Annotated in this window: 65 protein-coding genes, 2 tRNA genes, 1 other RNA gene and 1 other annotated feature (1 of these 69 only partly in view); of the genes, 51 read left to right on the top strand and 17 right to left on the bottom strand. The window is 45.4% G+C overall.

Annotation, left to right across the window (positions count from 1 at the left end):
- The 5 genes from HP568_RS22960 to HP568_RS22940 all read left to right on the top strand — a co-directional run.
- Window positions 1-57, top strand: the 3' end of a protein-coding gene (locus tag HP568_RS22960) for an ABC transporter ATP-binding protein (RefSeq protein WP_048035505.1). The gene continues 963 nt to the left of window position 1, outside the view; 57 of the gene's 1,020 nt are visible here — the last part of the coding sequence; its start codon lies off the left edge, out of view; it ends in the stop codon at window positions 55-57.
- Window positions 41-841 (top strand): DeoR/GlpR family DNA-binding transcription regulator, encoded by an 801-nt coding sequence (locus tag HP568_RS22955; protein ID WP_048035506.1) that lies wholly within the window; start codon window positions 41-43, stop codon window positions 839-841. Before HP568_RS22960 ends, HP568_RS22955 begins: the two co-directional genes overlap by 17 nt.
- Window positions 835-1,839, top strand: a complete 1,005-nt coding sequence (locus HP568_RS22950; RefSeq protein WP_173630322.1) for a histidinol phosphate phosphatase domain-containing protein — start codon at window positions 835-837, stop codon at window positions 1,837-1,839. Before HP568_RS22955 ends, HP568_RS22950 begins: the two co-directional genes overlap by 7 nt.
- A 148-nt stretch (window positions 1,840-1,987) precedes the next feature.
- Window positions 1,988-2,064 (top strand) — tRNA-Arg (locus HP568_RS22945).
- Between the two features lie 740 nt (window positions 2,065-2,804).
- Window positions 2,805-3,335 (top strand): hypothetical protein, encoded by a 531-nt coding sequence (locus tag HP568_RS22940; protein ID WP_309142236.1) that lies wholly within the window; start codon window positions 2,805-2,807, stop codon window positions 3,333-3,335.
- A gap of 519 nt (window positions 3,336-3,854) precedes the next feature.
- Here HP568_RS22940 and HP568_RS22935 read toward each other — a convergent pair.
- A complete protein-coding gene (locus HP568_RS22935) occupies window positions 3,855-4,280 on the bottom strand; it encodes a DUF7832 domain-containing protein (RefSeq protein WP_173630321.1) in 426 nt (141 codons plus the stop codon).
- 187 nt (window positions 4,281-4,467) lie between these two features.
- On the opposite strand from HP568_RS22935, the gene HP568_RS22930 reads away from it, so the two are divergent.
- Window positions 4,468-6,099, top strand: coding sequence for a hypothetical protein (locus tag HP568_RS22930; protein ID WP_254551428.1), 1,632 nt, complete (start codon window positions 4,468-4,470; stop codon window positions 6,097-6,099).
- A 60-nt stretch (window positions 6,100-6,159) separates the two neighbouring features.
- On the opposite strand, the gene HP568_RS22925 is transcribed toward HP568_RS22930, so the two are convergent.
- The gene (locus tag HP568_RS22925; RefSeq protein ID WP_173630320.1) at window positions 6,160-6,738 is read right to left on the bottom strand and encodes a hypothetical protein; all 579 of its coding nucleotides are present in this window, start codon (window positions 6,736-6,738) and stop codon (window positions 6,160-6,162) included.
- Window positions 6,739-6,839: 101 nt separating this feature from the next.
- Here HP568_RS22925 and HP568_RS22920 point away from each other — a divergent pair, with 101 nt between their 5' ends.
- Window positions 6,840-7,247 carry a RidA family protein gene (locus HP568_RS22920; RefSeq protein WP_173630319.1) on the top strand — a complete coding sequence of 136 codons (408 nt, stop codon included), beginning with the start codon at window positions 6,840-6,842 and terminating at the stop codon, window positions 7,245-7,247.
- 140 nt (window positions 7,248-7,387) lie between these two features.
- Window positions 7,388-8,569, top strand: a complete 1,182-nt coding sequence (locus tag HP568_RS22915) for a NupC/NupG family nucleoside CNT transporter (protein WP_173630318.1) — start codon at window positions 7,388-7,390, stop codon at window positions 8,567-8,569.
- A gap of 70 nt (window positions 8,570-8,639) precedes the next feature.
- Here HP568_RS22915 and HP568_RS22910 read toward each other — a convergent pair whose 3' ends face one another.
- Window positions 8,640-8,816 carry a hypothetical protein gene (locus HP568_RS22910; protein WP_007719793.1) on the bottom strand — a complete coding sequence of 59 codons (177 nt, stop codon included), beginning with the start codon at window positions 8,814-8,816 and terminating at the stop codon, window positions 8,640-8,642.
- Between the two features lie 93 nt (window positions 8,817-8,909).
- Here HP568_RS22910 and HP568_RS22905 point away from each other — a divergent pair, with 93 nt between their 5' ends.
- Window positions 8,910-9,518, top strand: a complete 609-nt coding sequence (locus HP568_RS22905) for a hypothetical protein (RefSeq protein WP_173630317.1) — start codon at window positions 8,910-8,912, stop codon at window positions 9,516-9,518.
- Window positions 9,519-9,586: 68 nt separating this feature from the next.
- Here the strand turns inward: HP568_RS22905 and HP568_RS22900 are convergent, their stop codons facing one another.
- A complete protein-coding gene (locus tag HP568_RS22900) occupies window positions 9,587-9,997 on the bottom strand; it encodes a DoxX family protein (protein ID WP_048035520.1) in 411 nt (136 codons plus the stop codon).
- A 197-nt stretch (window positions 9,998-10,194) separates the two neighbouring features.
- On the opposite strand from HP568_RS22900, the gene HP568_RS22895 reads away from it, so the two are divergent.
- A complete protein-coding gene (locus tag HP568_RS22895; RefSeq protein WP_048035521.1) occupies window positions 10,195-10,542 on the top strand; it encodes a winged helix-turn-helix transcriptional regulator in 348 nt (115 codons plus the stop codon).
- A 103-nt stretch (window positions 10,543-10,645) separates the two neighbouring features.
- On the opposite strand, the gene HP568_RS22890 is transcribed toward HP568_RS22895, so the two are convergent.
- The gene (locus HP568_RS22890; RefSeq protein WP_048035522.1) at window positions 10,646-11,002 is read right to left on the bottom strand and encodes a helix-turn-helix domain-containing protein; all 357 of its coding nucleotides are present in this window, start codon (window positions 11,000-11,002) and stop codon (window positions 10,646-10,648) included.
- A 166-nt stretch (window positions 11,003-11,168) separates the two neighbouring features.
- Here HP568_RS22890 and HP568_RS22885 point away from each other — a divergent pair, with 166 nt between their 5' ends.
- Both HP568_RS22885 and HP568_RS22880 read left to right on the top strand, forming a co-directional pair.
- The gene (locus HP568_RS22885; protein WP_047074382.1) at window positions 11,169-11,381 is read left to right on the top strand and encodes a helix-turn-helix domain-containing protein; all 213 of its coding nucleotides are present in this window, start codon (window positions 11,169-11,171) and stop codon (window positions 11,379-11,381) included.
- 22 nt (window positions 11,382-11,403) lie between these two features.
- Window positions 11,404-11,655, top strand: a complete 252-nt coding sequence (locus HP568_RS22880; RefSeq protein ID WP_048035523.1) for a hypothetical protein — start codon at window positions 11,404-11,406, stop codon at window positions 11,653-11,655.
- Window positions 11,656-11,673: 18 nt separating this feature from the next.
- On the opposite strand, the gene nagE is transcribed toward HP568_RS22880, so the two are convergent.
- The 6 genes from nagE to HP568_RS22850 all read right to left on the bottom strand — a co-directional run bounded on the left by nagE (window position 11,674) and on the right by HP568_RS22850 (window position 17,658).
- Complete coding sequence (gene nagE, locus HP568_RS22875) at window positions 11,674-13,113, bottom strand: N-acetylglucosamine-specific PTS transporter subunit IIBC (protein WP_173630316.1); 1,440 nt, start codon at window positions 13,111-13,113, stop codon at window positions 11,674-11,676.
- 152 nt (window positions 13,114-13,265) lie between these two features.
- Entirely contained in the window at window positions 13,266-14,978 is a 1,713-nt protein-coding gene (ptsP, locus tag HP568_RS22870) for a phosphoenolpyruvate--protein phosphotransferase (RefSeq protein ID WP_173630315.1), read from the bottom strand.
- Window positions 14,979-15,018: 40 nt separating this feature from the next.
- Window positions 15,019-15,276 carry an HPr family phosphocarrier protein gene (locus tag HP568_RS22865; protein WP_007719815.1) on the bottom strand — a complete coding sequence of 86 codons (258 nt, stop codon included), beginning with the start codon at window positions 15,274-15,276 and terminating at the stop codon, window positions 15,019-15,021.
- A 30-nt stretch (window positions 15,277-15,306) separates the two neighbouring features.
- Complete coding sequence (locus HP568_RS22860; protein WP_048035526.1) at window positions 15,307-15,804, bottom strand: PTS sugar transporter subunit IIA; 498 nt, start codon at window positions 15,802-15,804, stop codon at window positions 15,307-15,309.
- A gap of 129 nt (window positions 15,805-15,933) precedes the next feature.
- On the bottom strand, window positions 15,934-16,791 hold the full coding sequence (gene glcT, locus HP568_RS22855) for a glucose PTS transporter transcription antiterminator GlcT (RefSeq protein WP_048035527.1): 858 nt from the start codon (window positions 16,789-16,791) through the stop codon (window positions 15,934-15,936).
- Window positions 16,792-17,160: 369 nt separating this feature from the next.
- Window positions 17,161-17,658 (bottom strand): ribonuclease H-like YkuK family protein, encoded by a 498-nt coding sequence (locus tag HP568_RS22850; protein ID WP_056496045.1) that lies wholly within the window; start codon window positions 17,656-17,658, stop codon window positions 17,161-17,163.
- Between the two features lie 183 nt (window positions 17,659-17,841).
- Here HP568_RS22850 and tadA point away from each other — a divergent pair, with 183 nt between their 5' ends.
- Entirely contained in the window at window positions 17,842-18,324 is a 483-nt protein-coding gene (gene tadA, locus HP568_RS22845; RefSeq protein WP_016740879.1) for a tRNA adenosine(34) deaminase TadA, read from the top strand.
- 39 nt (window positions 18,325-18,363) lie between these two features.
- Here the strand turns inward: tadA and HP568_RS22840 are convergent, their stop codons facing one another.
- Window positions 18,364-19,083 (bottom strand): pseudouridine synthase, encoded by a 720-nt coding sequence (locus HP568_RS22840; protein ID WP_173630314.1) that lies wholly within the window; start codon window positions 19,081-19,083, stop codon window positions 18,364-18,366.
- Between the two features lie 159 nt (window positions 19,084-19,242).
- On the opposite strand from HP568_RS22840, the gene HP568_RS22835 reads away from it, so the two are divergent.
- From HP568_RS22835 to HP568_RS22820, 4 genes are all read left to right on the top strand, one after another.
- A tRNA-Ser gene (locus tag HP568_RS22835) sits at window positions 19,243-19,331 on the top strand.
- Window positions 19,332-20,363: 1,032 nt separating this feature from the next.
- Entirely contained in the window at window positions 20,364-21,404 is a 1,041-nt protein-coding gene (locus tag HP568_RS22830; protein WP_173630313.1) for a hypothetical protein, read from the top strand.
- Between the two features lie 5 nt (window positions 21,405-21,409).
- Window positions 21,410-23,374, top strand: coding sequence for an McrB family protein (locus HP568_RS29560; protein ID WP_217366728.1), 1,965 nt, complete (start codon window positions 21,410-21,412; stop codon window positions 23,372-23,374).
- Window positions 23,358-25,199, top strand: coding sequence for a DUF2357 domain-containing protein (locus HP568_RS22820; RefSeq protein ID WP_173630312.1), 1,842 nt, complete (start codon window positions 23,358-23,360; stop codon window positions 25,197-25,199). The genes HP568_RS29560 and HP568_RS22820 overlap by 17 nt, the downstream gene beginning before the upstream one ends.
- 427 nt (window positions 25,200-25,626) lie before the next feature.
- Here HP568_RS22820 and HP568_RS22815 read toward each other — a convergent pair whose 3' ends face one another.
- Window positions 25,627-26,055 (bottom strand): DUF4275 family protein, encoded by a 429-nt coding sequence (locus HP568_RS22815; protein ID WP_048035532.1) that lies wholly within the window; start codon window positions 26,053-26,055, stop codon window positions 25,627-25,629.
- 175 nt (window positions 26,056-26,230) lie between these two features.
- On the opposite strand from HP568_RS22815, the gene HP568_RS22810 reads away from it, so the two are divergent.
- From HP568_RS22810 to HP568_RS22775, 8 genes are all read left to right on the top strand, one after another.
- The gene (locus tag HP568_RS22810) at window positions 26,231-26,812 is read left to right on the top strand and encodes a sulfurtransferase TusA family protein (RefSeq protein ID WP_173630311.1); all 582 of its coding nucleotides are present in this window, start codon (window positions 26,231-26,233) and stop codon (window positions 26,810-26,812) included.
- 13 nt (window positions 26,813-26,825) lie between these two features.
- Window positions 26,826-27,977, top strand: a complete 1,152-nt coding sequence (locus HP568_RS22805; RefSeq protein ID WP_173630310.1) for an MBL fold metallo-hydrolase — start codon at window positions 26,826-26,828, stop codon at window positions 27,975-27,977.
- A gap of 63 nt (window positions 27,978-28,040) precedes the next feature.
- On the top strand, window positions 28,041-28,265 hold the full coding sequence (locus HP568_RS22800; RefSeq protein WP_007719853.1) for a sulfurtransferase TusA family protein: 225 nt from the start codon (window positions 28,041-28,043) through the stop codon (window positions 28,263-28,265).
- Window positions 28,266-28,604: 339 nt separating this feature from the next.
- The gene (locus tag HP568_RS22795; protein WP_173630309.1) at window positions 28,605-29,393 is read left to right on the top strand and encodes a sulfite exporter TauE/SafE family protein; all 789 of its coding nucleotides are present in this window, start codon (window positions 28,605-28,607) and stop codon (window positions 29,391-29,393) included.
- A gap of 84 nt (window positions 29,394-29,477) precedes the next feature.
- Window positions 29,478-29,963, top strand: a complete 486-nt coding sequence (locus HP568_RS22790) for a DsrE/DsrF/DrsH-like family protein (protein WP_048035536.1) — start codon at window positions 29,478-29,480, stop codon at window positions 29,961-29,963.
- A gap of 92 nt (window positions 29,964-30,055) precedes the next feature.
- Window positions 30,056-30,322 (top strand): metal-sensitive transcriptional regulator, encoded by a 267-nt coding sequence (locus HP568_RS22785; RefSeq protein WP_012683835.1) that lies wholly within the window; start codon window positions 30,056-30,058, stop codon window positions 30,320-30,322.
- A 24-nt stretch (window positions 30,323-30,346) separates the two neighbouring features.
- Window positions 30,347-30,736 carry a rhodanese-like domain-containing protein gene (locus HP568_RS22780; protein WP_048035537.1) on the top strand — a complete coding sequence of 130 codons (390 nt, stop codon included), beginning with the start codon at window positions 30,347-30,349 and terminating at the stop codon, window positions 30,734-30,736.
- Between the two features lie 187 nt (window positions 30,737-30,923).
- The gene (locus HP568_RS22775) at window positions 30,924-31,556 is read left to right on the top strand and encodes an NAD(P)-dependent oxidoreductase (protein WP_048035538.1); all 633 of its coding nucleotides are present in this window, start codon (window positions 30,924-30,926) and stop codon (window positions 31,554-31,556) included.
- 71 nt (window positions 31,557-31,627) lie between these two features.
- Here HP568_RS22775 and HP568_RS22770 read toward each other — a convergent pair whose 3' ends face one another.
- Window positions 31,628-31,936, bottom strand: coding sequence for a DUF4870 domain-containing protein (locus HP568_RS22770; protein ID WP_048035539.1), 309 nt, complete (start codon window positions 31,934-31,936; stop codon window positions 31,628-31,630).
- A 237-nt stretch (window positions 31,937-32,173) separates the two neighbouring features.
- Between HP568_RS22770 and HP568_RS22765 the strand changes: the two genes are divergently transcribed.
- Window positions 32,174-32,773: a class I SAM-dependent methyltransferase gene (locus HP568_RS22765; RefSeq protein WP_048035540.1), complete on the top strand. Its 600-nt coding sequence runs from the start codon at window positions 32,174-32,176 to the stop codon at window positions 32,771-32,773.
- 12 nt (window positions 32,774-32,785) lie between these two features.
- A complete protein-coding gene (locus HP568_RS22760; protein ID WP_048035541.1) occupies window positions 32,786-33,445 on the top strand; it encodes a DedA family protein in 660 nt (219 codons plus the stop codon).
- Between the two features lie 122 nt (window positions 33,446-33,567).
- Here the strand turns inward: HP568_RS22760 and HP568_RS22755 are convergent, their stop codons facing one another.
- On the bottom strand, window positions 33,568-34,458 hold the full coding sequence (locus HP568_RS22755) for an EamA family transporter (RefSeq protein WP_048035545.1): 891 nt from the start codon (window positions 34,456-34,458) through the stop codon (window positions 33,568-33,570).
- Window positions 34,459-34,672: 214 nt separating this feature from the next.
- Between HP568_RS22755 and HP568_RS22750 the strand changes: the two genes are divergently transcribed.
- From HP568_RS22750 to HP568_RS22705, 10 genes are all read left to right on the top strand, one after another.
- Window positions 34,673-36,433, top strand: coding sequence for an HD-GYP domain-containing protein (locus HP568_RS22750; protein WP_173630308.1), 1,761 nt, complete (start codon window positions 34,673-34,675; stop codon window positions 36,431-36,433).
- A 55-nt stretch (window positions 36,434-36,488) separates the two neighbouring features.
- Window positions 36,489-36,753, top strand: an RNA gene (ffs, locus tag HP568_RS22745) — signal recognition particle sRNA large type.
- A 230-nt stretch (window positions 36,754-36,983) separates the two neighbouring features.
- Window positions 36,984-38,417: a PAS domain-containing sensor histidine kinase gene (locus HP568_RS22740; protein WP_048035547.1), complete on the top strand. Its 1,434-nt coding sequence runs from the start codon at window positions 36,984-36,986 to the stop codon at window positions 38,415-38,417.
- Window positions 38,418-38,558: 141 nt separating this feature from the next.
- Window positions 38,559-40,256 carry a DNA polymerase III subunit gamma/tau gene (gene dnaX / locus HP568_RS22735; protein ID WP_173630307.1) on the top strand — a complete coding sequence of 566 codons (1,698 nt, stop codon included), beginning with the start codon at window positions 38,559-38,561 and terminating at the stop codon, window positions 40,254-40,256.
- A 45-nt stretch (window positions 40,257-40,301) separates the two neighbouring features.
- Entirely contained in the window at window positions 40,302-40,613 is a 312-nt protein-coding gene (locus tag HP568_RS22730) for a YbaB/EbfC family nucleoid-associated protein (RefSeq protein ID WP_026134079.1), read from the top strand.
- Window positions 40,614-40,641: 28 nt separating this feature from the next.
- On the top strand, window positions 40,642-41,238 hold the full coding sequence (gene recR / locus HP568_RS22725; RefSeq protein WP_012683846.1) for a recombination mediator RecR: 597 nt from the start codon (window positions 40,642-40,644) through the stop codon (window positions 41,236-41,238).
- Between the two features lie 147 nt (window positions 41,239-41,385).
- Window positions 41,386-41,862 carry an SRPBCC family protein gene (locus HP568_RS22720; protein WP_173630306.1) on the top strand — a complete coding sequence of 159 codons (477 nt, stop codon included), beginning with the start codon at window positions 41,386-41,388 and terminating at the stop codon, window positions 41,860-41,862.
- Window positions 41,863-41,918: 56 nt separating this feature from the next.
- Window positions 41,919-42,896: a CPBP family intramembrane glutamic endopeptidase gene (locus HP568_RS22715; protein ID WP_056495987.1), complete on the top strand. Its 978-nt coding sequence runs from the start codon at window positions 41,919-41,921 to the stop codon at window positions 42,894-42,896.
- A 16-nt stretch (window positions 42,897-42,912) separates the two neighbouring features.
- Window positions 42,913-43,143 (top strand): DUF2508 family protein, encoded by a 231-nt coding sequence (locus tag HP568_RS22710; protein WP_047074435.1) that lies wholly within the window; start codon window positions 42,913-42,915, stop codon window positions 43,141-43,143.
- A 12-nt stretch (window positions 43,144-43,155) separates the two neighbouring features.
- Entirely contained in the window at window positions 43,156-43,422 is a 267-nt protein-coding gene (locus HP568_RS22705) for a pro-sigmaK processing inhibitor BofA family protein (RefSeq protein ID WP_007719887.1), read from the top strand.
- A gap of 16 nt (window positions 43,423-43,438) precedes the next feature.
- On the opposite strand, the gene HP568_RS22700 is transcribed toward HP568_RS22705, so the two are convergent.
- On the bottom strand, window positions 43,439-43,966 hold the full coding sequence (locus HP568_RS22700; protein WP_173630305.1) for a hypothetical protein: 528 nt from the start codon (window positions 43,964-43,966) through the stop codon (window positions 43,439-43,441).
- Window positions 43,967-44,163: 197 nt separating this feature from the next.
- Here HP568_RS22700 and HP568_RS22695 point away from each other — a divergent pair, with 197 nt between their 5' ends.
- The 12 genes from HP568_RS22695 (at window position 44,164) to rsmI (ending at window position 52,867) form a co-directional block, all read left to right on the top strand.
- The gene (locus HP568_RS22695; protein ID WP_173630304.1) at window positions 44,164-45,153 is read left to right on the top strand and encodes a hypothetical protein; all 990 of its coding nucleotides are present in this window, start codon (window positions 44,164-44,166) and stop codon (window positions 45,151-45,153) included.
- Window positions 45,154-45,213: 60 nt separating this feature from the next.
- Complete coding sequence (locus HP568_RS22690; protein ID WP_007719893.1) at window positions 45,214-45,396, top strand: sigma factor G inhibitor Gin; 183 nt, start codon at window positions 45,214-45,216, stop codon at window positions 45,394-45,396.
- 104 nt (window positions 45,397-45,500) lie between these two features.
- Window positions 45,501-46,973 (top strand): aminotransferase class I/II-fold pyridoxal phosphate-dependent enzyme, encoded by a 1,473-nt coding sequence (locus HP568_RS22685; RefSeq protein ID WP_048035553.1) that lies wholly within the window; start codon window positions 45,501-45,503, stop codon window positions 46,971-46,973.
- Window positions 46,974-47,012: 39 nt separating this feature from the next.
- Window positions 47,013-47,654, top strand: a complete 642-nt coding sequence (gene tmk / locus HP568_RS22680; protein ID WP_173630303.1) for a dTMP kinase — start codon at window positions 47,013-47,015, stop codon at window positions 47,652-47,654.
- Between the two features lie 133 nt (window positions 47,655-47,787).
- The gene (locus tag HP568_RS22675) at window positions 47,788-48,117 is read left to right on the top strand and encodes a cyclic-di-AMP receptor (protein ID WP_007719896.1); all 330 of its coding nucleotides are present in this window, start codon (window positions 47,788-47,790) and stop codon (window positions 48,115-48,117) included.
- Between the two features lie 92 nt (window positions 48,118-48,209).
- Window positions 48,210-48,656: a YaaR family protein gene (locus tag HP568_RS22670; protein ID WP_007719898.1), complete on the top strand. Its 447-nt coding sequence runs from the start codon at window positions 48,210-48,212 to the stop codon at window positions 48,654-48,656.
- A 16-nt stretch (window positions 48,657-48,672) separates the two neighbouring features.
- Window positions 48,673-49,653 carry a DNA polymerase III subunit delta' gene (holB, locus tag HP568_RS22665; RefSeq protein WP_173630302.1) on the top strand — a complete coding sequence of 327 codons (981 nt, stop codon included), beginning with the start codon at window positions 48,673-48,675 and terminating at the stop codon, window positions 49,651-49,653.
- A gap of 3 nt (window positions 49,654-49,656) precedes the next feature.
- On the top strand, window positions 49,657-50,472 hold the full coding sequence (locus HP568_RS22660; protein WP_048035555.1) for a PSP1 domain-containing protein: 816 nt from the start codon (window positions 49,657-49,659) through the stop codon (window positions 50,470-50,472).
- A 28-nt stretch (window positions 50,473-50,500) separates the two neighbouring features.
- Window positions 50,501-50,872 (top strand): DNA replication initiation control protein YabA, encoded by a 372-nt coding sequence (yabA, locus tag HP568_RS22655; protein ID WP_012683858.1) that lies wholly within the window; start codon window positions 50,501-50,503, stop codon window positions 50,870-50,872.
- Between the two features lie 108 nt (window positions 50,873-50,980).
- Window positions 50,981-51,748 (top strand): tRNA1(Val) (adenine(37)-N6)-methyltransferase, encoded by a 768-nt coding sequence (locus HP568_RS22650; protein ID WP_173630301.1) that lies wholly within the window; start codon window positions 50,981-50,983, stop codon window positions 51,746-51,748.
- Complete coding sequence (locus HP568_RS22645; protein ID WP_007719905.1) at window positions 51,723-51,998, top strand: GIY-YIG nuclease family protein; 276 nt, start codon at window positions 51,723-51,725, stop codon at window positions 51,996-51,998. Before HP568_RS22650 ends, HP568_RS22645 begins: the two co-directional genes overlap by 26 nt.
- Window positions 51,995-52,867, top strand: a complete 873-nt coding sequence (rsmI, locus tag HP568_RS22640; RefSeq protein ID WP_173630300.1) for a 16S rRNA (cytidine(1402)-2'-O)-methyltransferase — start codon at window positions 51,995-51,997, stop codon at window positions 52,865-52,867. The genes HP568_RS22645 and rsmI overlap by 4 nt, the downstream gene beginning before the upstream one ends.
- 238 nt (window positions 52,868-53,105) lie before the next feature.
- Here the strand turns inward: rsmI and HP568_RS22635 are convergent, their stop codons facing one another.
- Entirely contained in the window at window positions 53,106-53,354 is a 249-nt protein-coding gene (locus tag HP568_RS22635; RefSeq protein ID WP_007719913.1) for an AbrB/MazE/SpoVT family DNA-binding domain-containing protein, read from the bottom strand.
- 444 nt (window positions 53,355-53,798) lie between these two features.
- Window positions 53,799-54,053, top strand: a binding site (T-box leader).
- Window positions 54,054-54,111: 58 nt separating this feature from the next.
- Between HP568_RS22635 and metG the strand changes: the two genes are divergently transcribed.
- A complete protein-coding gene (gene metG, locus HP568_RS22630; protein WP_048035559.1) occupies window positions 54,112-56,139 on the top strand; it encodes a methionine--tRNA ligase in 2,028 nt (675 codons plus the stop codon).
- A 27-nt stretch (window positions 56,140-56,166) separates the two neighbouring features.
- The coding region (locus HP568_RS22625) for a TatD family hydrolase (RefSeq protein ID WP_173630299.1) at window positions 56,167-56,562 on the top strand (396 nt) is incomplete at its 3' end.

Genomic DNA, 56,562 nt, shown 5'->3' with positions numbered 1-56,562 from the left:
AAAACATTGTATGTAAGTCCCAAGGATGTGATTCCGCTTTATGACACTATTGCCTGAAGAACGACAGCAAGTGATTCTCGACGAATTGAACCGCCACGGTAAAATTCAGGTGATGAGTCTGGCAAAAAACCTGGCAGTAACACCGGAGACAATACGACGTGATCTGGACCAGTTGGAACAGCAACGTTTGTTAAAGCGAGTGTACGGAGGAGCCATCCCTTATCATTTGGCGAAACGCGAACCGCACTTTGAAAAGAAACAGGCGATCCAACAGACCGCAAAAACGAAAATCGGGCAAATCGCGGCAGAACTTTTGTCTGACGGGGATACCATCGCGCTCGATGTCGGGACGACAACACTGGAATTGGCACGCGCTATAAAGGGTCTCAACCAATTAACGATTGTCACGAATTCGCTTCCCGCTGCTTCTTTACTAAACGAGCTGTTGGAAGCCAATCAATTCAACGGTCAGGTCATTATGCTGGGGGGGCTGACCCATCCGGCCCAAAAATCGGTTGCCGGGGCGTTTACCTGCGAGCTACTCTCTCGTTTTCATTTTGATAAAGCTTTTATTTCCTGTGGAGGAATGACGGCTGATGGCTTCACCGACTATGACATGGAAGAAACGCTGTGCTCGACCATGATGGTACAGCGGGCGGAGCAAGTCTATGTATTAGGAGATACATCGAAGATCGGCCAAACGCAATTTTTTCGTATTTGCGGCTGGCAGGATGTCAGCGCGGTTGTTTGTGACCAGCCGATGCCGGATGAATGGCTATCGTCTGGCATGCAAACTACCTGGATAAGCGAACATCCGGAAAGGAGAGACTTCACATGCTGATCGACTATCATTTTCATCTGGAAGAAGGGCCTTTTTCATTGCGTTGGCTCGACCGTACCAATGTGGCCCTCGACCACTTTTATCCGTTGACTGAACCTCGACATACCCGTGCTTGGCTGCTGAATAGTCTTGCGCGATTAAATAACCGCATGTCATTGGGGGCATACGACCCGTCCTGGATCGATCTGTATTTACGTGAAGCGTTAAACAAAGGCTTGAAGGAAGTGGGGATTGTCGATCATTTATACCGCTTTCGTGAAGCGCGTCCCTACTTTGAACGGTATATGGAGCTGGGCGACACCGATTTGGGGCGCTTGCAGCGAACGTGGCTTGATCAAGTATGCACCGAGAGCCTCAGTGACTTTTGTGTCGCCATTGAGGCAGCAAAGCAGCGTTGGTCGGCAAGCGGCGTGGAGTTGCGGTTGGGTATTGAAGCAGATTACTTTATCGGCGGGGAAGCAGAATTGGAGGGCTTGCTCGCAGGCACTTCGTGGGATTATGTGATCGGCTCCGTTCATTTTTTGCAAGGATGGGGCTTTGACAATCCCGAGACTCGTCAATTGTTTGAGCAACATGACCTAAAACAGTTATACGCGGACTTTTTCCACACGGTTGAATCCATGATCAGGAGCAACTTGTTTGATTTTGTTGCCCATCTGGACAATCTGAAAGTGTTCTCCTATCGCCCAGAGGAATCGGAGCTTGTCCCCTATTACCACCGAATCGCAACTGCTTTGAAAGAAACGGATACCGCGACCGAAATCAATGCGGGTCTGTACTACCGCTATCCCGTTCAGGAAATGTGCCCCAGTCCCGCTTTCCTCGACGTTTTGGTGGCACATGGTGTTCCACTGACACTTTCGTCCGACGCCCACTTTCCCGACGATATTGGGAGATACGTGGCACAGAATCTGGAAAACCTCTATTCATTGGGGGTAACGGAGATTGCTACTTTTTCCAGTCGTCAACGGATCATGAAGCCAATCTGTTATGCTTAACTGTGAAAAGCCGCATGTTTTGAGCAAAATATTATTTGAGATGCAAAAAACCTTGGGATGCCAAGGTTTTTTTGTTATCTACACATCCGACTTGTATTTGCCGAAAAATGGATAAACACATATAATAAGAAAGTAGGTGATCATACTTGTCCCCGTAGCTCAGCAGGATAGAGCAACGGTTTCCTAAACTGTAGGTCGGAGGTTCGAATCCTCTCGGGGACGCCATAAAAAGCAAAAAACCTTGATGTATCGAGGTTTTTTGCTTTTTATCTTTTGACTTTGAAATGAAAGAAGAATATTAAAATTGTGTGATAAAAACATGAGAAGGTTTATTCTTTTGTTAAAGTATAGGAGAGTTTAATTGCTTCACAATACGAAGGCGTGTTTATGGCAGACTAAAAATGTAGGGATATAATTTACCGTGTAGGGTAAGTATCTACAACTGAAAAATGGAAAATCCACAAAAAAGTAAAGGCGTGATCATTATGTCTTTTAATAATGTGCAGTCTTGGATAATTACTGTTTGTTTCGTGGTAATAGCGTTCAGTTCAGCTTATATAGCAATCAGAATAGATAAGATAATTGAGCGCTTGGCAACTATTGCTGAATTTATTAGTATTACAGGAGGTAGTTAAATTGACGGAAGAATTAAACTTTGACTATAAGGATAGTCAGTCGATTGACTAGAATTACCATTGTTATAACTTAACTTGAAACAATATAGATTACAGCCGCCACCTTACTTATAGAAAGGCGGGGCTTATTTGCAGTTCAGTTTGGGGCACTTGTTGGGGAATCATAAAATGTTGGGAGTCGGAAGTTCGAATCCTCTCGGGGACGCCATCGAAGAAAAAGCCTTGGCGTATCAAGGTTTTTTCTTTTTTTGTTGAGATGTGTAGCATGCTTGAAATGTATAACGTATATCAAATGACGAACGAAAAAAGGGGGGATTTCTTTTGAAAAAAGTGATTGTAGGATGTATGGCTATGGCCTTCGCTATTTTCTTCAGCGGTTGCAGCTCAGATGCGGTTGTACAAAATCAGACAGCCTCGCCATCTGCAAAAGAAGTAACGAAGACCACCACAGAACCGAAACAATCGATCGACAACTCTACAAGCTATAACCAAATCGCAAGCTATATGCAAGAAGAGAGCAACAAAGCTTTCTCCCCCTACTATGAGCTGCTGGAGTTTACCCTGTCGGATTATGAAGAGAAAACAGTAGACGGAAAAGTGGAAGCGACATTCGGGTATCAAGTGAAGTACAAAAACTTTGAGAAAGACCCTGACACCGTGGACTACATCAAAGCTGCAAAAGAAAAGAAAGATCCCAACTACCAACAGCTGTATGATGAATATTTGCAGCCCAAGGATATGAGCTTTCATTTGAAAGCTGTAGTTGAAGATGCGGGTTCTATAACGCTTTACACCAATGTGAGTCCAAAAGGAATCCAGTGGGAGAAGGCAGTCATGTCTGATTTCATCCTGAAGAAATAATGAAGATGACAAACACAAAAAGAACGTTCACTTTAAATAGGAGTGGACGTTCTTTGTTTAAGATAATTTGGAGAGGCGTCTAGCACGTAAATAGCAAATTCTAAGAATCACTATACTACTAATAAATCCAGTGATCGTAATGATTGTATGGTATTCATGGTAGCCTTTGATTAAGGATTCAACCATTGAAAAGCCCCAAAGAAAAGAAGGGATAACAAGGAAATAAAACAAGGTTGTGTTAGATGTAACTTTTACATAGAGCAGGACTACAATTGTGGAGACAAGTAATGTTAGAACCATATTTTGCATTTCATCCGAAGAAATGGACATAGGAATATCACTGGAAAGTAGCATCTTGTAGAGCCAAAGAATCATGAACCAAATAGCAATGGCACCGTTAGCACAAAATATAAAAAGTTTTTTCATGTTTTCCCCTTAGATAGACATGTCATGAGAAATTACGTCTGCTACTCGGAATTTACGCCAATTTGGTAGGAAGGACCGCGTACTCACGCGGTCTTATTCATTTCTCTCGCACCAGTACTCGTACTCGTTGTCGATCCAATCTTTTATATGATCGTAATTCTCCCAAGTATCTTCCACGTGATACACACTTGGCTCGCAATCAAACGCTTCTAGATAATGATAGCGATACTCCCCCGTATCGAAATCGAAGTAAAACATCGCGAACTGGTTTCCTTTTTCATTCAGCATGTCTTTTGCAAATACTCCACCCGTCTTCTCATAAACTTCAGGACCCGTAATCTTCCTTTGTTTAAAATCAGCAATCAGGTTTTCGAAACTCTTTTGAAAATCCCCGCTAACCATATCATGTTCAATCAACCAGCCGATGAAAAAGCCTGTATGTACGTATGCCTGTTTTTGCGGAAGATCCTCTTCAAAGTTTTCGTAATGATATTTCGCTTTATCGTATACCGTTGTCACTAGTGAATCCTCTCTTTCAATTTTCCTATTTTCCAAAAATTATACAGGAAAGATGTAATCGTAAAAAGCCAAAAGAGGATGAAGAAGGAAGGTTAGGAATTTTGTAGCATTGCCATGAAGTGAAGTGGTAGTATTTAACTGTTATATAGAGAGAACCATTGGTTGGTTCATAGAGGGGTCATATTTCATGCGGAAATTGCTTGCCTATTTTCTTAGCACTGTCATGATTAGTCTAGTAATCCTTCCTGTAGAGCTTGCGTCATCTCGAAGCTCAAGTTCATCTAGTTCCAGTAGTTCAGGCAGAAGTTCAGGATCATCGAGTACAAGCTCATATTCGTCCGGCAAAAGTTCAGGCTCATCGAGTACAAGCTCATATTCGTCCGGCAGAAGCTCAGGCTCATCCTCCTCAAGCAAAAGCTCAGGCTCGTCCAGCAGAAGCTCATATTCTTCAGGAAAAAGCTCAGGCTCATCCAGCAAAAGTTCAAGCTCGTCGATAAAAAGCGCAAAGCCTTCAAGCGGTTTCAAATCATCCAAGCCGGTTAAAATCAAAAAGCATGACGATGACGACGATGATGAAGAAAACGTGGAAGAAGAGGCTAGCCAAGAAGAGGAAACGACCGAAGAAGCCGTAGCGGAAGAGGAAAGAATCAAGCGGAACGAACTCTTAATACAAATCGATGGTGGTATTGGACCATACCATTTACAACCGAATCAATTTTATCATACGACCATATGGGGTGACCCAACTCATAATGGTTCTCTATACTTTACCGTACATAATAACGGGCAGTTAGAAGAGGTAGATGAGACTGAGCTAGGTGGGGCAACAGTATTCAACATCCCATACAATTTCGATCCAACACCATTTGAAAAAGAGTATTATCTTCATAGCTTACCAACCAATCAAATTTATTTGACATCCTTTCAATATATGCAAATATATTTGTTTTTACGCTCGGATGGCACGATTCAATGGCTCCCTAAATACGAAGCCTTAGAGAAAAACCTCCCCATCATCGATGCAGAAGAAGTACTGCTGTCAGAGCAGACACTGGAAATGCATAGCAACGAAATGGCCTTGCATAATTTCCCGAAAAACAAAGTGTATCGGAAGAATATCAATAGGATTCCGAGGTATTTTCTGTTCAATAATGAAGAAAATGTTCAGTTAGTAGGGAAAAATGAAAGTAAGAACTATGAAGTTTTGGAATATGACCAAATGATTGATCCGACTTCTCCTGATCTTATGGGAGAGATCAAAGAAAAAATCCAGGATTCAGGTGTCCCGACTGGATACATATACCAGATGACAGTAAACAATGCCCTGCGCAATTTTATCTATTATGGAAGCGGCTCGGTTGGGTTTGTAAAGAACCTGTCGTCTGTTAAAGAAAATTATAAGGTTCTTGATTTTGAACAGGTTGTCCAAAAGATGCGGGAAGAAAAAAAGGAGGAAGAAAAAAGGCAATCGATCTGGAAGCTGTATTTGATTACAGCCGGTACGATTATGTTCGGCATTTTTCCTTTATCTTATTGGATTATGAATAGAAAAAGAAAGAAGAAGAAGCAACTCCCTAACAAGATCATTACGAAAAATACGAAAAGTACGAGAAAGAAAAAGAATGTAGTGCCTGTAAAGCCTGTAAAGCCAGAAAGAACACCGATTCAACAGCCCCTTCCGAAAAAGAAAGAAATAAGAGTAGAAGAAAAAAAGAAGTATGACGGCGGACTGTTTCAGCAATTTGAAGCCGCAAAGAAAAAAGAACAGCCAAAAAGCTCTGGAAGCGGGCTGTTTGATCAATTTAATTCCTCCAAATAGAAACCAGTAAAAAGCAAAACCCGTTTTCAGGCTAGCTGGAGACGGGTTATTCATTCCATTCTATAGCGTATACTCACTTAAAATAAACTGCGGGTCTAACAAATACTCGACGGGATATATATCATTTCTTCTTGTTAATAACGCCTTCACTAACCCAAGTTGATACTCTCCCGTTACTTCAATGATCAAGTATGCATCCTGCTTCTCATTCAGAGGATAAATCACATTGCTCGAATCAAACACTTTGTGATCCATATCTAATGTAGCTAGGTGATAAGGTTGGCCTTTCCACTCTGTGCGATAAACCACAAACGCTTTATTTTCTAACAAGTGAACCAGCTTGTCTTTGGTTAAATTGAGTTCAATCCCCGTCATATAACCCTGCTTATCGAGATCGTTCTGGTACTCCTCATCGATCTCATCGCCAACCGCCTTCTTATACGTTTTCGTGGATAACCGCATGTCATCCAACAGCTTTCCCCTGTTGAAATCAACGACTAACGGAATGTACAACAAGGAAGGATCGACATAACGGCTAATATGGTTATTCTTCTCCTTTTGATAATCTATGATTTCCTTATCGGGTTGCTGTAAATAAATATAGCCCATGTTGCAGTAAGCATCACATGTAATAATCATGAGGCTTTCCTCTCTTTCTTTGAGAACTGAAGAATGGTCAGAATTTTTCGGGTATGATAGAATGGTTTACCAACAAATGTGAATCGGAGGGAGCATGTCAGATGCAAAATGATAAGCGGATCAACTTCATTAACCCTGAAACAATGCCACCTACGTTTGGCTACACTCATGCGGTGGAGGTTCGGAACGCACGGACGATTTATGTATCGGGTCAGGTGGCTCTCAACAGGGAAGGCCAAGTGGTCGGCACAGGCGACTTAGCGGCACAGACAAAACAAGTCTTTGAAAATATCCAATTCGCGTTAGAAGCGTCAGGGGTCAGCTTTGATCATGTAGTGAAATTGACTTTTTTCGTAACCGACATCTCCAAGATGCACATTGTCCGTGAAATTCGAGATCAGTACGTGAATACAGAAACGCCGCCAGCGAGTTCTGCCGTTGAAGTGAGCAAGCTCATCAGGGACGAGCTGTTGATTGAGATTGAGGCCATCGCTGTTGCAGATATATAGTTGTCGCATCCCCCTTCTGTTCGATTATTCATCGTTCAGGAGGGTTTTTTTGTACTCTTTTGGGAAGATTATGGAGCGAGATAAGCGGATCGGCAATGGTACGTGTCGGCTCTAAATCTTTTGCTATTGGAGTTGGTTGCATGAATTATATCATCGCAGGTATTGGTTTGATCACGGTATTTTTGCTTGCTTGGCTGGCAAGTAGCAATAAAGATCACATTCGGTATCGTCCTATCCTCATTATGATTCTGATTCAGATCGTGTTTGGCTTGCTGTTGTTGCGAACCAATATTGGACTCATTTTAATATCTGGCATTGCCAGCAGTTTTTCTGTACTCCTGGGGTATGCTTACGAAGGGATTAATTTTGTTTTCGGTGGCATTGCGAATCCGGGTGCTATGCCATTTTTCTTACAAGTCTTGCTGCCCATTGTGTTCGTATCTGCACTGATCGGCATTCTGCAGTACACGAGAATCCTCCCATTATTTATTCGGTATGTAGGACTCGTATTGAGCAAAGTGAATGGCATGGGAAAATTGGAGTCGTATAATGCGATTGCTTCGGCGATCGTCGGGCAGTCCGAAGTATTTATTACCGTAAAAAAACAGCTCGGTGCCATACCCGAAAACAGGCTGTATACTCTGTGCGCCTCTGCGATGTCCACCGTGTCTATGTCGATAGTAGGTTCCTTCATGACCATGCTCAAACCCGAGTATGTAGTAGCTGCACTGGTACTCAACTTATTTGGTGGATTTATCATTGCTTCCATTATTACGCCGTATGAAGTGAAGCCGGAAGATGACTTGCTCGATCAAGAAAAAGAAGAGAGACAGGCCTTCTTTGAAATGCTCGGGGAGTATATTCTGGATGGATTTAAAGTAGCCGTGGTCGTTGCCGCGATGCTGCTCGGATTTATTGCACTTATTGCAATGGTGAACGGGTTATTCAGTGCAGTATTCGGTATCTCGTTCCAAGCGTTGTTAGGGTATGTCTTTGCGCCCCTCGCCTTTCTTATGGGAATTCCTTGGCATGAAGCTGTACAAGCAGGAAGTATCATGGCTACTAAAATAGTGGCGAATGAGTTTGTCGCCATACTCGACTTTACGAAGATTCAAGGTCAGTTAAGTGAAAGAACCGTTGCCATCGTGTCTGTGTTTTTGATCTCGTTTGCGAACTTTGGCTCTATCGGGACGATTGTTGGCGCGGTAAAAGGCTTGAATGAAAGGCAAGGAAATGTCGTCGCCCGGTTTGGACTGAAGCTGTTGTATGGGGCAACGCTCGTCAGCATTTTGTCAGGAATTATCATCAGCATTGTTGTGTGAAGGGGACCCTTTTTGGGGTCTTTTTTTATTAGGTCCGGCTTCGTAACCAAATGATGGGAAGTTGCGTCTATCAATTGAGATATTCGTCTTTGTTTCTCGGATCGTATCCTTCATCAAAGGAATGGGAATCACGGTTGTTACGCTCTATGAGGACTCTCTGCTTCCGGCGCTTGGCAATCCAATCGATGATGGCTCCAATCAGCAAAAGACCTCCGAAAATAAGTACGACGAGTAACCAGAGTGGCATTCAACCAACACCTCACTTTTACTAAAAGATACGTCTTATCAGTGGCGAAGTTGCGATGAAACCATTCAAGAGGAAGAAAAGGAGCGAATTCGGATGAGAAAATGGGTGTGTATGACCGTTATGGCAGGCTTGATTGTAGGAGGCTGTTCACCTGACACGAATGTATCAACAGATACAAAACCACAGCCCGTAACCGAGGAGAAGCAAGAAGCGGGAAATAGCGGTGGCGACCAAAAGCAAGAGAAGAAAACCTCTGACGTGCGTCAAATTATTCTGGATGAGCAGTTTTTGAAGCTGCTCGCCAAAAACGAAATAAGTGGCTTCGATATCCATATCGGGATGAAGCGGGATGAGGTTTCTGCGCTATACGGCAAGGTAACGAAACAAGATTATTGGGATGGCGGACGCTATGAAATCTTTGAGAAGCTAGAGAGTGCGCTCATTTATTTTGATGGGCAAGATCGCGTGTATGGAATTGATTTGGCCGGTCTTCATCTAAATGAAACAAATTTGGACACAATCCGTAAAAATCTGGGGGCGCCTGTCAGTGAAGAGAAGAGCATGGCCGATGAGGATTATGTCATGTTTTTTGAAGCGGGAGATAACTCCGTATTTATTAGTGCAAAGGACGAGAAATCACCAGCAGACAAAATAAGAATCATCAATAAAAAAATGATCGAGGAATCGCCACAAAAAGAATAAAAAAAGCCAAGTCAGAAGGCTCTCAAATGTGACCTTCAGGCTTGGCTTTTATATGTGTAACAATAGAATTACTCAACCGATCTTTTTCCAAACAGGATAGCGTCCAGCGCGAACTTGGAGCTGCCGCTGATACCAAGAGCAACCAACATCGCAAGCAAGGCCAGATCCAATTCATAACCAGCTCCACCTTCACCGCCCAGGAAGCCGGCAGCGAGCTTGGCTTTAAAGATCGCACCAAGCATGATAACAGACAACGCACCTGCGAACACGCGAGTACCCAGACCGAGAATCAAGGCAATACCACCTACTACCTCCAAGAAGGCTACGAGATAAGCTATGAATGCAGGGAGTCCCATGGTTCCGAAGAAACCAGCGACATTCTCCAGCCCCATTTGAAATTTAGCCACTCCGTGAATGGCAAAAGTAAGTCCAGCAATCACACGTAGAATAAGTGCGCTCCATTCAAAACGATTAGACATGTATGAATCCCTCCGAAAATTTAAATGCGTAACAAAGTTACTTTTTGTTAGTAAGTATACAATAATAAATTCCTAAGTCAAGTGATTCAATAAAATCCCAACAGTTGGCAAGTGTAATTTTCAAGGTCGATTCACATCATTGGTTTTGATGGATTGAACAAAGAGCGGTATACTGGAGGGAGAATGAGGTGATACCTATGAAACAGTCTACCCTCTGTCCAAAGTTCGAAAAAGGTATGCAGTTGTTGGGGAAGCGATGGACAGGTCTAATCCTATACCAGTTGTTGTCGGGACCACAGCGATTCTGTGCATTGGAAGGGGCCCTGCCAGTAAGCGGAAGGCTACTTTCTGAGCGTTTGAAGGATTTGGAGAAGGAAGGACTCGTGCATCGGCAGGTGTTTACTGATTCTGCTCCTGTCCGCGTAGAGTATTCCTTAACGGAGATGGGGAAAGCTCTGACTCCAGTGCTCAAAGGAATTGAGTCTTGGTCGCAGAGCTGGATCGAGTTGAATGCAGATGAACTGGCTAACGACAGCGAAGAATAACACAGCCTATATAAAAAAGCATCAGGAGAGTATGCCTGACGCTTGCCACGATGAAAACCCCTGGAGACAGGGGTTTTTCTGTTATTCGTTAATCTTCAAATCCTCAAGAAGGGTCTTCGTTCTTTTCCTGTAAAGCCTTCCACTTTAAAAATTCAATATGGCGCTTGACCTCAACCAGCTCGTCCTCTGTCAGGCCATCGACATCTAGGAAGGTCGCCGGTGTTTCCCGGACAGAACCGCGTTTCCAAGATGGTTCATCCGTGCGCCCGTGGAGAAAATCGGTGGATACTTCAAATAAATCTGCGACTTTGGAAATCAGATGAAAATCGACGCCTTTCTTTTCGCCTGACTCGATTCGCGAAAGTACCGTATTATGTATACCCAGCTTTTCAGCTAATTGAAGTTGTGACCATTGTTTTTGTTCGCGCAGCCATTTTATTCGTTGACCAACTATGGACATCGTGAGACCACCTTTATCGTTTTGGCAATTCCATTCTAACAATTTTCCAAAACGGAAAAAACAAGATTGCTAATATGACAAAATCTGTATTGACTTTGCTAAAATTGAAAGGATATGATGTAACTATAAATATTTGCCATTTTTGCAAATCAGGAGGGGATAACTGGTGGAACGACTCAACCTCCCGTTTATCGCGCAACGACGTAATGAGTGCAAGCTGACCTTGCAAGAAATGGCGGAAGCACTCGGATTTCGAAATGCTTCGACATACTTGAAGTACGAGAAGGGAGAATATGACTTCAAGGCTAATCATCTGCCAGTGTTAGCGAAAAAACTCCGGTGTAACATGCTTGATCTTTTTATCAGGATGATTTGCTGATTTAGCAAAAGGGGTGGGAGGCTTGAATGCTTGGGAGGCAAATAGAAGGCAACTGGAAATCTGGAGAAAAACCGTCGCTTACGAAATTGAAATGATGGCGCCACAGAGTATGCCAGCTTGCGAGGGATTTCTCGAGCGCTTGGTCATCTTTGAAAAGGAGTTGGAAAACAACGCGCGATGCCCATATAGTACGACACATGATGGGAATGATGCCGGGTCGCGTCCGTTGCCCATTCAGGAAACAGAAAAAAGCCCGGTACGGACTTCACCGTGACCGGGCATTCTTTGTATGTTACAGCTTGCTGATTTCTTCTTTTAACAGCTCCGAATGGGTTCCGAAGACGACTTGCACGCTTCCTTGACCCAGTCGCATAACACCTGCTGCACCGAGGTCCTTCAAGGCTTTGTCGTTGACCTTCTTGTCGTCCTTCAAGACGAGACGCAAACGAGTGATGCAAGCGTCTACGCTAACGATATTTTCTTTTCCACCAATATGAGTAAGTACTTGAATTGCTTTATCCTGCATCGAATTGTTCCTTCCCGTAGTTGTAGCTGTCATATCCTCGTCATCTTCACGTCCTGGCGTCTTGAGGTTCAGCTTCACGATCATGAAACGGAACAGGACGTAGTAGACCGCGGAAAATGCGAGACCAATCGGGATGATCATCCAGGCATTCGTTGAGAGATGGTAGTTGATACCGTAATCGATCAGACCCGCTGAGAATCCAAAGCCGTGCTTGATACCCAGAGAGGTTACGATATATCCGGACACACCCGTCAATATCGCGTGAACAAAATACAGGAGTGGAGCAGCGAACATGAACGCAAATTCAACTACCTCGGTAATCCCGGTCAGGAACGAAGCGAGAGCTGCACCAATAAACATAGAAGCAACTACTTTGCGTTTTTCAGGACGCGCTGAGTGAATAATAGCGAAAGCCGCTCCAGGAAGTGCGAACATCATGATTGGATAGAAACCAGTCATAAACATACCTGCTGATGGGTCTCCCGCAAAGAAACGGTGCAAGTCGCCGTGTACCACTTTTCCTGTTGCATCGGTAAAGTCACCGATTTGGAACCAGGCAATCGCATTGAGTACGTGGTGCAGACCAAATGGAACGAGCAATCGGTTGAAGAATCCGAACAGGAAAGAACCTGTTGCGCCGAGACCTACGATCCAAGAGCCCAATGAGTCGAGGGCAATCTGGATCGGCCCCCAAATGATCCCGAAAATCAAGCCGACGACAACCATGGAAAGAGAAGTGATGATCGGGACGAAGCGTTTTCCACCAAAGAAGCCTAGCCATTCTGGCAGCTTGATCGAATGGTAGCGGTTGTAGAAAAACGCTGCAATACCACCTGCCATAATACCACCGATGACACCCATGTTCAGTTTTAAATCGTCCGCGATGAAAGGCATGGCAGCAGGAACAGCCGCAAGCACTTTCGTCAATACGACGTAGGCAATGACAGCGGCCAAAGCAGCAACAGCATCTCCAGCCAAGCCAATGGCAACACCGACAGCAAAGATTAATGCCAGGTTGTCAAAAATGGCTGCACCGCCAGCAGCCAAAAGCGGAGCGATGTACGAGTCCATGAATGCACCAAAGGCGCCGAGATTGAGGTCCTTCTCGAATTTGAGAAGACCAAAGCTTTGCAAAATCGCTGCGGCTGGCAACGTTGCGACCGGGAGCATGAGGGCTCTCCCAATCTTTTGCAGAAAAGCGAGCATAGGATAAAACCTCCTTGGAATGGAATGAATTTATCAGGGAAGCCGCTCTCCGGATGAATGGCAAAATGATGAGGGCACAAGGAATAAGCCGGAGAGAGACCATTCTGATCGATATGTTGGAAGCGCTTTCACTACTCAGGCGACAAAACCTTTTATAAGGCTTTGTCTTTCAAATATTGAACGACCTCGTCTACAGTAGAGAGTGTAAGGACGTGTTTGGCCAGTTGCTTCGCGTCCTCTACGCTGGTGGAGCGGATACGTTCTTTGACTTTTGGCATGACCGAAGCGGCACCGCTGAACTCATCGAGCCCCAATCCGAGCAAGAGCTTGGTTGCCAACGGATCTCCCGCCATTTCCCCACACAGCCCGGTCCAAATGCCCGCCCGATGGGAAGCCTCAATGACTTGGGAAATCAATCGTAATACGGCTGGATGGTAGTAGCTGTACAGCTCGGCGATATTGGCATTCATCCGGTCTACTGCCAGCGTATATTGAACGAGATCATTGGTGCCGATGCTGAAAAAGTCTACCTCTTTCGCAAACGCATCTGCTTGCAGGCAAGCACCTGGAATCTCCATCATCATGCCTACCGCGATCTTCTCGTCAAAAGCGATTCCTTCAGCCCGCAGCTCTGCTTTCGCTTGTTCCAGCAAGCGTTTGGCTTCACGCAACTGCTCCAGATGGGAAATCATCGGGAACATGATCAGCAGGCGACCAAATGCACTGGCACGCAAGAGAGCGCGTAATTGCACCAGGAACAATTCCGGTCTGGCTAACGAGATGCGCATTGCGCGGAAGCCAAGGAACGGGTTTTCCTCCTGTGGAAGTGCGAGTGCTGGCAAATGCTTGTCGCCGCCAACGTCCAAAGTACGAATGATGACTGGTTTGTCGCCAAAAGCAGCGGCTACGTGCTTATATGCAGCGAATTGTTCGTTCTCATCGGGAAGAGTACTGCGATCCATAAACAAAAACTCGGAGCGGAACAACCCGATTCCTTCTACACCAGAGGCGATCAGTGCATCAGATTCTTCTGGCACAGCCATGTTTGCCATCAGGTGAACGCGGTGGCCATCGGTTGTTTCGGCAGGCAGTTCCTTAATGGCTTCGTACAATTGACGTTCTTTTTCTTCCTGTGCGGCTTTTTCCTGATAGGTAGCCAGTGTATCCGCATCAGGCGAAACAATTAACTGTCCAGAGGTTCCGTCGATGATCAGCAAACTTCCGGAGTCTACTTTTTCCATCAAGGTATCGCCTGCACCCATGACAGCGGGAATTCCGAGAGAGCGTGCCAATATGGCTGCATGAGAGGTAGCGCCGCCTTTTGCCGTGACAATTCCCCGTACATGCTGGAGTGGAAGCTGAAGCGTCTCGGATGGGGTGACGTCCCATGCAACCAGAATAAACGGCTCTTCCGGGTAAGAGATGACGGTGTCACCGCCCGAAATATTTCGAATCAGACGGCGGCTCACATCACGAATATCATCCGCGCGCTCTTTCATGTAGGCATCGTCCATACTCTCAAAGAGAGCGATGAACTGATCGGCTACTTGCGAGACGGCGGCAGATGCCGCCAGTTGTTGATTTTCGATGAGAGCACTCATCTCCCCGACAAATGCCGGGTCATCCAAAAAGGCGATATGAGCAGAGAGGATGGCCGCTTTTTCCGAGCCTAATTGTTCCTCTGTCTGTTCTTTTAGCTTTTCCAGTTGTTCGCGTGCTTGCTCTACGCTCTTGCTAAGTAGTCCTAGCTCCTGAGTCGTATCCACTGAAGTGGTGGACTCTGCCTGCGTAATGGCTGTTTCGTGTGTGAGGCGTAAAACAGGGGCTATCGAAATGCCAGCGGAAACCGGGATTCCTTTTAACATACATCCTTCACCTTCCTGTTCGTCGTTTACACGGTATGATTTACGAGGATTGCTCCAATAGCTGCTGAATCGCAGTGGCTACGTTTTGTTCATCCGCTCCGTCGATCTGAACGGTTAGGGTGTCACCTTGGGAGACACCCAACGTCATGATGCCGAGAATGCTTTTGCCATCTGCGTGTTTTGTCCCTTTGCTCAGCGTAATCTTTGACTGAGATTGCGACGAACAATTCACGAGCAGAGCTGCTGGTCTCGCGTGGAGCCCACCCTCTACATTGACGGTTACTTCAAATTGAACCATGTTGTACCTCCTTCAACCATGCGCTTCGCTTTATTTTAAGACGACAGTCATAAGTGGCTCTTGGCCTGCTTGCACAGTTGCTTTTGCCACTACATTTTTTTCAGCAACCATATCACCGTTTGTAATTACGATTGGTGTCACAATCGGACAGCCCGCATCCTCCAGTACACTCTTGTCGAATTGGATGAGCTTGTCGCCAGCCTTCACTTGATCGCCAACCGAGACAAACGGGGTAAAGCCTTTCCCGTTTAATTTCACCGTATCAATTCCGATATGCATCAATATCTCAAGACCACTTTCGGTCGACAGCCCGATAGCATGGTGAGTAGGGAAAAGATGCGTAACCTTTCCATCGACAGGGGAGACGAGCGTGTCTGCACTTGGCAAAATCGCTACACCATCACCGACGACTTTACCTGCGAATACAGGATCAGGAACTTCGGACAGGGGGAGTACGGTACCTGTTAATGGTGCAAGAAAGGTTACCTCTTGTTGTTGTTTTTTCCGGGAAAAAAGACTGCGTAGCATAGTATCCTCCTTTTGCGTCTGAACCAAAAAAGGCATGAGACGGTTGAATTCATACGACGACATACTTACTATGTCCGTATGATCTCACCGCTCATGCCTAGTCGAGCTAGTAACACGCAGGATTATGATTTAATTTTGTTGTAATAAGCGATAAAGGTGCAGAGCCATGTAACCAACCTCATCTTCGGGTACAGCGATTTCGAGACGGGTGGAAATGTATTGAGCCAGCTCCGTTGCCAATTGATAGGCTTCTGGCATGGTGGTTTTGACTCGGTCCAGAAGCGGATTCTTGATGAATTTTTGTTGACGGATGCGCTCAACGGCAAAGCGCAAATGGGTAATGAGGCGAACGTAATCAATGGTACTGCGTTCAATTGTAATGGCTGTTCGCTCTTCAATCAGGCTTACCAACTCCGTGATGATGTTGGTGAATTGGACAGCCTTTTTTACTGGCACGTAACTGATTGCGGAGTGTATGTGCAAGGCCAGAAATCCGATTTCACTATCGGGAATGTCCAGGTCGAATGCGTTTTTGATCATATCCGCTGCCCGGTTCGCCAGTGCGTACTCTTTCGTGTACAGCGTCTGGATTTCGAACAAGAAAGGATTCACGATCTCCATTCCGTTATTGAGCCGGTAGATCGCAAACTGGATATGGTCAGGTAAGGCAACGTGGACGTGTTCGTTCAATTCCGGCGTAATCTCACTTGCAATGAGAGCGATAATTTCTTCCGCAATTCCTACGACAGCAGGATCTACTTGGCTCAGGATGTTCTGATACTGTTTCTGATGATTTTCATTTTCGAGCGTGAAGCGCTTTTCCACTCGCGAGTCTTGGGAGGGGATGGTATTCCCGGGTTTTGCGCCAAATCCGATTCCTTTTCCGAACAGGACAATTTCTTGTCCGGATCCGGGTTCTTCTACAAGTACGACGTTATGGTTCAACACACGCGTAATTGCGTACGTTTTTTCCTTTTCACGGGACAATCCATTCCACCACCTTTAGATAGACAAAAACGGTCCATGACCGTATTTGCTTACCGCAAGCGGTCACATCCAATTTAATGAAAAACGCCGATGAACCCTGACGTTAATCAGAAAAAAGAGCCGAAAAAACCTTTTTAACAAGAAAAAGATCTTCTCGGCTCATGCCTGCATTACCAGTAACACGCCTTGTGAAAACGCTTCAATTAAAGCTTATAATAGCTCACGTCTCGTACATTGTCAATCACCCTGTTTACGTGAAAAAACGCGGTGGGCAGGAGATGCAAGTGCCTGTCCCGAATTGTTTGAACCAACAGGATAAGGGCAAAACAAAGCCAAGCGGACGCCTCATTAGCAATCCGCCTGTTTTGTTTACTTGGTGTACTTGTCGGCAATCGTAGATGCACAGAAGGAGTTCGGTTTGATTTCGGCACGAAAGTGATTGGTTTCTGCTAAGCTCAACAAAGACTGGATAAACTTACGGGTAGGGCCATTCGTACCGATATCAAAATGCAGGCGGATGGGAGTATCTAAATGGTGGTCCCGCAAATATTGGCGTACTTCTGTGGCAAGTCCGACTGCGTACATCGCTTCCTGAAATATACGCTGTTGCAAGGATGAATACCGGCGTTCTTGAAATTTGTGATAAAAGAAGGTGCCCCCATGGCCGGGACGAATCACTGTGATAACGAGGGCAAAAAAAGTCCCGCGGCTTTTTAATTGAGAGTCGGCCCCCACAATAATTTCAAATGGACCACCTATTGATGAGATGGTATGTTCGATGTGGGAAAACACTTCTTCTTTTGCCAGTAGACCTCTAGTCGGACTGTGAAAGCGATCAAATAACGTATTTGCAGAGGTTAAGCCCACTCACATCCCTCCAGAAAGAGGCTAACAAAGATTTGCATACTTCTTCCTTACATCATTAATGTATGTAATCTCTCAGATAGTATGTGAACGGGTAGGGACAAAAACTTCTTGAATCAACTTTTTTGGGTAAAATGGTCCGTTTGTTCGGGACGAAAGACTGTTTTTGAAGGAGCTTTAGGGAACGTGATACAAGCAAATGAACATGATTATTATATGAAACAAGCCATGGAAGAGGCCCGGAAAGCCGCTGCGATTGGCGAGGTTCCAATCGGTGCGGTCATCGTGCGCGACGGGGAAATCGTAGGTCGCGGCTACAACTTGCGGGAAACACAAAAAGACCCTACCTTGCACGCGGAATTGATCGCGATACGGGAGGCAAGTGAACGCTTGGGTGGATGGCGCTTGATCGGATGTACGCTGTACGTGACATTGGAGCCGTGTCCAATGTGTGCGGGTGCAATCGTTCAAAGCCGCATCGAACAGGTCGTGTATGGCGCTCGCGATCCGAAGGCGGGCTGTGCCGGGACATTGATGAACCTGCTCGCGGAACCGCGCTTCAATCATCAGGTGCCAGTCATAGAGGGTGTTCTTGCAGAGGAATGCGGGCAGATGCTCAAGGACTTCTTTCGAGGGTTGCGAAAAAAAAGACAGCCGGTACAGGAATGACCGGGCTGTCTGGACAAACCGTCTGCATGCAGGCGGTTTCTATTTGTTTACGTTTTTCAGCATGTGCAGCTCTTCTTCGGTCAGTTCGCGATACTCACCAGGGGCCAGTGACGGGTCAAGGTGAAGCGGGCCCATACGAATCCGTTGCAGATAGGTGACTTGCAGGTCGAAAGCAGCAAACATCCGTTTTACCTGATGGAACTTTCCTTCCATGATGGTGACGCGAATCTCTGATGTTTCTCCCGAAGAGATAATCTCCAGCTTGGCTGGCAGTGTAGTGAAGTCCTCTAATTCCACGCCTTTGGCGAACTCCTGTACATGGTGCTCAGTGACCCGGCCATCGATGCGAGCAAAGTACTCCTTGTCCACTTTCTTTTTCGGGGACAAGAGGCTATGGGAGAGCTGACCGTCATTGGTCAAGAGCAAGAGACCCTCTGTATCAATATCCAGTCGGCCTACCGGATGTACCTTGATTGCCCACTCGTACGGGAGCAGGTCCACGACAGTTTCATGGACATTGTCCTCTGTAGCAGAAACCACTCCAGGCGGCTTGTTCAGCAAAACGTATACCCAGCGCTTAAAGTTAAGTGGTTCTCCATCCACAAGGATTTCCTGTTCCTCGGCAATGACATGCATCCCCGGGTCTGTTGCGACAACGCCGTCTACGACGATCAGTCGCTGCTTCACTAGTGCTTTCACTTCCTTGCGCGTGCCGATTGCCATATTGGCCAGCACCTTGTCCAAACGTTCACGTTTCATATATGTTCCTCGCTTTTCTTCTGATCGGATACCAATCTTGTGTGCTGTTATTAGTTTGGCCTAATGAGCCGCGCAAATCAAGGGGCATACAGAGGAATGAGTCTTGCATTTTTGACTGTATTTTGCTATAGTAAGTAATGTTTCTGACAAACCAAATATGGAGAGATACCCAAGTGGTCATAAGGGGACGCACTCGAAATGCGTTAGGCGTCGTGAGGCGTGCGTGGGTTCGAATCCCACTCTCTCCGCTTAGAATTCTTCGATTGAAGAGAACGAAATGTTATTTAAAGCATATCTTTTCCGTAAGGGTAAGGATATGCTTTAAATTTTTTGGACACGGACATGCCTGAATGTAAGATTATCAACTTATTCAAGTGAAAATAATAATGCTATTTCGTTAAAAAGGAGCATAACAAAAATTTAGTTAATTATTGAGGGAAGTTGAGTATAAGTTTTAATGAAAGTCCAAAAAGGATATTAGCCTTTTATCAGTTGAGGCTATGGTCTTATGAGTTGGATTATATTAGTATGTAGAATAATATGTTAAAAATATTTAAAATATACTTACATTTTACTATCAACTCCATATGAAAGTGCACCCCTTAGAATATTGGAAAACCCTTTTAGGTTTAACCGATGAAAATTTAAGGGGTGTATTTTTATGGGGAATTTCAAATTAAAAAGTTCAATTCATATTTTAGAGATAATAATGAAAGAAACAATTCACTTGCAAATTTAAGGCAAATGAACATACCCACAAATTACAGAACACCTTGGTGTACTAGGACAATGATCGCTTAAACGACGAATGTGAAAGTATAGAATAATTGGGTACTGAATCATCAAAGAAGACGAGAACAATGTATGGTATGTCGAAAAGCTTAGTGCGAGAAATCTAGATAAAGGAGGTACACGTAGAAACTACAATGCTATTGAGAGGGTATCTAAATGATATCAAATATTGAGGGGTCTCATAACAGTCAGTACCCTTACTAAAAAGTGAAAAACAGAGGGCTGCGAACGAGCTACTTTTGCTATGGTGGTCAACTATTTGATTGACATTCACAAAAGAACCTTATCCAAAAAATGATAGTAAAACGAAATTGTACAATAAATTATAGGAATTCCCATATGATTGTCGAATAGTGCTTATGAACTACACATTAATAATTTGATTTTGAGGTGAACATTTATGTACTTAATAAGTAAGTTCATTAAATCCTGAATTTATAAACAAAGGTGGAGAATTGATTAGAAAATAAGTAGAGAGGATAATATAGATGAGTGATAATTATTGGAAATCAGCAATTGAACTAATACCTATAGAATTCCTAATTCAGTTTAAGGAACTTAATGGGGTAAAAATCTCAATCCCTGGATTTCGTACAATAGACCCTACTAATAAAATTGTATGGCTTAAGTTAATACAAGAATTAGTGAAACCAAAGCAAAAAGAGAAAATCCTAACAGAATTAAAAAGGAAAGTTGAAAATGATATAACTTTGATGGAATATCTCAAATTAGATAGGGAAGAGCTATTATCAAAAATTCAAGCAGGAGAGTCTTTCAAGGAAGTGATTTTTGCACTTCTTTCAGATCAAAGTGACGATGCCCACAAAAAATTATTATATATACTTAACAAAATACAACATAAATCTAAAAAGACATCTATGGAATCAGAGCGTAGTAAGGAAAATGCTGATAACTCGGATAAGAAATTAAACGAGGAAATTAAAAAACGTATGAAACTTGAACAAAAAGTTATTGAATTCCAATCAAAGCTGAACCAACTTCGTCAGGAATACGATGGTGAGAAAAACAAATTGAAAGCTCAAAGTTCAAAACAAGAAGCACTAATTAAACAATACAAATTAGAAATCAAGCAACTTGAAACACAAAATAACGAATTACTAGGCAAATGCGATAAATTACAAAGTAAGAATAATGACTTAATGATTGAGTTAGAGAATTTGAGTAACACAATTAAGGAAAGAGAGAGCTTAGAAATAAACGTGAACCAAAATGATGAAATTAATAAAGCGGAGGAACTCCCGAAAGTTGTTTTGATTGGAAATCCAATGAATAGTTTTATCAGTAAAAATGTCACTTATGATATTCAAATTATAGAACCAGAACACTTGGAAATAGATACACATAAGCCAATCTTAGAGCAGTCTCAGCAAGTGTGGATACTAGCTTACCGTATCAATCGTAAACATCAAGAAAAAGTTAATAAATGTATACCAACCAATAAACAGATACATAGATTTGCTGACTTTCATTCATTACAAAATTACATCAAGAATATGTCTAGGAGGTAAGATTAATGTCAAATAAAATGTGGGATGTAGACCTGATTGGTATAGTAGAAGAAGATAACATTTATATTAATCGGCAAAATTCTGTTCAAGTAACAATTAAGGTTATTTCTAGATTTCCCTACAGTTTGAATGGAGCTCACGCATTCTCAGCGTATGCTTCGGATTTTGAAAAGTATGGATTCGATGACTCTGTTTTAAATACAGAGGAAAAGAGAATAAGTAACGCTATTGAGTTTTTTAAGGATAGTTTGCTCATCTTTAAACCACTAAAAAAAATTAAGTATGACCAATCTGAACACTATAACGCAAAAAATGTTCGTTTAATTCACAAAAATGATTCTTTTAATAATGAAACATCGTACATTGCTGTTCCCGTATTTCAAGAAACAAGTGCAACTAGCTTTGATGACTTTGTTTATAAACTAGTAAATAATAAGTACTTAGGGAAAATAGACAATATTTCCACTGAGTCCGAGGATACACCCCCGTTTATCTTATGGAAAGATCAAAACTGTAATTATACCATCTTTGGCCCTTTTAATCGTCACTCATATCACTATGGTGGATTTAACTTCATGGTTGACAATAATTTGAAACAAATAGTTTTTAAAGATGAATGGTTAAATGATGCATACGAGGATGTTGAAAATCTTCTGTTTATTACACAGGAGAAGTTTGAAACCATCGTACAATTACTTCACCAGGAAAATGATAATTCTTATTTAATTAAAAATGGCGTTTTGCATGGGGAGATGACAGAAAGTGGTATTAATGATTCGCAAGTAATACCAACCGCAACCAACTTACAAATAGCATCTTCTCCTGCTATATCAGTAGATGAAGTAGACAATGAAAGGCAACAGTCTAAATCCGAACAAGTATTCATGGAAGAGTTTATTGCAGTTGCAAAAGAAATGGGTTTAGCATTCGATTTAAAGGATTTATATAATTTTCACACGTCAGTGAAATCGGCAAAGCTAACAATCTTAGCAGGTATGAGTGGAACAGGTAAATCAAAGCTTGTTCAGGCATATTCAAGAGCTCTTCGATTGGATCCTCTAATTATTCCCGTGCGACCATCGTGGAGCGATGATGCTGATTTAATAGGATATGTTGATTCAATGAATATGGTATACCGACCTGGTGATTCAAGGCTCATAAATACATTAATCCAAGCAGAAAATGATCACAAAAATCTTTATATTATCTGCTTTGATGAGATGAATTTAGCGCGTGTAGAGCATTATTTTTCTCAATTTTTATCCGTGCTCGAAATGGATGCAAATGATCGCAAACTTCGTTTGTATAATCCTGAATTATCCGACAGGTTATATAATCACATCCAATATCCATCAGAGGTTAAGATTGGAGAAAATGTGCTATTTATAGGGACTGTCAATCTCGATGAAAGTACATACCATTTCTCTGATAAGGTACTTGATCGGGCAAACGTAATTGAATTAGGAATTATTCCATTTAAACAAATGCGGGACATAATTGAAGAACAGAAGGATAAAATTGACCGTAAATTTACGAATTGGTCCTTCCAAGACTTTAACGGTTTTAGAAACCGTTCCAAAGATAACAAGGAAAAAGAAAAGGTAGAGTTGACTGATATTGAAGTATCTTTTCTTTGGGATATCCACATAGATTTGAACCGGACAAATAAAAATTTGGGGATAGGTCCACGAATAGTACGTCAAATAGATACTTACTTAAAAAATCTACCAGCTAATCAATACCTGACACGGAAGCAGGCATTTGACATTCAGATAAAACAACGAATCTTAACGAAACTTAGAGGACCAGAAGACCAATTAAAAGATCTATTATCCTTGCATGAAGGTCAATTAATAGGGAAACTCCAGGAACAAATTTTAAAATACAAAGATGTTTCCGAATTTGAGGTTACAAGAAACACTCTAATCCAAAAAGCGAAAGAGCTGAGTAGTAATGGATACACGGTCTAATCAAGTTCCATTCACCTTAAAATTTATTCAACCAGACGGGATGTATACTCCACCAACAGTTTTAAATGCTACCATATTTTATACTGAAGAAGATGCTCTCTATTTAGAAGGAAATGAATCTATTCTGGAGATCACTGAGAACAAGAACTTATCTGTTCTTTTTACTAACTGTGATGAAGATGCGCGACTTTATATGGACGGACTTGAAATGATACCTGGAAAGGTGGTAGAAATTGATGAAAATGGGGAGCCTTATATACTCCCATCAACAAACGAGCAGCTTTTGTTTACTTATGATTATTTTCCATTGATCCCAGGACATTACCAAGTGATGGTTATGGTGGGCGACACTAAATACTATTCCCTAGTATCAGTAAAGACTAAAGAGATGACTAAAGATCAGTGGAGAATAATGGTTAACGAAGTGGAGTCCATTATAAAAGGTTTAGCACAAGATTTAGTTCGTAAACAAATGGGGGCGGATAGATCAATATTTGGAGATGTGCCCCCTCAGCTATTACATCAATTTTTTGTTCTGAGGAAGCATTTTCCTTCAGTAATGGCAGCTTTGAGCGACCTGGAGAATAAGGTCAATTTTCGGATTAAAAAAGAATACGTAATTGTACCTATAGTGAAGGCGAAACACACGGATGAGGAAACGATTAGATATAGGTTACGCCATCCTGAGAAGAAAAACACCTTAAAAACACCAATACGTCAAACTTATTACGATCTACCTGAAAATAGATGGGTAAAACGGATAGTAGAGACCATAGTAAACAAGCTCATTCTATTTAAAGATGGCATAGAAGAAGCTATAGATATAGTAAATGATGAAATTCAGCACTTGTCTCAATATCAATATAAAGATTCCACGAAATTAATGATTGCTGAAAAAGAGCTAATAATTAATAACTTAAATCAATATGGCGAGCTAGCGAAAAAAATGAGAAGCGCTTTTGAACTAATCCGACAAACTAGTTGGTATCAAATCATTCCTCAAACAACCAACAATTTTGTTCCCCATGTCATGCATTCTGATGTTCGTTACCGAGCTCTTTATCAATTGTATAGGGACATTAACAGCGATGATTACCGGGTAGAATTAGATCCCTCATATACTTATCAATGGAAGAGAACAGATCGTTTGTATGAACTTTGGGGGTTTATTCAGTTAATGAATGTTTTATCAAAAGATTTAGACTATAAGCCGTTCAAAGGATGGTTGTATGATCGAGATTACAATCACAATGTGCATGTCATACCTCGATTATCTCCGGATACAATTGTTTCTTACAAAAAAGACGATATACAATTGAATCTTGTTTACGATGGGACTCTCCCGTATGAGAGTAAGAAAACTATACACGATCAGCCACTTTGGGCAATGGATTCACACAACCGCCCAGATGGTCGATTGGATGTATACAAAGATTGGGAATATCTAGGGAGTTTAATATTTGACTTCAAATACCGTCCTAGAAAAAATATATGGCGGGCAGAAAAAGTTAGACAAAGTAATCGTACGGATGTTATGAGGCAATTGACATCGTATGCTTCAGGGATATCTAGCCCTTATCTGTTTGATCTTAGAGGGACTGGCAAATTTCAAGCATTGAGACCAATACACGAGGTATGGGCAATTCATCCTTCTAAAGAAGGTAATGAGGAGACAAAAGAGTATTCTGATCATCGACTTAAGATAGTTCAATTAAGTCCAGGTCACGAAAACCGACATGTATCTAATGAATTGCAATTTGCTATTAAAGGGGTATTAGAGCGTAAGGATATCTTATTGAAGGATTTCACTAATTTGCAGCCGTAATACTTATTTATTTTGAAGATGTAAGAAAATCAATACTGAGTCGTCTATTTAGGATTGATCTTGCTTGCTCATTGAACAACTATTTTATGAAGATGAATAATACCTAAAAACTGAGTAGAAAACTTAATCGCAAAATGGTTACTTCAAATTTCGGCTAGGAGGGCATCCTTGGTGGCTATGAAGATAAAGACACACGTGAAGAAGTTTAAGATGCTTGATTATCGAAAAGGTTGGTATTTTATAAAACAATTTTAGATTTTGTTAGCTTCATTTTGTAAAGAGCATAAGACGAAAAAACAAGCATCCTGTCCCACTTGTAAGGTAAACAGGATGCTTTTCGTAATGTTTGGGATTCATTAATTTAAATATGAAAATTTCAGGGATAAGATATCCTTTCTTTTTTATCTGTATCCTGTATTTACCTATCTTATTTCCTGCAAAAATAAGGCCCACACCACTTGGTTTCATGAGTCTTCACATACGTCCACGTAAAATCCTTATCCACGACATACACATCGTATTCCATTTCCAAGTCCCCGGCAGAAAACGCCGCAGCATTTTCCAAGATCAACACCTCGTTGGAAAGCTGGTAAAACACATAGTATGACTCATGGGCAACTTGCTGAAAGGCTTTATCCGCTTCCTCGCGTTCAAGACAATCCCTCAGCTTATTGCTGAATAAATGCCACAGATATCCTTGGTAGCCGTCTTTATTTTTGAGAAAAATCCTCTCTTTATCTTCTTCGGTCAGATGGCTCGCAAAATGCTTCTCCCATTCTTCCCGTAAGTAAGGTCCCCAAATAGACAGCTCTGTTGTCTTCGTGTTCTTTGCCTTCATCCGGTCAGCTAGTTTCATTGGGCCCTCCATGTCGGTACAAGATCCTTTCTAAGAAAATACGTATGAATGAGTGTGTCGGTCACGTTTCGACTATTGACAAAGGAAAACGAGGGGCATATTATAATACCCATAGGGGTATACGTATAAAATTGATCAATCAACATTTCCACTCAAAATGTAGGAGGTAGACAACATGTCCGTACAATCGAATTTTTCTGCTGATAAAACACTAGATTGCAAAGGCTTGGCATGTCCAATGCCTGTCGTACGCACAAAAAAAGCAATGGAAGAGATGTTACCGGGTCAGGTGATGGAGGTGCAAGCAACTGATAAGGGGTCATCGGCTGACCTGAAGAGCTGGGCAAACAATACGGGGCATGAATTTTTGGGTACGGTTCAGGAGGGGGAAGTATGGAAGCATTTCCTGCGAAAAGCGAGTACCCATGAGGTGAAGGAGGAGACGAACTTCTTGCGGACCATTTCTAATGAAGAACTGCAAAAAAAGCTGGAAGCCAAAGAGAAGCTGACACTCATTGATGTTCGAGAACCGGCGGAATACGCTTTTCACCGCATTCCTGTAGCCATTTCTATACCCCTGGGAGTATTGGAGCAGCGTTTGGATGAGCTACAGCCCGACGACGACATCTACATTATCTGCCGATCCGGCAAACGCAGCGACATGGCTTGTCAGTTGTTGGCCAAAAAAGGTTTTACCAAAATCACCAATGTGCTACCGGGTATGTCCGGCTGGAATGGCCCGGCAGAAAAACAATAAGGGGGAGAGAAAGATGATGGAACAACAAACAAGCGTGGAGGCAATGACAGCACACGAGCTAACGCAGCTTCTTTTTGCGAAGGAGGAATTGTTTATTCTCGACGTTCGCAATACGAGCGATTATGAGAATTGGCGAATCGAAGGGCATCGAGTAGTGAGCATGAACATCCCTTACTTTGATTTGCTGGATGGGGTAGAGGCTGTTCTTGAGAAAATCCCTGTGAATCAAAAGGTGTTGGTCGTCTGTGCAAAAGAGGGCTCATCCATTTTTGTTGCAGAGATGCTAGCAGAAGCGGGCTTTACGGATGTTTTTTACCTGCAAGGTGGCATGAAAGCGTGGAGTGAGCATCTGGAGCCAGTGAAGGTAGGAGACCTCCGTGATGGCGGTGCGATTTACCAGTTTGTCCGCATTGGAAAAGGCTGCTTGTCTTACATGATCGTATCAGGAGGGGAGGCGGCTGTCGTCGATACACTGCGGATGACGGATGTGTACGAAGCATTTGCAGCCAAGCATCAATGGACGATCAAGCACACCATTGATACCCACCTGCATGCCGACCATATTTCCGGTGGAAAGAAGCTGGCAGATCGGCTCGATGCATCGTATTGGCTTCCAGAAAAAGATGCGGAAGAAGTTACGTACTCCTATCGTAAGCTAGAGGAAGGGCAGGAAATCCAGGTGGGGGCAACCAAAATCGCGATCCTGCCGATCTACTCCCCCGGACATACCATCGGAAGTACGTCACTGATTGTCGATGATACGTATTTTCTCACGGGTGACAGTCTGTTCGTAGCTTCGATCGGACGTCCGGATTTGGCTGGGAAAGCAGAAGATTGGGTGGGAGACCTGCACAACACCCTGTATAATCGATATAAAGAGCTTCCCGAGCATTTAGTCGTGTTGCCTGCTCATTTTGGCAGCTATACGGAGCTTGGTCCAATGGGTGTCGTATCTGCCCGTTTGGGTGACTTGTATCGCAACAATCCAGGGCTAACGATTGCGGATGAAAGTGAATTCCGCCATATCGTTACGCACCATTTGCCGCCGCAGCCGAATGCGTATCAAGAAATTCGTCAAGTGAACATGGGGAAATTAAAACCGAGTGAAGAGGAACAACAAGAGATGGAAGTAGGGCCAAATCGCTGCGCCATTCACGATAAATAACCAAAAGGTGGTTCAAAAAATCGTCTTTTGATCACGCGCTTATATAACAGGAGGAATAAAAACATGGCGGATATTGTGGTAGATACAAAAGGTCTGGCTTGCCCGATGCCAATCGTCAAAGCTAAAAAAGCAATGGACGGAATGCAATCCGGTCAAACCATGGAAGTACTCTCGACGGACAAAGGCTCGCTGAACGACTTCACTGCTTGGGTCAAGCAAACAGGGAATGAGCTAGTTTCCCATGAGGTTGAGAACGGTGTGTACAAATTTTTAGTGAAAAAGCTGTAAGGAGACAGAAGTGAGCACTCTTGGATGAAGCGCTAACGGTTCGTGTAGTGCTCGCTTACTCCTGATTTTCATAAACGATACGTACGCCAAGATGCGTATAGATTTCTTCTTTGTAGTGGCCATTAGGGCATTGCTTTTCACTGAACAAGGCATTTTTGTGTGAGCGCAAAGGTTCTTGGCAGGTGGGGCACCGATGCTGAAAAATGGATTTGAAAAAGCGGACCATTTAAATCACCTTATTCACAGTTATTTACTTGGAATTGATTTTACCTGATGTTGGTTCATTTGAAAAGAGGGTTGAGCATTCCGATGCGTTAGGTAGGAATGCGAGGAGGATATATGGACGTATTACTGCTTCTGCTCATGGTCTCTCTCGGTTTTGTCGGCTCCTTTTTTTCCGGACTGCTCGGGATTGGTGGAGCGATCATCAGCTATCCGATGCTTCTGTTTATACCACCGGCACTAGGGGTGGCGCAGTTTTCCGCCCAGGAAGTTTCGGTGATCTCGATGTTTCAAGTATTTTTCGCGTCGCTGTCTGGCGTACTGGCTTTCCGCAAAAGAAACGGGAAAAACTCGCCCCTGATTCATAAAGGACTCGTCAGAGATATGGGTGTAAGCATCTTGGCGGGAAGTCTGATTGGTGCAGCTCTCTCCCAGTACTTGTCGAATGAAAGCATCAATTTGGTGTACGGAATCCTGGCGATTATTGCCGTGATTTTGATGCTCGTGAAAAATAAGGGAACAGAAGCGGCAGCAGGGGAAGTCACGTATAACCGCTTCATTGCTGCTGGTGCTGCGTTTGCCGTAGGAATCGTATCTGGGATTGTCGGTGCAGGGGGAGCGTTCATCCTCATTCCGATCATGCTGACTGTGTTGAAAATACCTACGCGCGTGACAATTGCCTCATCTTTGGCCATTGTATTCATCTCCGCAATAGGTGGTGTGATCGGGAAGCTGTCGGGTGGGCAAATTCCGCTCTTGCCCGTTTTGTATACGGTCATCGGAAGTGTTTTGGGGGCACCGGTGGGCAGTATGGTCAGCGCCAAGAGCGATGTGAAATATTTGCGTTATGGCCTGATTGTGTTGATCAGTGGAACGGCTATCAAGATTTGGAGTGACATTTTATAAGGAAAGATGCTTTTCTTTGCAAAAGCTTCTTTCGCTTATTTTTATACCTATACAAGTATAAGTATTTTAAAGGAGTGTTCTTACATGGAAAAACAACAAAAAGAAAAAACGACGATTGTGTTGTTCAGTGGTGACTTGGATAAAGCGATTGCGGCCTTTATTATTGCGAACGGAGCGGCGGCCTATGATCATGATGTCACGATTTTCTTCACCTTTTGGGGACTGAATACGATGCGCAAGGACGAGATCGTGAAGGTAGAAAAGGGATGGCTTGAAAAAGCGTTCGGTTGGATGATGCCAAGAGGCGCCAAGAAGCTCGGACTGTCTAAAATGAACATGATGGGGATGGGGCCAGAGATGATCAAGCATGTCATGAAAAAACACAATGCCCTGACGCTTCCACAACTAATCGAGCTGGCTCAGGAGCAGGGAGTGAAGCTGGTCGCTTGTACGATGACGATGGACTTGCTCGGTCTCAAACAGGAGGAATTGCTCGACGGAATGGAGTATGCAGGTGTAGCCGCTTATTTGGGGGATGCGACTCAGGCAAGAGTAAACCTGTTCATTTAAACAGCACGCGCAGGCAGCTTGCTTGACATTACCTGGATTTCGCATAAGATACCTGTATACGTATGCCTTGTCGTGAAACAGGAGGAATTCATATGGATTACAACTATAGTGACGATATCAAAAGACGTTTAAAACGAATCGAAGGACAAGTACGCGGTGTGCTGAAAATGATGGACGAGCAGAAAAACTGCAAAGACGTAGTAGCGCAGCTCTCCGCCGTTCGCAACGCTTCAGACAAGGCGATTGCCCAGATTGTAGCGGAAAACCTGCAACGCTGTTTGTTAGAAGAGCAGGCTGCTGGAGGAGACACGAGCAAGCTGGTGAAAGAAGCCGTAGAGCTCTTGGTCAAGAGCCGTTAAACCGATTTTGGAGAGGAGCTTCCTATGAGTTTCACTACGATTCTTTTGCTGTTCGCCTATGCGGTAATTATTTGGTATGTCATCTCTCGCTTCGTTCCTGTAAAAGGATTGGAAAATCTCAAGTCAGATCAGTTCAAGGAACGGGTTAACCAAAAAAGCAGGGTGCTGCTCATCGACGTACGCGAGCCTCACGAATATAAAGCGGGTCATATTCCCTCAGCAGTGAACATCCCTTTGTCTCAGCTCGACCATCGTGCAAAAGAAATTTCCAGCAAGAACGATATATTGCTATACTGCCGGAGCGGGATGCGTAGTAAGCAGGCAGCAAAAATTTTAAAGAAACACGGCATTCCTCAGATGGCACATCTGCAAGGCGGGTTCATTACCTGGAATGGTCCGACGAAAAAGAAGTAACAGCTAGCACCTGGTGTATGTGTGAATACCGGGTGCTTTTTTTATGCGTTGAAAAAACAGGGTTGACAATTTGTTTTGTTGTAACTAAAATGATTACAACAAGGCGATGCGGTAACGCCTATTATTTTTGAGAGGGTTGTAACTAATTCAGTTACATCTACAACATAAAAATGGAGGGAATATCATCATGAAGATTGCAATTGTAGCAGCAAGCGGTAAAGCAGGTAAGGTGATTATGAAAGAGGCGTTGGATCGTGGTCATCAAGTGACAGCGATTGTACGTGATGCATCCAAAATCGAGCAGACTGACGTAGCAGTGATTCAGAAAGATGTATTTGACCTGACAGCAGCAGATTTGAACGGCTTTGACGTAGTCGTGAACGCTTTTGGTGCACCAGCAGGCCAGGAACATCTGCACGTAGAGTCAGGGAAAGCTTTAATTGAAGCATTGAAGGGTGCTCCTTCTACACGTTTGCTCGTTGTAGGCGGTGCAGGCAGTCTGTTTGTAGACGAAGCCAAAACACTGCGTCTCGTAGAAACGCCTGATTTCCCTAAGGCTTACTTGGCAACAGCACAAAAGCATGGAGAGTACTTGCGTGTATTGGAAGAGTCAAACGGCATTCAATGGACTTATATTAGTCCATCTGCCTTTTTTGATCCAGCAGGGGAGAAAACAGGCGCGTACCAACTCGGAAAAGACCATCTGCTAGTAAACGCTAGCGGACAGAGCTATGTGAGCTATGCCGACTTCGCAGTGGCGTTGCTCGATGAAATCGAAAATCCGAAGCATCGCAATGAGCGCTTCACAGTAGGCTCCTAATGTAATTAGGCTCCTGAACAAAAAGACCAGCTTCCTACTAAAGGCTAGCTGGTCTTTTTTGTGTATCGTGATTATCTGCCAATCCCACCGACGAATGGGTAGGAAAACGGGCGTCCATTTAAGGAGTAGATGATGCCTTTAATCGGGTAGTAGATCGCCATCAGTCCAAACACAATCAGGAATGGAATCCCAATCAACAAGAAGGTGAAGAACCAGGAAATAGCGATGAGCACCGTCATTATGATGTGGAAGAACAAAGCTTGCAGCGCCATACTTTTGGCGCCACGATTTTGTACGAGCAGCCAGACAAGAATGGGTACAAGGATCGGTGCAAAAAATGTGCTAGCGTGCGTTATGACTTTTACACCTTTATAATCCATGAATAAATCCTCCTTGATTAGATGTAAAACTTGATCTACTGCCATTGTAACGTATGGAAATCACTCGAAAAACCATCATGAGCGTGATTATTTGATCCGACCAGAGACGGAGGAATTTTTATTTCCATTCGTTTACTGTTATAGTAGTAAGAAAATCTTTCGTTTTTGGTAGATAATTCGTAATGTTTTTTGGATATGATAATGGATAAGCAAGAACTGAGAAGGGAGCATATAGACATGATGATCGATTGTCATCATCCGTCCAGCATGAAGGATCGGCTGATGTTCTTCTATAATTTTTTGCAGTCGCCAGGCCAAGTAGGCAGTATTACTCCTAGCTCCCGTGCACTTTGTAAACAAATGGTTGCGCCCATCGACTGGGAGCAAGCACATACAATTGTGGAATTAGGAGCAGGAACGGGGATTTTTACGAAGTGGATCGAGCAAAAGAAAAAACCGGAAGCCGTACTGGTATCCTTTGAAAAGGAGACCAAGATGCGCAAAAGGTTGGAACCACTATTTCCCGATGTACGATTCCACGAAGATGCGGTAGATTTGAATCGGGTTCTTTCGGACGCGGGATTGGGCAAAGCCGACTGTATTTTGTCGGGCCTACCATTTGCCAACTTCCCACAAGAGCTGCGTGATCAAATCATGGATCAGGTATATCATGCGCTAAAACCAGGTGGAGTATTTGTCGCCTTTCAATATTCGCTGCAAATGAAAAAGCAGCTTTCCTCTGTATTTGAGCAAGTATCGGTGAAGATGGTTCCATTGAATCTGCCACCTGCCTTTGTTTACATTTGCCGGAAGGATGATGGCAAGGGTGTCGGCTAGGAGGATTTCTAAATGATTGTCGATATGCTGTCCGAGTCTGTGGGTCAGTTTGGCTATTTTGCTCTTTTCTTTATGTTATGGCTAGGGATTGTTGGTATGCCGATTCCTGACGAGGTGATCGTGCTGTCTGCAGGGGTGCTGACCTCGATGGGACTTCTGCATGTTATTCCTGCATTTATTGCGACCTATCTGGGTGTCGTTTCGGGGCTATCATTGGGATATGTGCTCGGGAGATGGCTAGGTGCACCTGCACTGAACTGGATTAGTCGCAAAAAAGGAATGAACAAGTACGTAGATCAAGCGCAGTCGCTTCTCGACCGTTACGGAAGCTACGCCCTGTGTATCAGCTATTTCTTTCCGGTTGTCAGGCATGTGGTCCCTTACTTGGTCGGGATCGGGAAAATGACGTTTCCACGGTACGCCCTCTTTTCGTACACAACCGGCTTTGTATGGACGCTGATCTTGTTTTTGCTCGGTCATTTCATGGGAAATAAGGTGGAGATGCTTACTTCTTATGTGGCCTTATTGAATAATCGAACCGTGATTTTCTCTGTCTTAGGTGCACTGGTTCTCATTGCTGCTGTTTATTATGGATTTACCGTTTGGAGAAAACAAAAAAACATGGCGACTGCGCCACAGCCTCTGATGATCGATCGTGATCGAAAAGAGTAACCCGAATGGAATAATGAAGAAGTCAACAACCCTTTGCGTGGAGCAGAGGGTTGTTGTTTTTGATCATAAAAAAACCATCCGTATGTGCGGCAGTGGCACAATGGATGGGCTTTGGACAACGCTTATGAGGTAGCCTTGTTTCTTCGAATGCTTCGCTGGCGCAGCCATTCCGGCAAGATGATTCCGAGTAAAATGATCACGACTCCGCTCACTTGGAGTATAGAGACAGATTCATTCAAAATGACATAGGAGGAGAGCACAGCCATAGGTAGCTCAGCTGCTCCTAATATAGCTCCCATCCCCGGTCCTATGTGGGGCATACCATAATTGAAAAAAACGGTCGGGATGAAAATACCGAAGAAGGCGAGCAAAAATACGTATGGAAACAACCCGTCCAACAATGCTCCGTTGAATAGAAAAACGGGTGGGTAAATCAGACTGGCCAACAGAAAAGAGCCAGTCGCCATGCTGGAACTACGAATCCACGGATTAACAGCAATGGCGATTTTCCCGCTAAACAAAATAAACAACGTAAAAGAAACGGCTGAGAGAAGACCGAAGACGACACCAAGGATATGGAATTGGGCCAATCCGCCACTCTCAAAAATTCCTCCTGCAAGAAGGGTCCCTGTCAGCAGCAACAGGAGGGAAAAAATCGTCTCCTTTCCAGGCATTCGGCGAGTCATCACAGCTTCAACCAGTACGCCCATCCATGTGAACTGAAACAAAAGGACGATGGCGATCGAGGCTGGGATATATTGCAGGGCATTGTAGTACATAATTCCGGTGGAACCGACAGACAGACCTACGGCGACCAATAATAGCAACTGGCGAAGGGGAGGCTTGGTCCGCAGGAAAAAAAGAGCGGGTATCCAGGTCAGCACAAAGCCCAAAAACATTTGCCCACCAATTACTTCTGCGGGCGAATAGCCTTGCTTGTAGGCAAGCTTTACGATGGTTGATAGTATGCCGTAACTACATGCTCCGAGAAAAACCAGGAGGATGTATCTCATCTGATGCATCTCCTCACATACGATAATAATTCTTAGCTAGGATATTACGACAGCGTCCGTTTGTCTATGGATGAAGAAGATTCCATTTTTGGTTCGAACAAAGGTTTACGTTTGATCCCAGCGGGAAATAGTGAAGTGACACTATATAATCGTACCCACTAACAATGGTGTAGCTATAGGTTTGGTGAACAGCTTGGAAAAAAGGGGGAGGCTTGTGTACCTGAAGTGGAGGGATCGATTATTTTCCACATTTTTATTGTTGATTCTAGGGCCGACTATTCTTGTTTGCTTCCTTTTTTTTGATCAAGCCAAAGCGGCCGTGTTTGAACTATACAAAACGAACATGGACGCGAATATAGGGCTCGTCGATGAACGGCTTTTGTCCCTTTTTCAGTCTATCCAAAAGGATACCGATGAATTGGCGGATAGACTAGCCAAACGTCTCACAGAGGAACCGTCTTTTGTGGAAGGAAAAAAGAATGGCTTTAGACGTGAATGGACATCACAGGAACAGGTCCAAAATCTATTCGAGCGTTTCTCTCGCAACCAAAAAGTGGTAGGAAATATTGTTTATCTCGGCGAGGATGGAAGAGTTTTCTTATTACATGAAGATAAGAGCTGGAGTGCGGATAATCAATTTATGGAACGAGAGCAATGGGGAACTGGAGAAAACAGGGTAGATTTTCTTACAAAAAGGGAGCAAGAGAAGCGCCCAAGATCATTTTTTCTCGAGAAGCGCCTGGAGAGCTCGAATCCAAAAGCTACGGGACTTTTATTGGTGGAAATCAATCTGGATAAACTGACTGACTGGGTCCGCACCTATGTCGTTCCAAAAGAGTATGGCATGATGGTCCTATCCCCCTCCCGAACTATTATGATTCACACCGATAAAGCTATGATTGGAAATCATGTTTCGACGCTTCCTCATTATGAATTGGTACACAGGCAGTGGGAACAATCCAATGAAAAAGGACTCTTTTCTTTGCTTATCCAAGGCAAGGACATTTACGTATACCGTCTAGTGTCTGAAAAAAGCGGTGGTGCTTATTTTGAATGGTTGCCAAGAGAGGGGATTAATGAACGATTACAACAATTGAACCTCATCTTTTGTTTCACCCTTTTTATCGTAGTCTTATTTGCCTGTTATGTGGCACACCGTTTATCAAAATGGATTGGTGAGCCGATTTATAGCTTGGTATCGGCCACTGATTCCTTGTTGAAAGGTGATTTTTCCATACGCGTCCCGATACATGGGATGAAAGAAATAACGTTACTGGAGAATAAGTTCAACACGATGGCAGAACAGATGCATGCGTTAATTATCCGCGAGCGGGAGTATTCGCAACAGAGCCTGGATCAAATCGTTCGGAGCTTTTATTTAGCGGTAGAGATGAAGGACCCTTATACAGCCGGACATACAGAACGAGTTACGCACTATGCCCTTATCATTTATGATTATTTACAGCAACAGGAACAGCTTGCAGTTTCACGAGATGATTTACGTTATGCTGGCTTAATGCATGATATCGGAAAAGTAGCCATTCCTGACCACGTCCTTTTAAAAACAGGGAAGCTATCGCCTGACGAGTATGAATGCATGAAAACTCATTCCATTATCAGTGGAAAAATTGTAGAGCAAATAGAAAACCTGTCACATATCAGTTTAGGGGTACGGCATCATCATGAGCGATGGGATGGAAAAGGTTATCCTGATCAGCTCAAAGGGGAAGAAATCCCGCTGATTGGGCGTATTCTTGCCGTTGCAGATACGTTTGATGCTATGACCTCTACACGTTCCTATCGCAAAGCCATGTCGGCAAAAGAGGCGTACGAAGAAATTCTCCGCTGCCAAGGTACACAGTTCGACCCCTCTATTGTTTCGATTTTTAAGAAGGCTTTTGAGGATGGAGCTATTCAGATTACACAATCAGCGGATTGTAAGGGAAGAGTTAGTAAGGATAGAGAGATTTCCTAGCGCTGGATAGGTTTACTCCTTGCTATCGGCTACTAACTTTGGTATTCTAATTCTACCGTGCTAGACGGGGAGGTTGCGGTGCCCTGTAACCTGCAATCCGCAATAGCAGGGTTGAATTCCTATCCTAGGTTTTCTTATGTGAGGCTGCCTTATGGCGGCGGTGTTGAGGAGCGGGTCCTGTGCAACGCGAACCCATGAATCTGGTCAGGTCCGGAAGGAAGCAGCCATAAGTGGATCATCGCGTGTGCCGCAGGGTAGCCTGCTCTGAGCTGCTACCATAAGTAACGCTCGGATAAGGATTATCGAAGATAGGTGCACGGTACTTATCACGCATGTACAGATAGCATGTTTCCGAAGGGAAGCATGCTATTTTTATTTTGCGATCCAATTATTTTTTGTTGGAAATTGACGATAACTAGCGAAACATTTCCATGCTTTTTAAGTGGATAGAATGAAGGTTTTACGAGTATTTTCACGAATTTTCATAATAGGCGGAAAGGATTTCGTTTCTTTCCTTTCAAAATACGTCATAGGCCAGGAGGGACAAGCTATGAGTGCACTTTCTTCGTTACATCTCGTTGGCTCGTCCGGTCGATTGCAGCGGTTCATGCATCAACTGCCTACTGCCGTTTTATTGGTGAATCAAGCGGGTAGTATCGTGGAGGTCAACGAACAACTGCTTCGTATAACCGGATATTCACGCGATCAACTTATCAATAAGCCTATCAGCTCTCTTCTTCCCCATCGAGGTTCCATGGAGCACCTGTATGAGGAATATTTGCGAAAGGAAGAAGAAGTGGGAACCAAAGGCGAGGTCGAACTAGAATGGTGTGATAAACAGGGGAGATGCAGGAACACGTCTGTCATGATCATGGCACAGCAAGCAGAAGAACTTCTGTACATGATCCATTTTCCCCAACTCGTAAAAGAGAGCGATCGGCTTTTGTCGCAACGATTGTTGACCAAACTGACCTATGATACAAGCATGGGCTTGTTTATCCTCGACGAGAAATCGATCATTATCGAAGCCAGTCAGACGGCGTGCAAGCTGCTGGGTATGGAGAGACTGGACGTCATCAATAAACACGTGGATCAAGTATTTAGCGGTATCCCCGAACCGCATCGGTTCATTAAAAAAGAACTTTTGGAAGGCGTAAAGCTGCAAAATGTCGCGACTTCCTGGACCAATGACAACCAACGCTATGAGCTGATTGTCGACGCAAATACACTCCAAGACGAGTCAGGGAAAACAGTAGGGGCGTTTATTCTTTTCAAAGACATAACAAACCTGCGATCCTTCGCCCAAAAGCTCGAACGGAATGAACGCTTGGCGATGATCGGGCAAATTGCTGCTGGTACAGCACACGAGATTCGCAATCCACTTACCTCGATCAAAGGATTTCTGCAAATGTTCCTCAAGTCATTCGCTGACAGTGGCATGGAGAGGGAGAAAACGTACACCGAAATCATGCTCACAGAAATTAATCGCATCAATTCTTTAGTGAGTGAATTCCTACTATTGAGCAAGCCGCGTAATATTCAATATTCCATGGTCGACTTAAATACCGTTTTTGAGGAAATTTTGCCGATCGTCGAGTCACAGGCGAATCTGTACGGAATTGATGTTCAGTTTGCCTCTCGTGGTAAGCTTCCGATGGTCGTCGGGGATAACGAGCTATTGAAGCAAGTGTTCATTAATATCTGCAAAAATGGAATAGAAGCAATGGGAGAGCAAGGGTCGCTTCGGATTTCCCATCATTTCGACCAGGATGGCGACAAAGTGAGTATCGATATCCACGATTCAGGTCCGGGCATCCCGCTTTACATTATTGATAAGATTTTCGATCCGTTTTTTACGACAAAAGAGGAAGGGACAGGGCTCGGATTGTCTGTCTGCCAAAAAATCATTCACGATATTGGCGGTCAAATCCGTGTCTCCTCCAAAGGGTTTGGGACGACCTTCCATATCATGCTGCCGTATTAGGAGTAGAAAGCGTCCCGCACAATTGTGAACGGGGCGTTTTTTAAGTGAGACATGTCCGTTCACTTTGTACGAACGGTGGCAATCGTGTATACTGAATAGGATATAGAAGAGGACTGTGCAGATGGGGAGTGTCATACGAACATGGCTTATACCGCGCTATACCGCGTATACCGACCGCAGACTTTTCAAGACGTAGTCGGACAAGAGCATGTTACGACAACCTTGCGTAATGCTTTACGCGAAAATAGGCTGTCCCATGCCTATTTATTCAACGGTCCCCGAGGTACGGGAAAAACAAGTGCAGCCAAAATTATGGCCAAAGCAGTGAACTGCGAGCAGCCCATAGATGGTGAGCCATGCAATCAATGCGATACGTGTAGAGCCATCTCCAACGGTTCTGTAACGGATGTGCTGGAAATCGACGCGGCATCCAACCGTGGTGTTGAAGAGATCCGCGACATTCGTGACAAAGTGAAATTTGCCCCGAGCGACGTCAGGTATAAAGTGTACATCATCGATGAGGTGCATATGCTGACGACAGAGGCATTTAACGCTTTGTTAAAAACCCTCGAAGAGCCGCCGTCCCACGTCATTTTTATTTTGGCGACGACAGAGCCGCACAAGCTGCCAGCGACGATTATCTCTCGTTGCCAGCGCTTTGATTTTCACCGAATTCCACTGAGAGTGATGGTCGATCTTTTGCAAAGGATTTGCCAATCACAAGGGGTGCAGGTGGAGGAGCAGGCCCTGCAGCTCGTAGCGAAGATGGCTGAAGGTGGAGCCCGTGATGCTCTTAGCTTGTTGGACCAAGCGATTAGCTATAGCAAGGACGAGGTTCGTGCTAGTGATATTATGCAGATTACGGGCACAGTTGCCCAATCTTACTTTTCTGTGCTTGCGCGACATATTGCCGAAAACGATGTTGCACAGGTCATGGAGCAATTTGATACAGTCATGGTGCAAGGGAAGGACCCGGAGCAGTTCCTGCACGATTTCCTCTACTATTACCGCGATATGCTGTTATTAAAGACAGCTCCGCAGCTAGAAGAGATTGTCGAGCGGACCATGATTGATGAACAGTTTGCAGAGGTTGCAAAGCTGTACTCGTTTCCGGTGCTTTACGCAGCGATTGAGACCTGCAATCAGGCTTTGTCGCAATTAAAATGGTCGACCTACGCAAGAGTGCTGGTTGAACTGACTCTCGTCAAAATGTGTCAGCCTAATGCAAATGCGACGGAATCTATAGGAGCCTCACCCGTTAACAGCGAGGAACTGACCGCCATGTCCAATCGTATCCGCGTTTTGGAAGAGCGTTTGGTTCAAGTAATGCAAGGTCAGGTGAGCATTCCCGGCCAGCAAAAGTCCGAGGAAACACGCAAGAACGAGCCAAGGCGCATAGCTGCGGCTTCTGGTGGTTCACGAACCCCGATGAATAGAGTCAGGGAAGTCGCGAAGGCCATGGATGAGAATTTGACGAGACAGGTGCGCGGGCAGTGGAGTCAAATTTTGACCGAACTGAAAAAGATCAAGATCCAGTACCAGGCTTGGCTAGTCAATGGTCAACCGGTAGCTGCCGGCAATGAAGCTGTTGTCGTAACCTTCAACAGTGCCATCCATTGCGATAAGACGATGGAGGCAGAGCTTCGGAGCGTGATCGAGCGCGTTATGTCTACGGTGTTGGGCAGGCCCTTGCAGCTCTTGTCTGTTATGGAGGAAGAGTGGCAAAGTGTAGACCAGCAGGTTGGTCAAAAAGACGCTTCTGATGAGCCGGAAGAGGACTCGTTTTTGGCGGAAGCCATCAAGCTCGTCGGAGAAGGTCTTGTTGAAGTCAAAGACTAAATCATACACTCATAACCATTTAGGGAGGATACCTCAATGAAAAACATGCAGCAAATGCAACAAATGATGAAGCAAGTGAAAAAAATGCAGGAAGAGATGCAAAAAGCGCAAGAAGGCTTGAAAGAAAGAATCGTGGAAGGCTCTGCTGGTGGCGGTGCTATCACTGTGAAAATCGATGGACATAAGCAAATCAAAGACATCGTGATCAAGCCAGAGGTAGTAGACCCTGAAGATGTAGAAATGCTGCAAGACCTGGTGCTCACTGCTGTGAACGATGCACTGCGCAAAGCAGATGAAATGGTAGGCAAGGAAATGGGCAAATTTACTGGAGGCATGAACATCCCAGGCCTGTTCTAAAAATTGGGCAGGAAAAGAGGAGTAGGCGATGTTTTATCCAGAACCGGTCTCAAAGCTCATTGATGGTTTTATGAAATTGCCCGGCATCGGTCCCAAAACGGCTGGGCGGCTTGCCTTTTTTGTGCTCAATATGAAAGAGGACGACGTGCTTGATCTGGCAAAAGCATTGGTCAATGCCAAGCGCCAGCTTCATTACTGCTCGGTCTGCAACAATATTACCGATCTCGATCCATGTCATATTTGTCGGGACAAACGTCGTGACGGCTCGATCATCTGTGTGGTGCAAGAGCCGCGAGACGTGGTAGCAATGGAGAAGACGAGAGAGTTTGAAGGGTATTATCACGTTTTGCACGGGGCGATTTCTCCTATGGATGGGATCGGCCCGGAAGATATTCGCATTCCTGACCTGTTGAAGCGCCTCGGTGACGAGCAGGTGAAGGAAGTCATTTTGGCGACCAATCCGAATATCGAAGGGGAAGCGACAGCGATGTACATTTCCCGGCTGATTAAGCCTTTTGGCATTCGCGTGACGCGTATCGCGCACGGCTTGCCAGTCGGGGGAGATTTGGAGTACGCCGATGAAGTTACGCTGACCAAAGCATTGGAAGGCAGGCGTGACCTGTAAAGGAAATTTAAAAAGTTCTCCTTCTTTAGGTTCTCACCACTTTCTCGGTGCTGAAAGGACGACTTTTTAAATATCATCCGTACGATAAAGATAGAAAAGAAGACGGGGGCTGCCTGTCTTTTTTTCGTTTCGAGAGGTGGGTGCAGTATGCCGGTTATTCGTATGGAGTTTTTGATAGATGCTCCGCGACAGGTCTGCTTCGATGCTGCCAGAAGCATTGATTTGCATATGGAATCGACCGCCAGCACGAGGGAGAGAGCGATTGGAGGAGTTACGAGCGGACTGATAAACCTGGGGGAGACGGTTACCTGGGAAGCCATTCACTTCGGTATCAAGCAAAATTTGACGGTGAGAATCACAGAGATGGAGGAACCGCGCTATTTCGTGGATGAGATGGTTTCTGGTGCATTCAAACGGTTTCATCACACGCATGAGTTCATTCCGATAACGGACAATCAGACGAGAATGATCGATATATTTGACTACACATCTCCGCTGGGTATCTTGGGGAAGCTCGCGGATTGGTTGTTCTTGAAGGTGTATATGACGCGGTTTTTGCGGACGCGCAATGAATATCTCAAGCAAGTAGCAGAAGCACAGATAAAAGCTTTGCAATCCGGATAGAAATGCCGGACTTTTTTGAATGGACGAGACATACAGTGAAATAGGAGCGTGAGGAGATGCTGACAGGACCAGGACTGTCGCTTGCGAGTGGGATACGGCGACAAAAGTCCACTCCATGGGCGATCATGCTGTTTATTGGGTATTGGCTCATGTTTGCTGCGGAGTTATCCATGATTCGTTTTCACAAGGGTGAAGACGGAAAATGGGTTGCTACCACTGTCGGGCAACCGGAGGTATGGCTAGGATTACTTGCATTTGCAGTGACGGTATTCAGCTTCATTGCGACTGTTGGTTTCATTGTGAGCTTGCTCCGAGAAAGACGGCAGAAGACGTCATGGCTATGGCAATATGACGAGCTTACAGGGAATGATGTACTGCATATTGTGGCTTGGCTGCATGTGTTTCAAACAGGCGTACTGTTGTTGTATGGGTTTTTACTGGAAGGTACCTTCTTTTCCACCGGTACGATTGGAGGGATATTGGAATCAGCTATTTTCCAACTGTTCCTGTTGATTTTGATTCCGCTGTGGTTTCGTGGACGACTGGGGGAAATCGGCGTTCGCCGACCTGTACAACTAGGCCGGATGCTGTTGATGCTTGCTGCTCTGTTTCTTTTGATTGCACTGGTGCTAGATGCGGTGGTGACGAACCCGATTGCGGACTGGTTTGGACTGTCTCTGTCATCAGAGCGAGAGCAGCAGATCGAAAAAGAGATTGTGCAGGCCAAAGAAACGGATATTTTGGCGGCGCTCACCTCACTTCTGGTCATTGGCATATTGGTTCCGATTGCGGAGGAGATTTTGTTTCGTGGCGTGATTCAGACTTATCTGGTTCAGAGAATCGGGCCCATTATGGGTATCTTCCTGAGCAGTCTCTGGTTTGGGCTCCTGCATATGGATCTCGCTCTGTTTGCTCCGCTTTTTGTCATTGGACTTTTACTCGGATTCGTTCGACATCGGTACCAATCGATCTGGGGAGCGGTTTTGTTGCATGCAGTTAACAATATGACAGGAGTACTTTACTACTTTCACTGAGGGGGGAAGCTTGCAGGTGAGTAGGTGGAGAAAAAAAGCGCGGTTCGTGGTGGAATGGAATGAGGCGAGCTTGGATATGGCAGTCAATCAGGCGCGAATGGATTGGCAGCATGCCCGCCATCTTGCGGAGATCAGTGAACCGGATGGCGGTTTGGATGATGTCATTTATTATTTGCATGTGACAGAAAAGCGGTATATGTATTTGCTCGCGCAAGCAAAGCGCGAGAGGAATCGCCAACAGGCATAGGAGGAAGAGCAGATGACTACAGGGTGGGTTATAGCACTGATTGTAGTTGGAATATTGCTGGTGATTGCCGCCAGCAAATCTGTCACGGGCCCGATCAGATGGATTGGATTTGGGATCATGCAAGTCGTGATTGGCGCACTATTGCTGTTTTTCACCAATCTGGTTGGAGAGTTGGCTAACTTCCATATCCCGATCAACCCGGTGACGGCTCTGCTCGTCGGACTTCTCCGTTTGCCTGGATTGGCGGCGTTGATTGTCATCAAGCTATGGGTTATGTAAAGGTGTATCGATTCGGTTATCCATCGGTAAGCAAAAAAGCAACGCCGCGATCCTCGTATTTCACCCGGCTGCGACTTGGTTGACGAAAGGAAGCAAGGAGGGCGAGGAGGCGTGGCAGCGCAACGATCAATGTTCCGGTGATCAAGGTGAGCGCGTATCCTTTCGAAAGCCACACAAAAGCCCCGGCTGCTATCGCCATACTTCCCGCAATTACCGTGAACTCACTGCCCCGATAGACAGATAGCGGGATGGGAAGTGGATAGCCAGCCCCCCACCATGGAGAGACGAGCATATCGGCAGTTGTCTTTGGCTTGTGGCCGCGCAGAAGGGCATACAGTCGAAATAAAACCAAATGACAGATCGGTATTACAGGTAGAATCGCTAACGTCACAATCAGCGTATAAGCCGGGACTTGTAGCATAAATGAGTGCAAAATAAGGGACAAGCCAATTAACAACAGTTGAAAAAGGTAGCCGACGAATCGCCAGCGAAAACGATAGAGCAGCTTGTAGCTATAGATCGTATGGGCGGCGGTTTCCTTCATGAAAAGTCACTTCCTTTTACAGCAGTCTGGATGAATGAAAGTCTGCGTTTCCATTATCGCACAGTCGCAAATCTTGAGAAAGCTCATACAAGGAATGAAACAAGCCGTTTGTCTAACATGACTGGATTGACGGCTTTTTGTTATGGGCAGGATAAAAGGAATGAATCGGTAGGGCGTGATGTGGAGGGAAGGAAAGCGTGAGGCTATGGGTCATTTCAGAGGAGGTCGTAACCAGATTCGGCAAGGAGCTCGGAGCATGTGGGATTTTGCTGTCTGATTACCAAACAGATTCCTCAGATGAAGTTGCTGATGGATTTCTACTGACAAAAGAGACTGATGGCAAGCTTTTGCAGGAAAGGATGCAACAGCAGGGAACGGGGCCATGGCTCACGCTTGTCTACGGAAGCGACGTGCCATACGACTGGGCGAATACTTTACATACTCAATACGCGCGTACGGGGGAGCATGAGATCATTCGTATGGCGTTATGTACCCACGAGCGAGCTTTGCTTGGAGGGGAACCCAATGGAAGGTGGATGCGGTTCCTCTGTAAGCAGCTCGCTCGCTGCTCACTGGTGACGATGGTATGCGGGATGCGCGAGGTGGATGAAGCGCTTCGTCAATTCCCTCGCTATTTGGCGTGGAAGGAGCAATTTTATATCGAGCTTGGTGCCAGTTGCGATGAAAAAGGAATTTCTCTGCTGCAAGTCAGTCGCGCGCTCGGTATGGACAAACGAATCGGTCAGGGCTGGCTCTACCCTTCCCGCCAAGACTCTTCCCTCATCGTTCGATGGCTTGAAAAAGAATGTAGGCTCGTTCTACAAAAAGCGAATATACAGCGGATCATACTTTGGGGAGAGGACTCGCTATGGGAGCATATGCCTTCTGACTGGTTGGCTGAAAAAGACGTTGCAGTGTACACGGGGGAGGACAATCCAATTCCGAACAAAAGGATGACGGGTTGGACGCTATACAATTCGTGGCAGGATGCTGTAAAGGATGCGGACTTGCTCGTGATCGGAAATGCCGCGGGAACGACCATTGCAGAGCTGCCGTTATCAGAGCTGGTTAACGGAATGAGGCAGTCCTATGTCATTGATGCAGCAGCTTGCTTCCCTGTGCAGGAAGCCCAGTCCTACTTCCAAGCCTACCGAGCTATCGGCGAAAACACGAACGTTTGGGAATGATGCTGACTATAATAGGGTATAATGGTTGGTATATTGAGGAAAAGGGCAGGCGTTTTCACTATGGAAAAAGTTGCTCAGCGATGTATCGTCTGTGAACAGGAGCAGAATGACGGAATCGCCATTTGTGAGCAGTTTATCTGTCAACGGTGCGAACAGGAAATGGTCAATACCGATGTACAGGATGAAAAGTATCCATTTTTTATTCATCAAATGAGACGCATTTGGTTGCGAAAAGATGCGTGAAGAAAGAAGGCATCGGTGCATTCCGGTGTCTTTTTTTTGCTGGACTCATGCATGTCCAAATCATGCTAAAATAGGGGAATAAAAATAAAGGACGTGAGTCGCGCGTGTTGGAGAGAGATGTTGAATTTCGGGAGCGACAAAAGCGTGCGCCCCTTTATGAACAGCTTGAACGGCACGCCAAGCATCGGCCGCATCCGTTTCATGTGCCAGGACATAAAATGGGTCACAGCTTTGACAACCATGCGAAAAATCGCTTTCAAGACATCTTGGTGCTGGACGTAACGGAAATTAGCGGGACAGATGACCTGCATCAGCCACAAGGTGTCATTGCAGAAGCGCAGGCTTTGGCGGCGCAAGCCTTCCATGCGGAACAGACCAAGTTTTTGATCGGAGGAAGTACAGTAGGAAATATCGCTCTCATCATGACGGTATGCAGACCGGGCGACAAGATTCTCGTACAACGCAATTGCCATAAGTCTGTATTCAACGGCATTATGATGGCGAGAGCAACCCCGATCTTTTTAGTACCTGCAGTCGATCTGGCAACAGGAGTCGCTGCGGGTGTAAGGCGCGAAGATGTAGAGCGTGCGCTGCTTGCACACCCCGATGCCAAGGCCGTTTTTTTGACGAATCCGACCTATTATGGAATGGGTATCGATTTGGCGAAAATGGCGGCGACGGTCCATCGGTTTGACATACCGCTTTTGATAGACGAAGCTCACGGTGCCCACTACGGGTTCCATCCTGCCTTTCCGCGTTCTGCCATGCAGGAAGGTGCGGATGCTTCGGTTCAATCGACACACAAAATGGGAACGGCAATGACGATGTCCTCGATGCTGCATATTCAGGGAGAGCGGATTGACCGTGAACGGTTGTTCCGCCATCTCGCCATGCTTCAGTCTTCCAGCCCGTCGTATGTGCTAATGGCCTCACTCGATGTAGCCAGACGTCATCTGGCGTTGGAGGCGAGCGAGGAGTGGAACAGGTTGTTGCCGCTTTTGGACAAGTTTCGGGAGCGACTCGATCGACTGGAGTGGCTGGATTGGCCGCGACTGTCCACGAACAGCGTATACGCTACGCTTGACCCGTTGAAGCTGTTTTTCCACTTGCGAACGGCCCAATTCAGTGGATTTGAGTTACAGAAATGGATGGAAAAGCACGGGATTTTCTCGGAGCTGGCGGATGACTCTCATGTACTCCTCGCAGCCTCGACAGGAACCTCCTCCCGTGACCTGGATGCTTTGTGGAAACTGCTTGAATCGATGGCACCACAAGTAGAACCGGGGGAGGAACGCGTTCTTTTGACGGGAGTCGTGTCTTCCCATTATTTGCGCGAGCAGGCATTGCCAATGCATGAAGCTGTTGATTGCCCGAGGGAGTCGATTCTTTTGGAGCAGGCTCTGGGACGTATTGTGGCAGAGATGGTGATTCCATATCCGCCAGGGATTCCGGTGCTGGTGCCAGGCGAGCGAATCGATGAAGAAAGTCTGGCGATGCTGAAGGAATTGGCGAGAGGACAAACGCGGTTCCATGGCGTTCAGGACGACCAGCTACAAACGATACAGGTTTTACGATAATCTAAGCAACTGGCCTGCTACAAAAGGGGTGGAAGGAGTATGGAAGTGGCAACAGGAAAAAAAGGCCGATTTATTACAATAGAAGGCGGAGAAGGGGCTGGGAAATCCACCGTCATCGCCAAGCTGTACGAAGAGCTGAAGGCGCGGGGAGTCGATGTTCTTTTGACGCGTGAGCCCGGTGGAATTGATATCGCTGAAAAAATCCGGGAAATTATTTTGAATCCAGCCCACACGCAGATGGATGAAAGAACGGAGGCTCTCTTGTATGCGGCAGCACGTGGTCAGCATTTGGCCGAAAAGGTGTTACCTGCCTTAGCAGAGGGCAAGCTGGTACTATGCGACCGTTTTATCGACAGTAGTCTCGCCTATCAAGGACATGCGCGGGGATTGGGCATTGATGCTGTCTACCAGATTAACCGATTTGCTGTCGGTGACTGCATGCCGGAATTGACCCTATTCTTTGATGTACAGCCCGAAACCGGATTGGCGCGGATTAATGCCTCCCGTGGACGCGAAGTGAATCGTCTCGATTTGGAAGGGATGCGCTTCCATGAGCTTGTTCGGGAAGGGTATCAACTGGTAATGGAACGCGACCCGGAGCGCTTTGTCGTCATTGATGCCGAGCAGCCGATGGAACATGTATATCAATCAGCCCTGCAGGCACTGCTAGACAGATTATAAGGTTCCCTGTACCGCAGGATGATGTACATGCTGTATAATATGTTTAAGCAAAATAACGTACCAAGCCTACGTGTTTTTCATACAATGAAGAAGTCAAATTGGGAATTGATCATGGGAGAAAGGGTGATAGCCGATGAAAATGGTAGTTGCGGTCGTCCAAGATAAAGATAGTGGTCGTCTGTCTCAACAACTGGTGAAAAAAGGTTTTCGTGCTACGAAGCTGGCTAGTACAGGTAGCTTTTTACGCGCCGGTAACACAACTTTTTTGATCGGTACGTCTGACGAAAGCGTACCGGAAGTAATCGACATCATTGCGCATAATTGCAAATCCCGCAAACAAATGGTCACTCCCGTCTCTCCACTCAGTAATGCTGTAGACTCGTTCATGCCATATCCGCTGGAGGTACAGGTGGGTGGTGCGGCAGTTTTCGTATTGGATGTCGGAGAGTTCCACTCATTTTAACGTGGTTCCTTCTCTCTTTTTTCGCAACTTTCGTATATACTTGATCTCACGGGGATAAACCCTGTACTGGATCGGGCGACGGAGGTGGCGATATGAAAATCAGTGATGGGTTACGGCCTAAACTGGACTTGATTAAAACGACGGATTCACGCAAGAATCCTCAACTGGAAAAGCTGAATTTTGGCACGATGATTCAAGGAGAAGACGAACGTATGTCTCAGGAGAAGCTTACCCGGCTACTGACAGACATAGACAGGCAGGGACAGATTCTTGCTCGTTCCCGCGCCGTTCGTGACTTCTATGCTTATAAAAATCTCGTCAAACAGTTCATGGAAGAGGCTGTGAAGTTCGGCATTGCCTTGGACGATAGACGAGGAATGAATCGGCGTGGCCGCAGTAGGCTGTACAAAATCGTCAAAGAGGTGGACGCAGAGCTGCTCAAACTGACAGATGAGCTCTTGAGCGAGCAGGCACCAACGATTGATTTGTTAGCCAGGATTGGCGAAATCCGCGGCATGTTGATCAATTTGTATTTTTAGTGGGTGTGAAACCATCATGACATGGACCCGTTTTTCTCAGCAGCCACGAGCACAGGAACTGCTGTATCATAGTTTGCGCAACGAACGATTGGCACACGCCTACTTGCTGGCGGGTCCCAAAGGTTCAGGTAAAAAGCAGATGGCCCTGCATCTGGCGAAGTCCCTTTTTTGTTCGGAAAGGGAGGCAGACGCCTGCGGGGCCTGTGTTACATGCAGGCGCATAGAGGGTGGTAATCACCCGGATGTGTTGTTTATTACGCCTGATGGGGCTTCGATTAAAATCGACCAGATCCGTTCGCTGCAAAAAGAAATGGCGATGCGCGCCGTCGAGTCGTCACGCAAGGTATATATCATCGAGCACGTCGATAAAATGACGACACAGGCTGCCAACAGTCTGCTCAAGTTTCTGGAGGAACCGCCCGCTGGTGTACTGGCACTGCTTTTGACAGAGCACAGCCATGCGATTCTTCCTACGATTTTATCTCGATGCCAAATCGTTCAATTTTCACCACTTTCTGCAGGATCGATTGCGGAAAAGTTGCGTGCAGAGGGCGTTTTGGCGGGAATGGCGCAGGTTGCTTCCCACATTACGACAAATGTGGAAGAAGCCATGACACTCAGCCAATCAGAATCGTTTGCACAGCTAAGAAATCTAGTGATACAATTGGTGCAGGAGTGCAAACAGCGCAATTCATCTGCACTCTTAACGATCCATGATATGTTGCAAAAGAGCGACAAAAGTAAAGAGGAACTACCCCTCTTTTTAGATTTGCTCATCCTTTGGCTGCGCGATATCCTGTATTTGCAAGTAGGCAGGCATGCCCATCTCATTAACAGCGACCAACAGGATGTGCTGCAAGGACAAGCACTGGTATGGACAAAAGCTGAGCTCTTGCGCGGGATAGATTTGGTCATGGAGACGAAAAATCGGATAGAGCGAAATGCCAACGCACAGTTGGCTCTTGAGCGGTTGGTTCTTCAATTCCAGGAGGGATAACCCTTGTACGAGGTTGTTGGGGTCCGCTTTAAGAAAGCGGGCAAAATATATTACTTCGACCCTGACCGACTGCCGATTGAGCAAGACTGCACCGTCATCGTTGAGACGGCGCGAGGGGTCGAGTTTGGCAAGGTCGTCATTGGCAAAAAAGAAGTGGCTGAGTCTGATGTTGTATTGCCGCTGAAAAAGGTCATTCGGATGGCAGACGAGCGAGATGCAAAACAGGTGGATGAAAACAAGCAAGCCGCCAAGAATGCTTTTGCTGTATGTCAGACGAAGATCAAAGAGCACAAGCTCGATATGAAGCTGGTCGATGTGGAATACACGTTTGACCGCAACAAGATTATCTTTTATTTTACTGCTGACGGCAGGGTTGATTTCCGTGAGCTGGTAAAAGACCTCGCCTCCGTATTCCGTACCCGGATTGAGCTTCGCCAGATTGGTGTGCGTGACGAAGCCAAAATGCTCGGCGGGATTGGGCCTTGTGGCAGGTTGCTTTGCTGTTCGACGTTCCTCGGCGATTTCGAACCTGTCTCGATCAAAATGGCCAAGGACCAAAATCTTTCGTTGAATCCAGCCAAAATCTCTGGTCTGTGCGGCCGGTTGATGTGCTGTTTAAAATACGAGAACGACAACTATGAAAGCTCGAAGGATGAGATGCCAGACGTTGGCAAGATGGTCAACACCCCGATGGGGAATGGACGAGTCGTTTCCGTAAACGTACTTGACCAATCTGTCCAAGTAGAGCTTTCAATCGACAAACGTGTCACCGAATTCGGATTGGATGAGATTGCGATAGGTCTCCCCACCTTTGAATAAAGCGTGGGGGTAGGGGAGAGGTGAGCTAGTGGACAAACGGGAAATCTTCGTCAAGATGGCGAGCATTGAAGAACGTATTGGTGACCTTTATAAAGAAATTGGTGAACTGAAAGACGTCATCGTTGTTTTGATGGAGGAAAACGCCCAATTACTCGTTGAAAACCAGCACCTTCGCAACCGACTAGACAGGAAGAAGACCGGCTCCCAAGCAAAACAAAAGGGAACAAGCCCTGTCGCGAAGGAAAAAGCCAAAAAGGCAGTGGTTGGAGAAGGATATGACAACCTCGCCCGTTTGTACGCGGAAGGATTTCATATCTGCAATGTGCATTTCGGCAGCCTGCGAAAAGAAGGGGATTGCCTGTTCTGTCTCTCATTCCTGAGCGGCGGCCCTCAAAAATAAGCGGTGAGTAACCAGCACCACATGAAAAAGCGACCTGGGCCACGTGTCAGGTCGCTTTTTTCCGGATAGGAATAATAAGACAAGAACAAAAGGGAGTACGAGCCGTAGATGGAACCTGTCACCAACGTGCCGCTTTACGAAACAGAGCGCATCGATGATTTATTGACACATGAAATGAAAATAATCCAGAGCCACGAAGTGTTTTGCTTTTCGATGGACGCGGTTCTTTTGGCACGATTCGCATCGGTGCCAAAGCGCGGAAAAGTATTGGATATGTGCACGGGCAATGGAGCAATACCGCTCATTATGACCACCCGTACGCCAGAAGCCAGTTTTGATGGAATCGAAATTCAAGAGCGTTTGTTCAGCATGGCGAGCCGCAATGTGACATTGAATGGCTTAAACGAACGAATTACGATGCATCATGGCGATGTGAAGGATGCTGTAACGTTGTTTGGGCACGGGAATTTCGATTTGATCACATGCAATCCGCCGTATATGCCTGCGACCAGTGGGGAGAAAAACATCAGCGAGCACTTTGCGATCGCCCGTCATGAGATTATGCTGTCCTTGGAGGATGTCATTCGTGTGGGGAGCCAGTTGCTAAAAACCGGCGGGAAGCTGGCGCTCGTGCATCGATCCACACGTTTGATCGACATCATTTCGCTTATGCGCCAATACGGCATCGAGCCGAAACGGATGCGTCTGGTTTATCCGCGTAGGGAAGCAGAGCCGAATATGGTTCTGATCGAGGGAATAAGGGGTGGAAAGCCGGAGCTGAGAATTCAGCCGCCGCTGATTGTGTATGAAAATGGAGAGCAATACTGTGAAGAACTACAGGAAATCTATTATGGCAGACGAGATTCCCTCGAGTAAGAGTCACTATGTCTACATCCTCTCTTGTGCGGATGGGACACTCTACACCGGATATACGACAGAGCTGATCCGCCGCTTGGCAGCTCATAATGAAGGAAAAGGTGCCAAGTATACAAGAGGTCGAGGGCCAGTGGAGCTGCTCTATTGGGAAGAAGGAGCAGACCGTTCCTGGGGTCTCAAGCGTGAAGAGAGCATCAAGCGATTAACGCGCAAGAAAAAAGAAGAATTGATTGGAGGGGCCTCCGAATGAATGTGCAACGCAGTTTTGCGTCAGAAGAAGCAGGAGTCCTTTATTTGGTGGCTACACCCATTGGCAATCTCGATGATATCACGGTGCGGTGTCTAAATACGTTGCGTGAAGCCGATGTCATCGCGTGTGAAGATACGCGCCAGACGAGAAAGCTGCTAAATCATTTTCAAATCGAAAAACGTACGGTCAGCTATCACGAGCATAATAAGGAAGCGAGTGGAAATGGGCTGTTGCAGTGGCTTGCAGAGGGCAAGAAAATCGCCTTGGTAAGCGACGCTGGCTTGCCGGCGATTTCCGACCCGGGTGCGGAGCTGGTACGAGATGCGACCGCAGCGGGATTTTCTGTCATCCCCGTTCCAGGTGCCAATGCGGCGTTGACAGCGTTGATTGCTTCCGGTCTTCCTACTGATCGCTTCCTATTTTGCGGATTCATGGGACGCGAAAACAAAGAAAGACGCGAAGAGCTGGAACGACTGAAGCGATATCCGGAAACGCTGATTTTTTATGAAGCTCCCCATCGAGTGGAAAAGACGCTTACTGCCATGCGGGAAGCGTGGGGGAATCGGCGAGCTGTCCTGGCAAGAGAACTGACAAAACGCTACGAGGAATTTGTGCGTGGGACATTGGACGAGTTGCTGGAATGGCTCAGGAGCGGCGAGGTGCGCGGTGAGTTTTGTGTCATTGTCGAAGGGAACACCGGACCGCTGGAAGCAGAAGTCGATGATACCTGGTGGCAAGCGCTGAGTATCGTGGAGCACGTGGATCATTACTGCGCACAAGGCATGGGGAAAAAGGAAGCCATCAAGCAAGCAGCCGATGATCGAAACGTATCTAAACGAGATGTTTACAACGAATATCATCGTGAATAGAGGGTAATGAGTGAGCAAAGCTGGCCGATACGGTCGGCTTTTTTCTTTTCGTCATCTCGACAGGGTTGGATTACAGTTTTCTGGCGATGTATCCTTTGAAATGCCGGCAGATGTGGTCTATTCTGATTTGTATGCGCCCAGGCTGTTCTTCTTCCGAGCGCTGTTGAAGAAAAAATAGCAAACAAATAGCCTTTGTGAGGCTCGTCCCACAAAGGCATGTTTATGTAATCAAATGATATTAGCGTTTAACAGGCATTTCTGTCAGGCAATCTTGGCATACAATTTTACCTTTAAAATGAGATACTTTGTCAGCGTTTCCACAGAAGATACATGCAGGCTCATACTTTTTCAGGATGATGCGCTCTCCGTCAACGTAGATTTCCAAAGCATCTTTCTCAGCGATACCCAGAGTGCGGCGCAATTCGATTGGAATAACAACACGACCCAATTCATCTACTTTGCGAACGATACCGGTTGATTTCATCATAGTTAAAATCTCCTCCCAAAATCTGTATATGTCGATGCTATTGTTATACACTCATCATTTATCGTCAATATTCGACATTTTCTGTTGGGATAATCATACCAGCCATTCCCAAAGGTGTCAACATGATTTTGACAATTCCTTGAAAAGCAAAATGTTTTTTCAAAACGAAAATGCTGTTAAACCAGTGTTTCTTGAAGCGTTGGAAGCGATATGGAAATTTTTATGGATAAAATTTACTGGAAGAATTGGGTGTCGAATTAGTCGACGAATGTCGAAACCCAACATGACGATTCGACAAAAACTCCAAGTTTTCTCTTTTCTTCTTGTATTTTGTAAAGTTGGTTTGAAGCGAGCAATAAAATTCCTCGGGAAAATGGGCTTGCCGAGGATGTTTACAAAACAGGTTGGTCGTGTACAATAGAGGATAAATACAGCAATTGATAGCAAACGACCATGATGGGAAGAGTAAGCCGATCCTCCTTATTTCAGAGAACCGGGGTAGCTGAGAACCGGTATAAGTGAGCAAGCTGAACATGGACCCTGAGTCTTGCAGATGAACAGTGACGGCATTGACCGGACCTAGTAGTTTGTGACGTAAGCCCACGTTACGGGTAGAGTCATGTTTTGACTCACCAAGTCCGTTTTCCGTGAGGGGACGGAGTATTTGGGTGGTACCGCGAGACAGAGCTCGCCCCAATTTTTTTGGGGTGGGCTTTTCCTTATTTTAATAAACGTAAACAGGAGGGGAATAGTTGCAATGAAACCTACTTATTACATCACAACACCGATCTACTATCCAAGTAACAAACTCCACATTGGTAACGCCTACACCACAATCGCGTGTGATGCTATGGCTCGTTATAAGCGGTTGCGTGGCTATGATGTGTATTACCTGACAGGGACAGATGAGCATGGTCAAAAGCTCCAAGAGCGTGCAGCCGAAGATGGCAAACAACCGCTCGAATTCATCGACCCGATTGTCGATTGGGTAAAGGACCTGTGGCAAAAGCTGGACATCTCATACGACGATTTCATCCGTACTACAGAGCCTCGTCATAAAGAAGTCGTACAAAAAGTGTTCCAGCGCCTGCTCGACCAAGGCGATATTTATTTGGGCGAGTACGAGGGCTTCTACTGTGTACCTTGCGAGGCTTTCTGGACAGAAACCCAAGCGAAAACAGACAACGGATATGCTTGCCCAGACTGTGGTCGCGAAGTGAAAAAAGTGAAGGAGAAAAACTACTTCTTCCGCATGTCCAAGTATCAGGACAGACTGCTTGCGCACATCGAAGCAAACCCTGAATTTATTCAACCGGAGAGCCGCCGCAACGAAATGATCAACAACTTCCTGAAGCCAGGCCTCCAGGATTTGTCCGTATCCCGCAGTACATTTGACTGGGGTATCAAGGTACCGAGCGATCCAGAGCACGTTATTTACGTATGGATCGATGCATTGACGAACTATATTTCTGCTCTGGGCTATTTGTCCGAGGACGACAGCAAATACCGTAACTTCTGGCCGGCCAATGTTCACATGGTTGGAAAAGACATTTTGCGTTTCCATACGATCTACTGGCCAATCCTGTTGATGGCACTGGATATCCCGTTGCCAAAACAAATTTTTGGTCATGGCTGGCTTCTGATGCCGGATGGAAAAATGTCAAAATCCAAGGGCAATGTCATTGATCCGAAGGTTTTGATCGACCGTTACGGTTCTGACGGCGTTCGCTACTTCCTGCTTCGTGAAATCAACTTCGGTCAGGATGGCATCTTCACGCCGGAATCGTTCGTACAACGCCTGAACTACGACTTGGCTAATGACATCGGAAACCTGCTGAGCCGTACCGCTACGATGATTGAGAAATATTTCGACGGTATTGTTCCAGCTCCACAGGATGCAGGAGAGCCGGATGACAGCTTAATCGGCCTCGCGATGAAAACGAAGGCGCTGGTGGAAGAGCACATGGAAGAAATGCGCTTCTCCAATGCACTGGCTCACATCTGGGAACTGGTGGGACGTACAAACAAATACATCGACGAGACCATGCCTTGGAATCTGGCAAAATCCGAAGAAACCAAAGGTCGTCTGGCAACTGTCATGTACAATTTGGTGGAAAGCATCCGCATTAGCTCCGTGCTGATCCAACCGTTCATGACCAAAGCACCAGCGAAAATTTGGGATCAACTAGGTATTTTGGGCAATGAAGAAGCAACCAACTGGGAATCTGCAAGTGTATGGGGTGGATTGCCTGCTGGAAGCATCGTCAGCCGCAAGGAACTGCTCTTCCCTCGTTTGGATGTTCAAGCGGAACTTGCTTTCATCGACGATTCGACAGCAGAAGCACGTCGCCAAGCAGAGGAAAACAAGAAAAAGCAAGCAGCTTTGAAAGGGGAAGCACCTGTGAGTGAAACAAACACCAACCAAACAGAAGCAGCAACTGACAAACCAGCTGATGCAAAAGAAGAAATCAGCATCGACGATTTTGGAAAAGTAGAGCTGCGCGTTGCACAGGTAGTGGAATGTGCCAAGCATCCAAATGCTGACAAACTGTTGGTTCTGCAATTGGATCTCGGCTACGAGAAGCGCCAGGTTGTTTCTGGTATCGCGAAATACTACTCCCCAGAAGATATGGTCGGCAAAAAAGTGATCCTCGTCGCTAACCTGAAGCCAGTGAAGCTTCGCGGTGAGCTATCTCAAGGGATGATCCTGGCAGCATCAGCAGGAGATCAGTTGACACTTGCGACTGTTGACCCAAGTATGCCAAACGGAGCAATCGTGAAGTAACGAGGGCAAGGAAAGGAAGGACCTATCTTGTTATTTGAAACCCATGCTCATCTAAATGCGAAGGAATTCGTTGAAGATCGTGCAGAGGTCATTGCTCGTGCGCAAGAAAATGGCGTCAGTACGATTGTGAACATCGGATTTAACGCTGAAACAATTCCAACCTGCATGGATTTGGCTCATGCGTATGACTTTATTTACGCCGTCATCGGCTGGCATCCACAAGACGCCAAGGACATGACAGACGAACACCTAGAATGGATCGAGGAACTCAGTCGTGATCCGAAAGTAGTGGGATTGGGTGAAATGGGCTTGGACTACTACTGGGATACGTCGCTACGTGATGTGCAGGCAGAGGTATTCCGCAAGCAGATTCGTCTGGCTCGCAAGCTCGACATGCCGATCATCATCCACAATCGCGATGCG

The sequence above is a fragment of the Brevibacillus sp. MS2.2 genome (genome assembly GCF_013284345.1).
Classification (GTDB): domain Bacteria; phylum Bacillota; class Bacilli; order Brevibacillales; family Brevibacillaceae; genus Brevibacillus; species Brevibacillus brevis_C.
The sequence above is the reverse complement of the archived record's forward strand: the minus strand, read 5'-3'. Positions and strand labels throughout refer to the sequence as shown.

Coding starts and splice junctions, on each gene's coding strand:
- HP568_RS22795 (WP_173630309.1), top strand. CDS start 28,605: ATGGACGTATTACTGCTTCTGCTCATGGTCTCTCTCGGTTTTGTCGGC.
- HP568_RS22920 (WP_173630319.1), top strand. CDS start 6,840: ATGCAAAATGATAAGCGGATCAACTTCATTAACCCTGAAACAATGCCA.
- HP568_RS22810 (WP_173630311.1), top strand. CDS start 26,231: ATGTCCGTACAATCGAATTTTTCTGCTGATAAAACACTAGATTGCAAA.
- HP568_RS22740 (WP_048035547.1), top strand. CDS start 36,984: ATGAGTGCACTTTCTTCGTTACATCTCGTTGGCTCGTCCGGTCGATTG.
- HP568_RS29560 (WP_217366728.1), top strand. CDS start 21,410: ATGTCAAATAAAATGTGGGATGTAGACCTGATTGGTATAGTAGAAGAA.
- HP568_RS22820 (WP_173630312.1), top strand. CDS start 23,358: ATGGATACACGGTCTAATCAAGTTCCATTCACCTTAAAATTTATTCAA.
- HP568_RS22930 (WP_254551428.1), top strand. CDS start 4,468: ATGCGGAAATTGCTTGCCTATTTTCTTAGCACTGTCATGATTAGTCTA.
- recR (WP_012683846.1), top strand. CDS start 40,642: ATGTTTTATCCAGAACCGGTCTCAAAGCTCATTGATGGTTTTATGAAA.
- HP568_RS22895 (WP_048035521.1), top strand. CDS start 10,195: ATGAAACAGTCTACCCTCTGTCCAAAGTTCGAAAAAGGTATGCAGTTG.
- HP568_RS22765 (WP_048035540.1), top strand. CDS start 32,174: ATGATGATCGATTGTCATCATCCGTCCAGCATGAAGGATCGGCTGATG.
- HP568_RS22815 (WP_048035532.1), bottom strand. CDS start 26,055: ATGAAACTAGCTGACCGGATGAAGGCAAAGAACACGAAGACAACAGAG.
- HP568_RS22865 (WP_007719815.1), bottom strand. CDS start 15,276: ATGGTTCAATTTGAAGTAACCGTCAATGTAGAGGGTGGGCTCCACGCG.
- HP568_RS22705 (WP_007719887.1), top strand. CDS start 43,156: ATGACTACAGGGTGGGTTATAGCACTGATTGTAGTTGGAATATTGCTG.
- HP568_RS22720 (WP_173630306.1), top strand. CDS start 41,386: ATGCCGGTTATTCGTATGGAGTTTTTGATAGATGCTCCGCGACAGGTC.
- HP568_RS22900 (WP_048035520.1), bottom strand. CDS start 9,997: ATGTCTAATCGTTTTGAATGGAGCGCACTTATTCTACGTGTGATTGCT.
- HP568_RS22790 (WP_048035536.1), top strand. CDS start 29,478: ATGGAAAAACAACAAAAAGAAAAAACGACGATTGTGTTGTTCAGTGGT.
- HP568_RS22715 (WP_056495987.1), top strand. CDS start 41,919: ATGCTGACAGGACCAGGACTGTCGCTTGCGAGTGGGATACGGCGACAA.
- HP568_RS22670 (WP_007719898.1), top strand. CDS start 48,210: ATGAAAATCAGTGATGGGTTACGGCCTAAACTGGACTTGATTAAAACG.
- dnaX (WP_173630307.1), top strand. CDS start 38,559: ATGGCTTATACCGCGCTATACCGCGTATACCGACCGCAGACTTTTCAA.
- HP568_RS22805 (WP_173630310.1), top strand. CDS start 26,826: ATGATGGAACAACAAACAAGCGTGGAGGCAATGACAGCACACGAGCTA.
- HP568_RS22910 (WP_007719793.1), bottom strand. CDS start 8,816: ATGCCACTCTGGTTACTCGTCGTACTTATTTTCGGAGGTCTTTTGCTG.
- HP568_RS22755 (WP_048035545.1), bottom strand. CDS start 34,458: ATGAGATACATCCTCCTGGTTTTTCTCGGAGCATGTAGTTACGGCATA.
- HP568_RS22760 (WP_048035541.1), top strand. CDS start 32,786: ATGATTGTCGATATGCTGTCCGAGTCTGTGGGTCAGTTTGGCTATTTT.
- nagE (WP_173630316.1), bottom strand. CDS start 13,113: ATGCTCGCTTTTCTGCAAAAGATTGGGAGAGCCCTCATGCTCCCGGTC.
- HP568_RS22770 (WP_048035539.1), bottom strand. CDS start 31,936: ATGGATTATAAAGGTGTAAAAGTCATAACGCACGCTAGCACATTTTTT.
- HP568_RS22925 (WP_173630320.1), bottom strand. CDS start 6,738: ATGATTATTACATGTGATGCTTACTGCAACATGGGCTATATTTATTTA.
- rsmI (WP_173630300.1), top strand. CDS start 51,995: ATGAATGTGCAACGCAGTTTTGCGTCAGAAGAAGCAGGAGTCCTTTAT.
- tmk (WP_173630303.1), top strand. CDS start 47,013: ATGGAAGTGGCAACAGGAAAAAAAGGCCGATTTATTACAATAGAAGGC.
- HP568_RS22950 (WP_173630322.1), top strand. CDS start 835: ATGCTGATCGACTATCATTTTCATCTGGAAGAAGGGCCTTTTTCATTG.
- HP568_RS22645 (WP_007719905.1), top strand. CDS start 51,723: ATGGCAGACGAGATTCCCTCGAGTAAGAGTCACTATGTCTACATCCTC.
- metG (WP_048035559.1), top strand. CDS start 54,112: ATGAAACCTACTTATTACATCACAACACCGATCTACTATCCAAGTAAC.
- HP568_RS22675 (WP_007719896.1), top strand. CDS start 47,788: ATGAAAATGGTAGTTGCGGTCGTCCAAGATAAAGATAGTGGTCGTCTG.
- HP568_RS22905 (WP_173630317.1), top strand. CDS start 8,910: ATGAGAAAATGGGTGTGTATGACCGTTATGGCAGGCTTGATTGTAGGA.
- HP568_RS22650 (WP_173630301.1), top strand. CDS start 50,981: ATGGAACCTGTCACCAACGTGCCGCTTTACGAAACAGAGCGCATCGAT.
- HP568_RS22800 (WP_007719853.1), top strand. CDS start 28,041: ATGGCGGATATTGTGGTAGATACAAAAGGTCTGGCTTGCCCGATGCCA.
- HP568_RS22890 (WP_048035522.1), bottom strand. CDS start 11,002: ATGTCCATAGTTGGTCAACGAATAAAATGGCTGCGCGAACAAAAACAA.
- HP568_RS22635 (WP_007719913.1), bottom strand. CDS start 53,354: ATGATGAAATCAACCGGTATCGTTCGCAAAGTAGATGAATTGGGTCGT.
- HP568_RS22860 (WP_048035526.1), bottom strand. CDS start 15,804: ATGCTACGCAGTCTTTTTTCCCGGAAAAAACAACAACAAGAGGTAACC.
- HP568_RS22780 (WP_048035537.1), top strand. CDS start 30,347: ATGAGTTTCACTACGATTCTTTTGCTGTTCGCCTATGCGGTAATTATT.
- holB (WP_173630302.1), top strand. CDS start 48,673: ATGACATGGACCCGTTTTTCTCAGCAGCCACGAGCACAGGAACTGCTG.
- HP568_RS22915 (WP_173630318.1), top strand. CDS start 7,388: ATGAATTATATCATCGCAGGTATTGGTTTGATCACGGTATTTTTGCTT.
- HP568_RS22955 (WP_048035506.1), top strand. CDS start 41: ATGACACTATTGCCTGAAGAACGACAGCAAGTGATTCTCGACGAATTG.
- HP568_RS22840 (WP_173630314.1), bottom strand. CDS start 19,083: ATGAAACGTGAACGTTTGGACAAGGTGCTGGCCAATATGGCAATCGGC.
- HP568_RS22785 (WP_012683835.1), top strand. CDS start 30,056: ATGGATTACAACTATAGTGACGATATCAAAAGACGTTTAAAACGAATC.
- HP568_RS22690 (WP_007719893.1), top strand. CDS start 45,214: ATGGAAAAAGTTGCTCAGCGATGTATCGTCTGTGAACAGGAGCAGAAT.
- HP568_RS22775 (WP_048035538.1), top strand. CDS start 30,924: ATGAAGATTGCAATTGTAGCAGCAAGCGGTAAAGCAGGTAAGGTGATT.
- HP568_RS22830 (WP_173630313.1), top strand. CDS start 20,364: ATGAGTGATAATTATTGGAAATCAGCAATTGAACTAATACCTATAGAA.
- HP568_RS22730 (WP_026134079.1), top strand. CDS start 40,302: ATGCAGCAAATGCAACAAATGATGAAGCAAGTGAAAAAAATGCAGGAA.
- HP568_RS22700 (WP_173630305.1), bottom strand. CDS start 43,966: ATGAAGGAAACCGCCGCCCATACGATCTATAGCTACAAGCTGCTCTAT.
- ptsP (WP_173630315.1), bottom strand. CDS start 14,978: ATGTTAAAAGGAATCCCGGTTTCCGCTGGCATTTCGATAGCCCCTGTT.